Source organism: Streptomyces sp. NPDC111744, assembly GCF_055634995.1.
Map to the genome: position 1 here is coordinate 1 of NZ_JBVKCG010000022.1, position 55998 is coordinate 55998.

52 protein-coding genes and 3 pseudogenes (1 of these 55 only partly in view) are annotated in these 55998 nt (G+C 70.6%); 20 read left to right on the forward strand and 35 right to left on the reverse strand.

Annotated features, from left to right (window positions below; all coding sequences use genetic code 11):
• Window positions 1-12: 12 nt before the first annotated feature.
• On the forward strand, window positions 13-348 hold the full coding sequence (locus ACZ7OO_RS34615) for a hypothetical protein (protein WP_471511256.1): 336 nt from the start codon (window positions 13-15) through the stop codon (window positions 346-348).
• Window positions 349-585: 237 nt separating this feature from the next.
• Window positions 586-1037 (forward strand): annotated as a pseudogene (locus tag ACZ7OO_RS34620) (hypothetical protein); the annotation flags it as partial.
• Window positions 1038-1238: 201 nt separating this feature from the next.
• On the opposite strand, the gene ACZ7OO_RS34625 reads toward ACZ7OO_RS34620, so the two are convergent.
• The 8 genes from ACZ7OO_RS34625 to ACZ7OO_RS34660 all read right to left on the reverse strand — a co-directional run bounded on the left by ACZ7OO_RS34625 (window position 1239) and on the right by ACZ7OO_RS34660 (window position 7750).
• On the reverse strand, window positions 1239-2006 hold the full coding sequence (locus ACZ7OO_RS34625; RefSeq protein WP_471511258.1) for a dienelactone hydrolase family protein: 768 nt from the start codon (window positions 2004-2006) through the stop codon (window positions 1239-1241).
• 214 nt (window positions 2007-2220) lie between these two features.
• Complete coding sequence (locus ACZ7OO_RS34630) at window positions 2221-2730, reverse strand: hypothetical protein (RefSeq protein ID WP_471511027.1); 510 nt, start codon at window positions 2728-2730, stop codon at window positions 2221-2223.
• A 121-nt stretch (window positions 2731-2851) separates the two neighbouring features.
• Window positions 2852-3442: a hypothetical protein gene (locus ACZ7OO_RS34635; protein WP_471511029.1), complete on the reverse strand. Its 591-nt coding sequence runs from the start codon at window positions 3440-3442 to the stop codon at window positions 2852-2854.
• Window positions 3435-4133 (reverse strand): hypothetical protein, encoded by a 699-nt coding sequence (locus ACZ7OO_RS34640; RefSeq protein WP_471511030.1) that lies wholly within the window; start codon window positions 4131-4133, stop codon window positions 3435-3437. The genes ACZ7OO_RS34635 and ACZ7OO_RS34640 overlap by 8 nt, the downstream gene beginning before the upstream one ends.
• The gene (locus tag ACZ7OO_RS34645; RefSeq protein ID WP_471511032.1) at window positions 4130-5254 is read right to left on the reverse strand and encodes a hypothetical protein; all 1125 of its coding nucleotides are present in this window, start codon (window positions 5252-5254) and stop codon (window positions 4130-4132) included. The genes ACZ7OO_RS34640 and ACZ7OO_RS34645 overlap by 4 nt, the downstream gene beginning before the upstream one ends.
• Window positions 5255-5496: 242 nt before the next feature.
• Window positions 5497-7017 carry a putative T7SS-secreted protein gene (locus ACZ7OO_RS34650; protein WP_471511034.1) on the reverse strand — a complete coding sequence of 507 codons (1521 nt, stop codon included), beginning with the start codon at window positions 7015-7017 and terminating at the stop codon, window positions 5497-5499.
• Window positions 7014-7337, reverse strand: a complete 324-nt coding sequence (locus tag ACZ7OO_RS34655; RefSeq protein WP_471511036.1) for a hypothetical protein — start codon at window positions 7335-7337, stop codon at window positions 7014-7016. The genes ACZ7OO_RS34650 and ACZ7OO_RS34655 overlap by 4 nt, the downstream gene beginning before the upstream one ends.
• Window positions 7338-7444: 107 nt before the next feature.
• Window positions 7445-7750, reverse strand: a complete 306-nt coding sequence (locus tag ACZ7OO_RS34660; RefSeq protein ID WP_471511038.1) for a WXG100 family type VII secretion target — start codon at window positions 7748-7750, stop codon at window positions 7445-7447.
• A 237-nt stretch (window positions 7751-7987) separates the two neighbouring features.
• On the opposite strand from ACZ7OO_RS34660, the gene ACZ7OO_RS34665 reads away from it, so the two are divergent.
• Window positions 7988-12556, forward strand: a complete 4569-nt coding sequence (locus ACZ7OO_RS34665) for an FtsK/SpoIIIE domain-containing protein (RefSeq protein WP_471511040.1) — start codon at window positions 7988-7990, stop codon at window positions 12554-12556.
• A 39-nt stretch (window positions 12557-12595) separates the two neighbouring features.
• Here ACZ7OO_RS34665 and ACZ7OO_RS34670 read toward each other — a convergent pair.
• Window positions 12596-14370, reverse strand: a pseudogene (locus ACZ7OO_RS34670) (serine/threonine-protein kinase).
• A 42-nt stretch (window positions 14371-14412) separates the two neighbouring features.
• The gene (locus tag ACZ7OO_RS34675; RefSeq protein ID WP_471511042.1) at window positions 14413-15261 is read right to left on the reverse strand and encodes a menaquinone biosynthetic enzyme MqnA/MqnD family protein; all 849 of its coding nucleotides are present in this window, start codon (window positions 15259-15261) and stop codon (window positions 14413-14415) included.
• A 317-nt stretch (window positions 15262-15578) separates the two neighbouring features.
• Between ACZ7OO_RS34675 and ACZ7OO_RS34680 the strand changes: the two genes are divergently transcribed.
• Both ACZ7OO_RS34680 and ACZ7OO_RS34685 read left to right on the forward strand, forming a co-directional pair.
• Entirely contained in the window at window positions 15579-15782 is a 204-nt protein-coding gene (locus tag ACZ7OO_RS34680) for a cold-shock protein (RefSeq protein ID WP_003992177.1), read from the forward strand.
• A 658-nt stretch (window positions 15783-16440) separates the two neighbouring features.
• A complete protein-coding gene (locus ACZ7OO_RS34685) occupies window positions 16441-17079 on the forward strand; it encodes a class I SAM-dependent methyltransferase (RefSeq protein WP_471511260.1) in 639 nt (212 codons plus the stop codon).
• A 111-nt stretch (window positions 17080-17190) separates the two neighbouring features.
• On the opposite strand, the gene ACZ7OO_RS34690 is transcribed toward ACZ7OO_RS34685, so the two are convergent.
• Window positions 17191-18054 carry an NmrA family NAD(P)-binding protein gene (locus ACZ7OO_RS34690; RefSeq protein WP_471511044.1) on the reverse strand — a complete coding sequence of 288 codons (864 nt, stop codon included), beginning with the start codon at window positions 18052-18054 and terminating at the stop codon, window positions 17191-17193.
• Between the two features lie 92 nt (window positions 18055-18146).
• Here ACZ7OO_RS34690 and ACZ7OO_RS34695 point away from each other — a divergent pair, with 92 nt between their 5' ends.
• Both ACZ7OO_RS34695 and ACZ7OO_RS34700 read left to right on the forward strand, forming a co-directional pair.
• Window positions 18147-18893, forward strand: coding sequence for a TetR/AcrR family transcriptional regulator (locus tag ACZ7OO_RS34695; RefSeq protein WP_471511046.1), 747 nt, complete (start codon window positions 18147-18149; stop codon window positions 18891-18893).
• A gap of 118 nt (window positions 18894-19011) precedes the next feature.
• Complete coding sequence (locus tag ACZ7OO_RS34700) at window positions 19012-19842, forward strand: Rossmann-fold NAD(P)-binding domain-containing protein (protein ID WP_471511048.1); 831 nt, start codon at window positions 19012-19014, stop codon at window positions 19840-19842.
• 12 nt (window positions 19843-19854) lie between these two features.
• Here ACZ7OO_RS34700 and ACZ7OO_RS34705 read toward each other — a convergent pair whose 3' ends face one another.
• Both ACZ7OO_RS34705 and ACZ7OO_RS34710 read right to left on the reverse strand, forming a co-directional pair.
• On the reverse strand, window positions 19855-21765 hold the full coding sequence (locus ACZ7OO_RS34705; RefSeq protein ID WP_471511262.1) for an AMP-dependent synthetase/ligase: 1911 nt from the start codon (window positions 21763-21765) through the stop codon (window positions 19855-19857).
• 287 nt (window positions 21766-22052) lie between these two features.
• The gene (locus tag ACZ7OO_RS34710; RefSeq protein WP_471511050.1) at window positions 22053-23348 is read right to left on the reverse strand and encodes an acetyl-CoA C-acetyltransferase; all 1296 of its coding nucleotides are present in this window, start codon (window positions 23346-23348) and stop codon (window positions 22053-22055) included.
• Window positions 23349-23425: 77 nt separating this feature from the next.
• Between ACZ7OO_RS34710 and ACZ7OO_RS34715 the strand changes: the two genes are divergently transcribed.
• Window positions 23426-24736, forward strand: coding sequence for a 3-oxoacyl-ACP reductase (locus tag ACZ7OO_RS34715; RefSeq protein WP_471511052.1), 1311 nt, complete (start codon window positions 23426-23428; stop codon window positions 24734-24736).
• Window positions 24737-24842: 106 nt separating this feature from the next.
• Window positions 24843-25688 (forward strand): MaoC family dehydratase, encoded by an 846-nt coding sequence (locus ACZ7OO_RS34720; RefSeq protein WP_471511054.1) that lies wholly within the window; start codon window positions 24843-24845, stop codon window positions 25686-25688.
• A gap of 4 nt (window positions 25689-25692) precedes the next feature.
• On the opposite strand, the gene ACZ7OO_RS34725 is transcribed toward ACZ7OO_RS34720, so the two are convergent.
• The 9 genes from ACZ7OO_RS34725 to ACZ7OO_RS34765 all read right to left on the reverse strand — a co-directional run bounded on the left by ACZ7OO_RS34725 (window position 25693) and on the right by ACZ7OO_RS34765 (window position 32873).
• The gene (locus ACZ7OO_RS34725; RefSeq protein ID WP_471511056.1) at window positions 25693-26358 is read right to left on the reverse strand and encodes a TetR/AcrR family transcriptional regulator; all 666 of its coding nucleotides are present in this window, start codon (window positions 26356-26358) and stop codon (window positions 25693-25695) included.
• A gap of 48 nt (window positions 26359-26406) precedes the next feature.
• Entirely contained in the window at window positions 26407-26712 is a 306-nt protein-coding gene (locus ACZ7OO_RS34730) for a DUF4229 domain-containing protein (RefSeq protein ID WP_471511058.1), read from the reverse strand.
• 75 nt (window positions 26713-26787) lie between these two features.
• Window positions 26788-27312: a GNAT family N-acetyltransferase gene (locus ACZ7OO_RS34735; RefSeq protein ID WP_471511060.1), complete on the reverse strand. Its 525-nt coding sequence runs from the start codon at window positions 27310-27312 to the stop codon at window positions 26788-26790.
• Between the two features lie 16 nt (window positions 27313-27328).
• Entirely contained in the window at window positions 27329-27979 is a 651-nt protein-coding gene (locus ACZ7OO_RS34740; RefSeq protein WP_471511062.1) for a UdgX family uracil-DNA binding protein, read from the reverse strand.
• A gap of 61 nt (window positions 27980-28040) precedes the next feature.
• Window positions 28041-29204, reverse strand: a complete 1164-nt coding sequence (gene mqnE, locus ACZ7OO_RS34745) for an aminofutalosine synthase MqnE (RefSeq protein WP_471511064.1) — start codon at window positions 29202-29204, stop codon at window positions 28041-28043.
• Between the two features lie 43 nt (window positions 29205-29247).
• On the reverse strand, window positions 29248-29703 hold the full coding sequence (locus tag ACZ7OO_RS34750) for an Lrp/AsnC family transcriptional regulator (protein WP_089099612.1): 456 nt from the start codon (window positions 29701-29703) through the stop codon (window positions 29248-29250).
• Window positions 29704-29789: 86 nt separating this feature from the next.
• Complete coding sequence (locus ACZ7OO_RS34755; RefSeq protein WP_471511066.1) at window positions 29790-30434, reverse strand: UbiX family flavin prenyltransferase; 645 nt, start codon at window positions 30432-30434, stop codon at window positions 29790-29792.
• A gap of 85 nt (window positions 30435-30519) precedes the next feature.
• Window positions 30520-31425: a menaquinone biosynthesis prenyltransferase MqnP gene (mqnP, locus tag ACZ7OO_RS34760; protein ID WP_471511068.1), complete on the reverse strand. Its 906-nt coding sequence runs from the start codon at window positions 31423-31425 to the stop codon at window positions 30520-30522.
• On the reverse strand, window positions 31422-32873 hold the full coding sequence (locus tag ACZ7OO_RS34765) for a menaquinone biosynthesis decarboxylase (RefSeq protein ID WP_471511070.1): 1452 nt from the start codon (window positions 32871-32873) through the stop codon (window positions 31422-31424). The genes mqnP and ACZ7OO_RS34765 overlap by 4 nt, the downstream gene beginning before the upstream one ends.
• A 142-nt stretch (window positions 32874-33015) precedes the next feature.
• Here ACZ7OO_RS34765 and ACZ7OO_RS34770 point away from each other — a divergent pair, with 142 nt between their 5' ends.
• The gene (locus ACZ7OO_RS34770; RefSeq protein WP_471511072.1) at window positions 33016-33282 is read left to right on the forward strand and encodes a PLD nuclease N-terminal domain-containing protein; all 267 of its coding nucleotides are present in this window, start codon (window positions 33016-33018) and stop codon (window positions 33280-33282) included.
• A 234-nt stretch (window positions 33283-33516) separates the two neighbouring features.
• On the opposite strand, the gene ACZ7OO_RS34775 is transcribed toward ACZ7OO_RS34770, so the two are convergent.
• Both ACZ7OO_RS34775 and ACZ7OO_RS34780 read right to left on the reverse strand, forming a co-directional pair.
• Complete coding sequence (locus ACZ7OO_RS34775) at window positions 33517-33957, reverse strand: LamG domain-containing protein (RefSeq protein ID WP_471511074.1); 441 nt, start codon at window positions 33955-33957, stop codon at window positions 33517-33519.
• Window positions 33903-34889 carry a serine/threonine-protein kinase gene (locus ACZ7OO_RS34780; protein WP_471511076.1) on the reverse strand — a complete coding sequence of 329 codons (987 nt, stop codon included), beginning with the start codon at window positions 34887-34889 and terminating at the stop codon, window positions 33903-33905. The genes ACZ7OO_RS34775 and ACZ7OO_RS34780 overlap by 55 nt, the downstream gene beginning before the upstream one ends.
• A 270-nt stretch (window positions 34890-35159) precedes the next feature.
• On the opposite strand from ACZ7OO_RS34780, the gene ACZ7OO_RS34785 reads away from it, so the two are divergent.
• Window positions 35160-35399, forward strand: a complete 240-nt coding sequence (locus ACZ7OO_RS34785) for a hypothetical protein (RefSeq protein ID WP_471511078.1) — start codon at window positions 35160-35162, stop codon at window positions 35397-35399.
• A gap of 143 nt (window positions 35400-35542) precedes the next feature.
• On the opposite strand, the gene ACZ7OO_RS34790 is transcribed toward ACZ7OO_RS34785, so the two are convergent.
• The 5 genes and pseudogenes from ACZ7OO_RS34790 to ACZ7OO_RS34810 all read right to left on the reverse strand — a co-directional run bounded on the left by ACZ7OO_RS34790 (window position 35543) and on the right by ACZ7OO_RS34810 (window position 40589).
• A complete protein-coding gene (locus tag ACZ7OO_RS34790) occupies window positions 35543-35983 on the reverse strand; it encodes a hypothetical protein (protein WP_471511079.1) in 441 nt (146 codons plus the stop codon).
• A 107-nt stretch (window positions 35984-36090) separates the two neighbouring features.
• Entirely contained in the window at window positions 36091-38025 is a 1935-nt protein-coding gene (locus tag ACZ7OO_RS34795) for a putative Ig domain-containing protein (RefSeq protein ID WP_471511080.1), read from the reverse strand.
• Window positions 38026-38372: 347 nt separating this feature from the next.
• A complete protein-coding gene (locus ACZ7OO_RS34800) occupies window positions 38373-39467 on the reverse strand; it encodes a phosphatidylinositol-specific phospholipase C domain-containing protein (protein WP_471511082.1) in 1095 nt (364 codons plus the stop codon).
• Window positions 39468-39595: 128 nt separating this feature from the next.
• Window positions 39596-39706, reverse strand: a pseudogene (locus tag ACZ7OO_RS34805) (DUF397 domain-containing protein); the annotation flags it as partial.
• The gene (locus tag ACZ7OO_RS34810) at window positions 39675-40589 is read right to left on the reverse strand and encodes a helix-turn-helix domain-containing protein (RefSeq protein WP_471511083.1); all 915 of its coding nucleotides are present in this window, start codon (window positions 40587-40589) and stop codon (window positions 39675-39677) included. The gene ACZ7OO_RS34810 and the pseudogene ACZ7OO_RS34805, both read right to left, overlap by 32 nt.
• Window positions 40590-40703: 114 nt before the next feature.
• Between ACZ7OO_RS34810 and ACZ7OO_RS34815 the strand changes: the two genes are divergently transcribed.
• The gene (locus ACZ7OO_RS34815; protein ID WP_471511085.1) at window positions 40704-41339 is read left to right on the forward strand and encodes a DUF7848 domain-containing protein; all 636 of its coding nucleotides are present in this window, start codon (window positions 40704-40706) and stop codon (window positions 41337-41339) included.
• On the opposite strand, the gene ACZ7OO_RS34820 is transcribed toward ACZ7OO_RS34815, so the two are convergent.
• Window positions 41336-41689: a winged helix-turn-helix transcriptional regulator gene (locus ACZ7OO_RS34820; protein WP_471511087.1), complete on the reverse strand. Its 354-nt coding sequence runs from the start codon at window positions 41687-41689 to the stop codon at window positions 41336-41338. The genes ACZ7OO_RS34815 and ACZ7OO_RS34820 overlap by 4 nt on opposite strands.
• Window positions 41690-41822: 133 nt before the next feature.
• Here ACZ7OO_RS34820 and ACZ7OO_RS34825 point away from each other — a divergent pair, with 133 nt between their 5' ends.
• From ACZ7OO_RS34825 to ACZ7OO_RS34835, 3 genes are all read left to right on the forward strand, one after another.
• The gene (locus ACZ7OO_RS34825) at window positions 41823-42473 is read left to right on the forward strand and encodes an FMN-dependent NADH-azoreductase (protein ID WP_471511089.1); all 651 of its coding nucleotides are present in this window, start codon (window positions 41823-41825) and stop codon (window positions 42471-42473) included.
• 124 nt (window positions 42474-42597) lie between these two features.
• Window positions 42598-42837: a chaplin gene (locus tag ACZ7OO_RS34830; RefSeq protein ID WP_471511091.1), complete on the forward strand. Its 240-nt coding sequence runs from the start codon at window positions 42598-42600 to the stop codon at window positions 42835-42837.
• A gap of 148 nt (window positions 42838-42985) precedes the next feature.
• A complete protein-coding gene (locus ACZ7OO_RS34835) occupies window positions 42986-44380 on the forward strand; it encodes a purine-cytosine permease family protein (protein WP_471511093.1) in 1395 nt (464 codons plus the stop codon).
• Window positions 44381-44627: 247 nt separating this feature from the next.
• Here ACZ7OO_RS34835 and ACZ7OO_RS34840 read toward each other — a convergent pair whose 3' ends face one another.
• Window positions 44628-44753, reverse strand: a complete 126-nt coding sequence (locus ACZ7OO_RS34840; protein ID WP_471511095.1) for a hypothetical protein — start codon at window positions 44751-44753, stop codon at window positions 44628-44630.
• A 93-nt stretch (window positions 44754-44846) separates the two neighbouring features.
• Window positions 44847-46115: a PucR family transcriptional regulator gene (locus ACZ7OO_RS34845; protein ID WP_471511097.1), complete on the reverse strand. Its 1269-nt coding sequence runs from the start codon at window positions 46113-46115 to the stop codon at window positions 44847-44849.
• Window positions 46116-46226: 111 nt separating this feature from the next.
• Between ACZ7OO_RS34845 and ACZ7OO_RS34850 the strand changes: the two genes are divergently transcribed.
• From ACZ7OO_RS34850 to ACZ7OO_RS34870, 5 genes are all read left to right on the forward strand, one after another.
• On the forward strand, window positions 46227-46679 hold the full coding sequence (locus ACZ7OO_RS34850; RefSeq protein ID WP_352224991.1) for a nucleoside deaminase: 453 nt from the start codon (window positions 46227-46229) through the stop codon (window positions 46677-46679).
• Complete coding sequence (locus tag ACZ7OO_RS34855; RefSeq protein ID WP_471511099.1) at window positions 46672-47658, forward strand: isopenicillin N synthase family dioxygenase; 987 nt, start codon at window positions 46672-46674, stop codon at window positions 47656-47658. The genes ACZ7OO_RS34850 and ACZ7OO_RS34855 overlap by 8 nt, the downstream gene beginning before the upstream one ends.
• A 144-nt stretch (window positions 47659-47802) precedes the next feature.
• On the forward strand, window positions 47803-49194 hold the full coding sequence (locus ACZ7OO_RS34860) for a condensation domain-containing protein (RefSeq protein ID WP_471511100.1): 1392 nt from the start codon (window positions 47803-47805) through the stop codon (window positions 49192-49194).
• A 71-nt stretch (window positions 49195-49265) separates the two neighbouring features.
• Window positions 49266-51353, forward strand: a complete 2088-nt coding sequence (locus ACZ7OO_RS34865) for a hypothetical protein (RefSeq protein ID WP_471511102.1) — start codon at window positions 49266-49268, stop codon at window positions 51351-51353.
• A complete protein-coding gene (locus ACZ7OO_RS34870; protein WP_471511104.1) occupies window positions 51353-52900 on the forward strand; it encodes a type 1 periplasmic-binding domain-containing protein in 1548 nt (515 codons plus the stop codon). Before ACZ7OO_RS34865 ends, ACZ7OO_RS34870 begins: the two co-directional genes overlap by 1 nt.
• A 17-nt stretch (window positions 52901-52917) precedes the next feature.
• Here ACZ7OO_RS34870 and ACZ7OO_RS34875 read toward each other — a convergent pair whose 3' ends face one another.
• From ACZ7OO_RS34875 to resB, 3 genes are all read right to left on the reverse strand, one after another.
• Window positions 52918-53313 carry an SRPBCC domain-containing protein gene (locus ACZ7OO_RS34875; protein WP_471511106.1) on the reverse strand — a complete coding sequence of 132 codons (396 nt, stop codon included), beginning with the start codon at window positions 53311-53313 and terminating at the stop codon, window positions 52918-52920.
• A 71-nt stretch (window positions 53314-53384) separates the two neighbouring features.
• Entirely contained in the window at window positions 53385-54482 is a 1098-nt protein-coding gene (gene ccsB, locus ACZ7OO_RS34880; RefSeq protein ID WP_471511108.1) for a c-type cytochrome biogenesis protein CcsB, read from the reverse strand.
• Window positions 54479-55998, reverse strand: partial view of a cytochrome c biogenesis protein ResB gene (resB, locus tag ACZ7OO_RS34885; RefSeq protein ID WP_471511110.1) — the 3' portion only. 184 nt of this gene lie beyond the right edge of the window; only the last 1520 of its 1704 coding nucleotides appear in the window; the start codon falls outside the window, past its right edge; its stop codon occupies window positions 54479-54481. The genes ccsB and resB overlap by 4 nt, the downstream gene beginning before the upstream one ends.

The following is a 55998-nucleotide window of genomic DNA, read 5'->3' on the forward strand; positions in this document are numbered from 1 at the left end:
TCTCCCCGGCCCATTCCCCCTGCATGCTCACAAGACTGGCCCCGGACCAGCCGGTCCGGGGCCAGAACGCAAAAGATTTTCAGCAGTCTTCTAGCCGACGACCTGGAGGCCGCCCAGCTCGCCACCGCCACCGATGTCCTCGGCTGCGCCCGTCAGGTGCTGGATGACCCGATGTCGCCGTACACCGAGGTCCGCTACGTCGGCATCCGTCTCGCCGAGTGCCTCACCGACGCGCTGCGCGTCGCCGAGTCCCGGGGCATGCGCATTGTCGGGGCGGGCGACGAGGAAGACGGCGAGGACACCCGCGGGGGGGTAACGCGGACCGCGGAGAGCGGGCTACGGTCTTAGGCGCGACGCATCGAAGGAGTTCACCGGTCATGACCGCCCACGCCGCCGAACCGACAGCGACCGTCCGCCCCTGACCGACGCACTCCAACTCCTCCACTCCACCGACCGCCGCTCCCGCCTCACCCTGCGCGTCTACAAGGTCGGCGCGCGGGGTGAGGTGACCGAGGACCACGGCAAGCTCGAGATCCTGGCAAGCGGACGCGCCGAACCGGCGCCGCGCGCATCGGCATACCCGCCGTGTGCCTGTCCCTGCCCAAGGACATGAACCTGGTCTTCGACTGGAACAAACCGAAGGACAAGAACAAGGCGGCGGCGATGGAGGACACGGCGAACTACGTCCGCGCCATCTACAACGGCGTCTACAAGCGCACGTCCAAGGCCGCGGCCGTAACCGCCTACTCCACGGGCGACGGGCTGAGGTACGCGCAGACGCAGATCAAACGACAGGGTCGACGGGGGCTGGACCGCCACTGGCACCCGACGTCATTACCAGGCCACCACCCGCTCCGCCTCGAACGGCAACTCAGTGGAGGTCGACTTCTGCATGGACTCCAGCAAGTTCTACCGGCAAGGAGGTCAAGAACGGGAAGGTCCTGAAGAGCCAGCCCAGCATCGCGGACTACGACTACTTCAAGATCATCATGGTCAAGCTCCCCACGAGCGACGGCCTGTGGCAGGCATCCAAGGTGTCCCGCCCTTCCGGTACTGCCGCAGTAAATGCGTACACCTCGCCCCGGCGGCCGGATTGGTCCGCCGCAGGTTGCGGTGATCACGGTAAGGGCTCTGTCGCAGTAAATCCGCTATTTATTGCGGTAGTTGTGAATACGTCTCCGCGATCGAGTAACCGCCCGAATGCGTTTCTGCTGTGCGGACTTGAGGGGAGTGGACTGTCAGTGCCCGGGGCCAGCATGCTTACCTGGGTCATGCCCCAGATCCTCCGTCACGGGCAGGCACTCGGCGAGCAGGTCGACGACGTCGCGCCAGGCTCGCTGCGCGTGCCGTGGGTGGTAGCCGACGCCGGGGACCACGGGGTGGCCGACCGGCGGGTGGTGGAAGGCGTGCAAGGCTCCGCCATAGACCGCGAGGCGCCAGTCGACGCCCGCGGCCTGCATCTCAGCGGTGAACGCGTTCCGTTGCGCGGGCGGCATGATCGGGTCTTCCGACCCGACCCCGGCCCACACCGGGCAGCGAATGCGCGCCGCCTCGCCCGGTCGGCCCGTGGTCAGTGCGTTGACTGTCCCGATCGCGCGCAGGCTGACGCCGCCGCGCCCGAGTTCCAGCCCGACGGCACCCCCCGTGCCATAGCCGACGGCGGCGATCCGGTCGGGGTCGGTCCGCGGTTCGGTGCGCAACACATCGAGCGCCGCATGGCCGATGCCTCGCATCCGCTCGGGATCAGCGAGCAGCGGCAGGGAACGGGCCAGCATCTCCTCGGGGTCGCCCAAATAGCGCCCGCCATGAAGGTCGAAGGCCAGCGCTATATATCCCAGCTCGGCGAGAGCATCGGCCCGGCGGCGCTCGACGTCGCTGAGCCCCATGCCCTCTGGTCCGAGCAGCACCGCGGGCCGGCGATCGACACCGGCCGGGAGCGCGAGGTGCCCGATCATCGTCAAACCGTCGGCCGGATACTCGACCGTACGCGTCGTAATCGTCGTCATGAGACTGGACTGTAGTGATCGTCGAGCCCGGTCCGGCCGGTGTTCTGCCGCTGGCAGAACAGCGCGGGTATCCCTCTGAAATACGGCGGGGGCCCACAAGAACCGTCACAAACCCCGCTCCCCCGGCAGCGCTATCGGATCACCGGCCCGGGCCACGGTGTTGGAGGCTGACCCTCGCAGCAGGATTCTGGGGTATACCGGCCCGCTCCCGTTGTCAGGTACGGCGAGATGTGCGCCAGGTCTTCCGGGTCGATCTCCCATCCCTCTTCCAGCAGCTGTTGGTGCCCTTGACGAACGTGACGATCACGTAGCGGCCCAAGGGGTCGGTGAGCTTGGGCTCGTTGCCGGACGGCGGGCGGAAACGGCGCCACCACTCCACCCAGTAGGCGGTCCGGGCCACGATCCCCATCAGGGAACGCCCCGGCATCCTCGCCTTGATCTCCTCCTCCAGCCGCGTCGCCACCTCGTCAACCGACGCCTCCTCGTCCAAACCCTCCAGGGTCTGGCGGACCTCGGCGGTCATGGCCGCGGCCTTCGCGAGCGCCTCCTGGGCCGGGCCGCCCTCGTCGATGTGCTTGAGCACCGTGCGGTAGTTCCCGATCAGGGTCTCGACGATCTCCCGCTCCGCGAGCCGGATCTCCTCCAGCTCCGGGACGATGGATCCAGCACGGACGAGAAGGGCGGCAGCGACAACGCCGGTATCTACGCCGCCGCAAGCATCCACTACTCCGGCGCCGTAACCAAGAACGGCGGCACCGGCGTAGGCGGCCCGCGGAGTGACGGTGTCGTTCAGGGTTTCCCTCGAAGGACTCAACGACGACGAAGCACAGCAATCCGCCCGAGCGTCAGGACACCGTCAGTGTCATGGCGATGCTGTCCGCGGCGTCTTCCATTTCCTCGTCGATGCCCGGCGTCGTCCAGGAGACGAGAAGAACGAGGGCGTCGTCGGTTCCCTCCGGGAGGACTCCGTACGTGACCGTCTGCAGCAGCACTCCGGGACCACTGCGGGGCATGCCGTCCGCGGCGAAGTTCTGGCGGAGGCGCACGGCGGGGCCGATCGGCACTTCGGGGTGCGAGATCTGCGGAGGGCCGAAGTCATGTGCGCTGAAGGTGTCCGCCAGCCAGTCGAGAGAGAACCGCGGGACGGTTTCGTCGGGCCGGATGACCTCGACTTCCAGAAGGGCCAGGGCGGTGTCGAAGCCGTCGGGGTAGAAGGCGAAGCCGTACAGCGGAGCACGACCGCGGCTGTCCTCGGCCCAGCTCCGCAGGTCCTTTCGCAGGGCCCTGTCGTCCAGCTCATACCCTGCCGCGCCGCTCCGCTCGCGGATCTCCGTCGCGGTGCTCTTCGCCCACCTCTTGACGTCGTCCGACGGATCGAGCGGGAGCGGCACCCAGTCCGTCGGACAGACGATGCCGCAGGTCTGGATGTCACTCATGGGTGACGTCACCGTCCAGCCAGGTGAGCGAGCCGGCCACCGCGTCGAAGAGCTCAACCATGGCGTCGGCAATCTGCAGGAGTGGGGTGGAGAAGGTCAGGAGGAGGTGCGCCTCCGCTCCGGGCACTGGGAGTTGGTAGTCCAGCGTGACCGATGGCAGCACCTCGTCCGGACTTCCGGCTGCCCCGGACGGAGCAGGGGTGTTCGGTTGCCCCGTCAAACGGCGGACGCGGACCGCCGTGCCGGCTGCCAACTCCGTCACCGTGGTCTCCCCCTCCATGCCGGCCGAAAGGCGCCTTGCCAGTTCGGCCGCGTCCGGCAGGGCTGTGCCAGGTACCGGTCGCAACAAGGTGATCAGGAGGGAAGCGGGAATCGTCAGGGGGCCCGCCTGCTGCAGACTTAGGTACAGCTCGATGCCCCCGTCTCGGTACGCCGCGGCGGCCTGCATCAGGAGTTCGTCGCGCAACTGCCGTTTGAAGTGGGGCGCGTTGTCGACTCCCGCGAACTTGCGGTCGACCAAGGCGTCGACCGAGCGCTCGCGTCCTTCAGGGTCGATCCGCACCCGGAACCAGCCGTCCGGCAGCAACAGCCGGTAGTCGGACGGGGATGCCGTCGTCCGAGGGTTGCCCGCGTTTGTGGTCATATTGGCTCCGGTGTCGTCGGCCCGGCCGGTGGCGTCACGCATTCTCATACGGCCTTGTCGTAGGAGAAGCGGCTGATCAGCGACCTCGTCGCGGCCGGGATCCATTCGGCCACGATGGTCAGCGCGGAGAACAGACCTGCCAGACGTGCTGGGATGCCGTCGCCGAAGAGTCCGGCGAGCAGCAGGAGGCTGAAGAGGGGGATCAGCATCAACTCGTTCCCGCCGATCACAGAGCTGTGCCAACTGGTTGCGGCGCGGGCATCCTTGGCGGGCAGAGGTGACATCATCCGGGCGTCCGCGGCGAGGGGGTGGCCGTCCCACCAGGGTTTCGTGTCCCCAGCGCGCCTGTGCGTTCGCGCCTCCTCGTCCGCCGCGGAGACCGCGAGCGCCGACACCAGTTCTTCCCATTGGTCCTGGCCCTGCGGACCGGCGAACCAGTTGCGCCACGGCAGCAGCGCCCGGACCTCGCCTCTGCCGTCGCGGAACTCGACACCCAACGGCTGACGGTCCCCCGGAGACATCAGGCGCACCAACCGCGCCACGCCGGGCGCGCCGTCGCGTCCGAGCCAGCGCTCCCGGCCGATGGTGTCGGTGATTACCACGTCATGAGGCAGCACACGTACGGACGCCGTCTGCCGGAACCTCGGTGTCGCTCCCGCTCCGGCCACCGGACCGAGCGTGAGAACCACCGCCTCGGCGAAGCTTCGGACATCCCGTCGCCTACGCCACCACGCACTGCCACGCACCACCAAATCGGCTGCCGGGACGGTGAACAGAGCACCCGCGGCGATCGGCAGACACCAATCCACGTCAGCCGCGAAGGTGACGATGAGAGCCATGAACCAGCCCAGGATGCCGAGCCCTCTGATCCAGCTGTGCCAACGTGGCAGTTCGCCGTGGAACACGCGATCCGGAGCGCGGTCGGACGCCGCTTCCGACTGTTCCCGTCCACCGTCCGGCGCTCGCGGACTCTGCTCCACCGGGATGCCAAGAGCCGCGGCCAGGTCCCTCAGCCCGGTTCGGTCCAGGCATTTCGTCGGCTTCAGGTCCAGAATCCCCACGACATCGGCTTCCGGCAGCCACTCGGCGAGCGGCACACGAAGGACCTCATGCCCGTCCTCGTCCTCGAAGACGAGCACCCCCCAGCGCTCCGCGGGCCGCTTGCTCACGGCCTCCCACGCGTCGGGGGGCGGCGGGACGAACACGGCACGCCGAATGCCTCTGGCGCCGACCGGATACCGGCGCTCATGCAGTCTCCGGTCACGTACGACGAGGGTCTTTCCGTCGGCATAAAGACGAGCCCGGCGTACAACGTCAACGTTGTGCGGGCGCATGCCACTGGGCCGCACCACGGCAGCCTGCTTGCCCAGCGCTTCCTCAGTTGCCCGCGCCTCGACCTTCACCTGTCTGCTCACCCGTCACTCGTCGTCGTCGCATCCTTGACTCCGGTCGCCGACCAGACTCCGTCATCCAGCCCGCTGATCCCGACACGATCGCCAATCCATCCCGTGATCTCGCCCTTGTCAAGGAGGTCGGTGCCGGAGGCGACAAAGGTCGAGCCCGCCCAGATCCGGGTCTGGGTCTTGAACACGCCACTGGCCGCCTTCACCGCATCGTCGGCTCGCAAGGACTCGGAGATCTGTCCCATGCTCTTCTCCAGTCCGGCGATGCCGGTATCCCCGACACGTGGCCGAACTCCCGCCCAGGTGGAACTGTCGCCGAGTTGCCGGAGATTGTTCGGCCTCAAGTCCTTGACCCCCTTGAGGCCTTCCCATGTCTCCTTGCCAATCGACTTCGGGCTGAAGGCTTCGCTGAGCCGGGCGGTTCCGGGGTTCCATCCCTTCGGCGCGCCGGCGATGGCCTCGACACCGGCCTTGCCGCGCGGCGCACCGCCGCTGAGCACGTTGGCCTTCCGCCATGTCTGGTTCAGGGCCCGCTGATAGGCCGTCGTACCGGGCTTCGCTCTGATACCGGCCCTGAGAGCCCGGCCTGCCGCAGACCTCGCGGAGGCTTTGGCAGCCAGAGACGCACCCTTGGCGCCTGCGATGGCGCCCCGACCGATGCCCAGCGTGACGAGGCCTACGACGTCGAGCGCGACGTCGAACCAGCTGCCGTCGCCGGACAGGGCCAGAAGGAGATGGCCCACGAGCGATACCAGGGTGAAGACAAGCGCGATGCTGCCGAGGATTCCGGCGAGTGCCTGGCCGATGATCGGGATCCATCCCACTAGCAGGGACAGAGTCCCGCAGACGGTGGCGATCCAACCGGACCAGTTGAGGATCGACTGGATCGTCCCCGCATGATCGTGCACCCACCCCTTGAACTTGTCCCAGCCGCTGTCCTTGAGGCCGTCGTGGTCGATGGCGTGGCGGATCGCGTCGCGGGCTCGCTTGGCCGCCGCGTCGCGGACGTCCTTCGCCGCCTCCAGGTCCTTCTTCGCCCGCTCCAGCGCCGCACTGGCCGCCTCCTGGCGCTTCTGCAGCTTCTTGCGGCTCGGGTCGTCGTCCGGGGTGTCCTTGGGGAGCTTGTCGATGGCACCGCCGCTCGCCCGGTGCTCGTCGTCGGCGGTCTGGGCGTCCCGGAGTGCCTTGTCGGCCATCTGCTGCGCTCGGTGAAGCTCCGATGCGTACTCGGTGGAGGACGAACCGTCCAGAACCCGCTCGCCCAGGGCGTCGGCCGCCGCGTCATAGCGCTTGAAGGCCTTGCGCAGTTTCCCTTCGGCCTCTTCGGCCTGCTGCCGGAATTCCTCCGCCGCCTTGCTCTTCCACGCCTCAACCGACGACAGGGCCTTGATCTCGGCGGCTTGCTTCTTGATGGATTCGGCGGTCTTCCGCAGTTCTCTGCCGAGTCTGGCGACTTCATCCGGATCGCCGGGCACCGGATCGGCCGATTCCCCGATCACCGACCACTCGTCGGCCCGGGGGCGCGTCACTTGGCCCCTCCCTCGGGCCCGGCCGGCTTGGCGTCCGTGCCGCGCAGGGCGTCGGCGAGTTGGTGATCGATGTCCTCGTATCCCTTCGCCGCGGCGGTGAGGATCTTCGAGAGCTTCTCCAACTCGTCCAGCAGACGCCCGCGGTGAACCCGCCAGTTGTCGCCGAAGTCGTCAAAGACATCGACCAGGCCCTTTTCGCCGAAGACGGGCACCCCCAGCCCCTTCGCCGGATTCGCGTTTCCGGCGAACTCCTTGTGGATCCTGGAAAGCGAGCGGGCACTCTCCTTGATGCGTGAGAGATCAGCAGTCTGATCCGACACAACTACCCCCGTCGAGAAAACTGATGAACCGTCCGCGCAAAGCCCGTCGGTGCGACGGCCGACCGCTCCATCGCACCGACGTGACCCATCCTCTGCCGAGGCGGCTGTCAGCCCTTGGCCTGCTTCGCCAGCGAGTCGTCCAGCTGCTCGTACGCTTCCTTGGCCTTCTTCAGGAAGTCCGAGAGACCGTGCAGACCCTGGATCGTCTTCGTCGCGCCCTTCGTGAAGTCCTTCATGGAGTCGTCGTACGCTCCCGAGGCCTTCTGGGTGGTGAAGCCCTCCTCCACCAGTGCCGAGACACGCTTCTCGATGTTCTTGATCTTGTCCTCGAGCTCGTGCATGTCCTTTATCAGGTCGCCGGCGACCTTCTCCATCTCGGCATAAGTAAGGTCCGTGTCTTTGCCCTTGCCCATGTCGGCATCCCTCCCGTTGTGTTGTGGCCGCCCCAGGGCTCGCCCCCGTGGCTTGCTCGGACGGATCGGCCGGTCCTGACCCGGCCGTCCCATGAGCAAAGATCCTACGGGTGGGAGGCACGTGGCCGCAGGGGCCTCGTGCGAGGGAATCGTGAACCGGCGCAATCCCGTTGCGCCCGGGAAAGCCCGTCCGGCTAAGGTCACTTCGAATGTGCCGGGCCTGCGAGGAGGACGAACGTGCGCCTGAGTCTGACCGTCGTCGACCCGGTCGGCGGTGCCACCGCCGACGTCGTGCTCGACGCGGATCCCGAGTCGACGGTCGGTGACGTGGCCCGGGAGTTGGCCCGGCAGGTGGGTCTGGGCTACCCGGATGGCAGCGAGGGCGCCCAGGTCATACCCATCGGAGTTCACAGGGGGGCCGCGGCCGTCCAGACGTCCGGGCCGCTCGCCTATGTCGACGGTTACGCCCTCGACCCCGCCGCCACCGTCGTCGGCTCGCCGCTGCGCGACGGTGTCGTCGTCAGCCTGCACGATCCCGCCGGGTGTCTGCTCGGCGAGCCCACCGGCGTCGTCGAGTTCCGGGTCGCGGGCGGTCCCGCCGCCGGCGCCGTGCACCGGCTCGGTGTCGGGCGGTACGACATCGGTACCGGCGCCGCCTCCCACATCCGCGTCGAGGACCCGGAGTTGGCCGCCCGCGCCGCCACCCTCACCATCGCCATCGACGGCACCTGCAAAGTCCAGATACACGGCGACAGCGCCCGGTTGGACGGGGAGGAGTTCGAGAGCGGCGGTGACTGGCCTCTCAACTCCCAGCTCGCACTTGGCAACACGCTCCTCGAGATCACCGGGTACTCGCCACCCAACGCCGCCCTCAAGTGGTCCGACGACGGCGCCGGGCTCGACTACAACAGGCCCCCGCGGCTGCGCCCCGCCGAGCACCAGACGCACTTCTCGCTCCCGAACCCGCCCGGCGACTACGAGGCCCGCCCGCTGCCCTGGCTGATGGCGCTGCTGCCGCTCGTCGGTGCCGTCGTCTCAGTGATGATGTTCGGGCGCTGGTACTACCTGATCATGGCCGTGATGAGCCCGGTCATGCTCTTCGGCAACTACTTCATGGACAAGAAGCACGGGCGCAAGTCCCATGCCAAGCAGATGAAGGAGTACAAGGAGCACAAGGAGCGGATCGAGGGGGAGGCGCAGGAGGCGCTGGTGGCCGAGCGGGGCGAGCGGCGGGCCGCCGTGCCGGATCCCGCCGCCGTGCTGACGTACGGCACCGGGCCGCGCACCCGGCTCTGGGAGCGGCGCCGCACCGACGCCGACCATCTGCTGATCCGCTTCGGCACCGGGCGCGTCCCCTCCGAGGTCGAGCTCGACGACCCCGAGCAGGATGAGCACAAGCGCAAGGTCCGCTGGTACATCGAGGACGCTCCGGTCGCCCTGTCGCTGCGCGACCTCGGGGTCATCGGCGTCGCCGGGCCCGGTGACTCGGCGCATGCGCTGGGGCGTTGGGCGGTCGCCCAGACCGCCGTCCTGCACAGCCCCATGGACGTGCAGTTCTATGTCCTCACCGACAACGACGCCGGCGCCCGCTGGGACTGGGTGCGCTGGCTGCCGCACTCCCGCCCGGGCGGCGGCCAGGACGTGAACGTCCTCATCGGCACCGACTCCGAGACCGTCGCCGCCCGCGTCGGCGAGCTCACCCAGCTCCTCGACGGTCGGCAGAAGGCCCTCCAGCAGGGCGGGCGCAACAAGACCGACGGGCCCGCCTTCTCCGATCCGGACATCGTGATCGTGTGGGACGGGTCCCGGCGGCTGCGGTCCATGCCCGGTGTCGTGAGGCTGTTGAAGGAGGGGCCGGGGGTGGCCCTGCGCTCCATCTGTCTCGACGAGGAGGAGCGGTTCCTGCCGGGTGAGTGCCAGGGCGTCGTCGTCGCCGAGCCGTTGACGGCGGCCAAGGACGCCCCCGCGACGGCCGTGGCGCAGCAGGCCGCCGGTGGCTTCCCCTCCTTCCAGGCCTGGCACCCGCAGGCCCAGCAGGCCGAGGAACAGGCTCCGCAGGACCTGGAGTTGCGGCTGCGCGTCGAGCAGAGCGGAGCGCTGCGCAAGCGCAACGTACGGCCCGACTTCGTCTCCCCCGCCTGGTGCGCGCGCCTCGCCCGCTCCCTCTCTCCGCTGCGTGACATCAGTGGCGAGACCGAGGACTCGGCGCTGCCCGCGGCCAGCCGGCTGCTCGACGTGCTCCAGCTGGAGCCGCCCACCCGGGACGCGATCGCCGCGCGGTGGCGGATGGGCGGGCAGTCGACGATGGCGGTCATCGGGGAGTCGTACGACGGCCCGTTCGGCATCGACCTGCGGCGCGACGGGCCGCACGGGCTCATCGCCGGTACGACCGGTTCCGGCAAGTCCGAGCTGCTGCAGACCATCGTGGCCGCGCTGGCGGTGGCGAACACGCCGGAGAACATGACCTTCGTGCTCGTCGACTACAAGGGTGGCTCGGCGTTCAAGGACTGTGTGAAACTGCCGCACACCGTGGGTATGGTCACCGACCTCGACGCCCACCTCGTCGAGCGGGCGCTGGAGTCCCTGGGCGCGGAGCTGAAGCGGCGCGAGCACATCCTCGCCGCCGCCGACGCCAAGGACATCGAGGACTACCAGGATCTGGTGAGGAGGGATCCGTCGCGTCCGGCCGTCCCCCGACTCCTCATCGTCATCGACGAGTTCGCGTCGATGGTGCGGGACCTGCCCGACTTCGTCACGGGACTTGTCAACATCGCTCAGCGAGGGCGGTCCCTGGGCATTCACCTCCTCCTGGCCACCCAGCGGCCCTCCGGTGTCGTGTCTCCCGAGATCCGCGCCAACACCAACCTCCGTATCGCGCTGCGCGTGACCGACGCGGGTGAGTCGACCGACGTCATCGACGCGCCGGACGCCGGGCACATCGCGAAGAGCACGCCGGGACGGGCGTACGTCCGGCTCGGGCATGCCTCGCTGATTCCCTTCCAGTCGGGCCGGGTCGGCGGCCGGCGTCCCGGTGCGGCCGACCCCGCGACCCTCGCGCCCTGGGCCGGGGCGCTGTCCTGGCAGGACCTCGGGCGGGCCGCGCTGCGCAAGCCCAAGTCCGAGACCAAGGAGGACGACGAGATCACGGACCTGAAGGTGCTGGTGGACGCCGTGCGCGAGGCCAACACGGCGCTCGCGATCCCGGCCCAGCACTCGCCATGGCTGCCCGCCCTCGACGACATGCTGCTGCTCGACGACGTACCGGCCGTACCGGCGCAGGGGGCGCTGCCCGCCGCCCCGTACGGTGTCGAGGATCTGCCCGCCGACCAGGCCCGCCGTGCGGTCGCCGTCGACTTCGCGACCTTCGGGCATCTCATCGTCGCCGGTGCCCCGCGCACCGGACGCTCGCAGGTGCTGCGCACCATCGCCGGTTCGCTGGCCCGCACCAACTCCTGTGCAGATGTGCACCTTTACGGCATCGACTGCGGCAACGGGGCGCTCAACGCGCTGACCCGGCTGCCGCACTGCGGTGCGGTCGTCGGCCGCAACCAGACCGAGCGCGTCGAGCGGCTCATGGCCCGGCTCTCGGGTGAGTTGAGCCGTCGTCAGGAACTGCTGGCCGACAAGGGGTTCGCGGACATCGTGGAGCAGCGGGCCGCCGTGGCGGAGGCGGAGCGGCTGCCGCACATCGTGCTGCTCCTCGACCGCTGGGAGGGCTGGCTGCCCACCCTCGGTGAGCTGAACCACGGTGACCTCACCGACCAGATCATGGTGATGATGAGAGAAGGCGCGAGCGTCGGCATCCATCTCGTCCTCACCGGCGACCGGCAGATCCTGGCCGGCCGGATCTCCTCCCTCACCGAGGACAAGTACGGTCTGCGGCTCGCGGACCGCGCCGACTTCTCGATGCTGGACATCAACTCCCGCAAGGTTCCCGAGGAGATCCCGCCCGGCCGTGCCTTCCGCAGCGAGACGGCCGCCGAGACGCAGTTCGCGCTGCTGTCCGCGGACACCACCGGTCAGGGGCAGGCCGCCGCGATCGCCGCGATCGGCGAGGCGGCGCAGACCCGGGACGCCCAGGTGCCGCGCTCCCGGCGCCCGTTCCGGGTGGACGTGCTGCCCAGCCGGATCTCCTTCGAGGACGCCTGGGCGATGCGGGATCCCGCCACTGCAGCCGCTCCGCTGTGGGCGCTCGTGGGTGTCGGCGGCGACGAACTCACGGCCTTCGGGCCCGACCTGGCCAAGGGCGTGCCCGCGTTCGTGATCGGCGGTCCCGCCAAGTCGGGCCGTTCCACCACCCTGTTGGGCTTCGCCCGCTCCTACCTCGCCAACGGCGTGCGGATCGTCGTGGCGGCGCCCCGGATGTCGCCGTTGCGGGAACTCGACGGGCAGGAAGGTGTGTTGAAGGTCTTCACCGGGCGGGACATCGACGAGGACGAGCTGACGGAGGTCATCGCGTCGGCGTCGCCGGCCGAGCCGATCGTCGTCCTGGTCGACGACGCCGAGGTGCTGGACGACTGCGATGCCGAGGGTGTCTTCAAGCGGATCGTCGAGAGCGGTACCGAGGAGGGGCTCGCCGTCGTCATCGCCGGTGACGAGGACGAGATCTGCGACGGCTTCTCCGGCTGGCAGGTCGACGCGAAGAAGGCCCGCCGGGGCATCCTGCTCTCCCCGCAGGAGTCCGGCTCCGGCGAGCTGATCGGCATCCGGACCACCCGGGCCATGGTCGGCGGGCCGATCCAGCCCGGCCGGGGCATGCTGCATCTGGGCAGCGGGGAGCACGTCACGGTGACCACCCCGCAGTAGTCGTACGGCGCGGTGCGGCGGGTTGGTGGGGCGGGGGGCTCAGTCCCCCGCCTTCGACATCACCGCCACCGGATTCCCCTCCGCCGAGCTGTCCGACGTGTAGACCAGGGCGCCGTGGCTCGGGGTCAGGTACACGGTGTTCGGGCCGGGGTCGCAGCCGTCGTGGTTGCCCTTGACGCCCGCCGAGGACGCGACGAGCTTCTCGACGGTGACCGACTTCAGGGTGAGTACGTCCGTGCAGACCCCGCCCAGCTGGTCGGTCCGGCGCAGGCGGCCCAACTCCCGTCCCACCTGCGTCTGTTCGACGGTGATCCGGAAGGTGCCGATGGGCAGATTGCCGTCCAGTGCGGTGGCCGAGCCCTGCCAGGTGCCGAGGTAGGCGACCGGGATCGACCCGCTGCCCGACGAAGACGGCAAGGACGAGGACGACGAGGACGACGAGGACGACGAGGACGACGAGGACACCGAAGGCGATGTGGCGGAGGCGCCCGTGTCGCTGTTCGGCCCGCCGCCGTCGTCCCCGAGGAACGGTTTCACCAGGAACCCCACCCCGACGGTCACCACCGCCAGCGCCCCGGCCACGGCGAGCGCGACCGTACAGCTCACCCGGCGCCCGCGACCGCCCTGGCCCGCCGGTACGGCGGTCGCGGCGACGCTCACCGAGACCTTCCCGGGCGCGGGCACGGGCGCGGGCGCGGGTCCGGACGGCAGGGCATCACGCGGCTCGGGTACGACCGCGGGCGGCACCCTCGGAGGCTCCGGCAGGCCTGCGGGCGGCACCGTCGGAGGCGGCCCGAACTCCCCTGCCACAGGAACGCCCCCGGACGCGTCCACCGAAGGCATGCTGAACTCCACCGGCCCGGACGCCGGTACCGCCGCCTCCGTCACCTCCAGGTTCAGCACCTGCACCGCGCTCCGGCTCACCCGCTCCACCAGCGCCCCCGGCAGCCATCCGCCGGCCACCAGCCGCGCGGCGCCCTCCGGAGCCAGCCGTCGTGCCACCTCCCCGGGGGCCGGCCGCGCCCCCGCCTCCTTCACCAGGCAGGCCTCGGTGACCTCCCGCAACACACCGCTCAGCGTGCCGAGTTCGGGCTCCTCGTGGACGACCTTGTAGAGCAGGGCCGCGGAGGAGTCGCCGGGGAAGGGCGGTTCGCCGTTCGCCGCGTACGCCAGCACCGCGCCGAGCGAGAAGACGTCCGCGGCGCCGGTGACGCCGTTGCCCAGGATCTGCTCGGGCGACATGTATCCCGGCGAGCCGATCGAGACGCCCGACGACGTCAGCGACGCCGTGCCGTCCGTCGCCCGCGCGATGCCGAAGTCGATGAGCGGCGGGCCGTCGAGGGTCAGCAGCACGTTCGACGGCTTCACATCCCGGTGCACCAGCCCCAGTTCGTGTACGGCGGCCAGCGCCTCCGCGAGGCCCGCGCCCAGCGCTCGTACCGAATGCGCGGGCAGCGGGCCGCCGTCCACGACGGCGGCCGCCAGGGACGGGCCCGCCGCGTAGGCCGTGGCGACCCAGGGCACCGGCGCGTCCGGATCGGCGTCCAGGACGGGTGCCGTCCAGGTGCCGCCGACCCGCCGTGCGGCCGCCACCTCGCGGCGATGGGGGTCCCCCCGCGCGAGCGAATTCGAGCGTGGGGGAGGGCCCGGAACTCCTCGTCCAGGGCGAAGTGCGGGTGCACGATCTTGACGGCGACGCTCCGGCCGCCGGCCGAACGGCCCAGACAGACGCGGCCCATGCCGCCGGAGTTGAGCCGGCCGAGCAGCCGGTACGGCCCGACCGCCGTAGGTTCGTCACCCGCGAGCGGCTGCATGCCCCCACCCCCCAGTAAGTCCGGGCAGCAGCCTATTGCCTGTCAGGCCTGCAGCAGATCGACCTTCACATCCGCCGCGAACCCGGTCGTCGGGCCCACCCGGCGGGCGAACTCCGCGACCGCGGCCAGCTGCGGTGCGCCGAAGCTGAAGTCGAGGGTGGTGAAGTACTGGGCCAGGGTCGCCTCGTCGAAGGCCTCCCAGCGGGCGGCCTGTTCGGCGACCTTGGCGACCTCCTCCAGGGAGAGGTTGCGGGAGTCGAGGAAGGCGCCGTGCACCTCACGGGTGATGTGCGGTTCGCGCTCCAGGTAGTCCCGGCGCGCCGCCCACACGGCGAAGACGAACGGCAGGCCCGTCCACTCCTTCCACAGCGCGCCGAGGTCGTGGACCTGGAGGCCGTACTGCGGGGCGTCCAGCAGGTTGGCGCGCAGGGCCGCGTCGCCGATGAGCACGGCCGCCTCCGCCTCCTGCATCATCAGGCTGAGGTCGGGCGGGCAGGTGTAGTAGTCGGGCTGGACGCCGTAGCGGTCGGCGAGCAGCAGCTGGGCCAGGCGGACGGAGGTGCGCGAGGTCGAGCCGAGGGCGACCCGGCGGCCGTCCAGCTGGTCCAGCGGGACCTGCGAGACGATCACGCAGGACATCACCGGGCCGTCGCAGCCGACGGCGATGTCCGGGAAGGCGACCAGGTCGCCGGCGTTGCGCAGGAATTCGACGAGGGTGATGGGCCCGATGTCGAGGTCGCCGCGCACCAGCTGCTCGCTGAGCTTTTCGGGGGTGTCCTTGGTCAGCTCGAAGTCGAGGAGGGTGCCGGTTCTCGCGAGCCCCCAGTAGAGGGGCAGGCAGTTCAGGAACTGGATGTGGCCGACGCGCGGCCGGGTGCGAGAATTGTCCACATCGCGAGACTAGACCCCATGGGGTACGGTGCTGGGACCGCCCCCGCCGTCGGCACGAAGCCGCCCCGGGCGTCAACCCACTTGCGAGGCCGTTCAAACGTCCGGGTGACGTGATCTTGGCCTCTGTTGCTTTCGGCTGCCCACATGCTAGGCTCGCCGCAAGTTGCAGTTTGGTTTCCCTTGCAGTACAGAGCCTGCGGAGCATGTAACCGCGGGCTCTCGTCGTTTTCAGACGAATGCAGTTGTGCGGCACTTAGTTTGTTTTCACACTTGCAGGTTCTGGAGCAGGGCGACCCTTTTGAGCCCAAGGAGGGCTTATGGCTACCGGAACCGTTAAGTGGTTCAACGCCGAAAAGGGCTTTGGCTTCATTGCCCAGGAGGGCGGCGGCCCCGACGTCTTCGTTCACTACTCCGCGATCAACGCGAGCGGCTTCCGTTCGCTCGAGGAGAACCAGCAGGTGAGCTTCGACGTCACGCAGGGTCCGAAGGGCCCGCAGGCTGAGAACGTCACCCCCGTCTGATCCAGCTGATCCAGACACCCGAGGTCTGATCGCAGACTGAGTGCAGTACCCAAGGAGCCCCGCGCCTTCCGGCGATGGGGCTCCTGCCCTTTTGCCCCCCGCCTAAATATTCCGCCGCACCAGCGCCACACAGGAATGCGGAATATCCCCGCGACACGTCGGACAATCCCCCGCGTCCAATTCGACGGACTCCCCGCGCGGTCCCGCCTTGCCCTGCCCGCTGCATACGACGAGATGCTCGACGGCCCCCGGAATGCACGGCTCGGCCTCGCGCGCCGCGCCGGGCCTCCTCCGCGGGTGGTAGACGTCCCACCCGGGCGCCGGGCGGCCAGGCCGGGAGCAGGGTGCCGAGCGAGCCGACCGCCCGACCGGCGCGCCCTCAGCGGCACCCCCCGGGCGCTGGTGGCCCTGATCCTTCCCTCGTCTGGTGGTTCTGGCCCTGCACCGCCGGGTGGAGATCCCGGCCCGGGTCCAGGAGCCGGCCCTGCCGGCCACCGGCGCGCTGACCGAGGCCGGCGGCTTCGCGGGGTGGGCGCGGGCGGCCGGGGTGCCGGCCTGGCGCGAGGCGCCGCTCGTGGTGGGGGTCGTAGGCGCGGCGGCGGGCGGCGGAGGGCGGACAGCCGGTCGTTGTCAGTGGCGGCGGCTAGGGTCCGCGGACATGACCGCCGACTTCCTCACCGCCACCCGCGCCTTCTACGACACGGTCGCCGAAGACTACGCCGACCGCTTCCGTACCGACATCGCCGACAGGCCGCTGGAGCGGGCCCTGTTGGCCGCGTTCGCCGAGCTGGTCGGGGAGGGCGGTGAGGTGGCCGACCTGGGCTGCGGGCCCGGCCGGGTCACCGCCCGGCTGGCCGGCCTTGGTCTGTCGGTCTTCGGGCTCGACCTGTCCGCGTCGATGCTGGCGATCGCCCGCCGGGAGAACCCCGGCCTCCGCTTCGTACAGGGCTCGATGCTGGAGCTGGACGTGGCGGACGGATCGCTGGACGGGGTGCTGTGCTGGTACTCGTCCATCCACACGCCGGACGACCGGCTGCCGGTGCTGTTCGGGGAGTTCCGGAGGGTGCTGCGGCCGGGCGGCCAGTTGCTGCTCGCGTTCCAGGTGGGGGACGCGGCGCGGCGGTTCGAGGATCCGTGGGGGCATCCGGTGGCGCTGGACTTCGAGCGGCGGCGGCCGGAGGAGATGGCGCGGCTGCTGACGGAGGCCGGCTTCACGCTCCGCTCCAGCACGGTGCGGGAAGCCGATACGGCCCTCGGTGAATCGAGCCCGCAGGCGTTTCTGCTGGCGACGGGCTGAGCTTCCGCGACCTCACCGGGCAGCCCCCGCCCGCTACCACCCCACCACGCCGGTCACCGTGCGCGTGGTGAAGACGGACGGGAGGTGCCCGGGCCCGAGGGACGCCACCTCTCACCCGTCGGAGAGCCGCTCGCGCAGCAGGGTGCGCATGCTGACGGGTTCGCGGCCGATCAGCTCCGCCAGTGTCGGGTCCACGGTCGCGAACTCGCCCTCGCGGCTCGCCTCGAAGATGCTCAGCAGCTGGTCGGCCAGGTCGGCGGGGGCGCCGTTGCCCACCAGTTGGGTGCGGAAATTGTCGTCGGGAGCGGCGGTGCGGGTGATGGTGCGGCCCGTGAGCTCCGTGGCCAGGGCGGCGATGTCCGCGAAGGTGAGCGCCTCGGCACCGGTGAGCGGGGGTGTCGGGCCCTCGAAGCGGCCCTCGTCGGCGAGGATCACCGCGGCCGCCTCCGCGAGGTCGGCGTGGGCCGTCCAGCTGACCGCGCCGTCGGCCGGGAGGACCGCTTCGCCGGACTCCAGGCCATGGCCGAGGAACTGGAGTGCGCTGGTGGCGTAGAAGCCGTTGCGGAGCGAGGTGTAGGGGACGCCCGTGGCCCGGAGCGCCTCCTCGTCGGCCGCGTGGTCGCGGCAGGCCTCGAAGCGGGAGGTGGGGCTCGCGCCCATGTGGCTGGTGTAGAGGATGCGGCGGGCCCCGGCCGCCGCGGCCGCGTCGATGGCGGTGCGGTGCTGTCGTACGGCCTCGGCGCCCATCTTGTCGACGGAGACGACGAGGACCTGGGTGGCGCCCTCGAAGGCGTGCGCCAGGCCGGCCGGGTCGGTGAAGCTGCCCTGCCGCACCCGCACCCCCCGGTCCGCGAGGGACCGCGCCTTCTCCGGGTCGCGGACGCTGACTCCGACCCGCTCGGCGGGTACACGGTCCAGCAGCCGCTCGACGATCTGGCTGCCGAGCTGTCCGGTGGCTCCGGTCACGATGATCACGATGTTCTCCAGGGAGAGGTGGTATCAGTGGAAACATGTTCAGCGTAACATCGATACTAACGATGGAATCAAGCACGCGATATCGTTGGTTCATGGCTTCCGGACCACGCGACACGACCCCCGCGGCCGCCGGCTCCGCGCCGGTCCAGGACACCCGTCAGCGCGTCATCGAAGCCGCCATCGGGCTGCTGGAGCGCGAGGGGCGGGACGCCGTCACCACCCGGGCGGTCGCCGTCGCCGCGGGGCTCCAGCCCCCTGCCCTCTACCGGCTGTTCGGCGACAAGGAGGGACTCCTGGACGCGGTGGCCGAGCACGGTTTCGCCACGTTCCTCGCGAGCAAGCGCGTCGACCCGGACCCCGAGGACCTGATCCAGGACCTGCGCGACAGCTGGGACCTGGCGGTCGAGTTCGGCCTGGAGAACCCCGCGCTCTACTCGCTGATGTACGCCGACGCCACCCGCAGCGACTCGGCCGCCTTCCAGACCGGACTCGGGATCCTGAAGGGCCGGGTGCGGCGGCTCGCCGCCGGTGGCAGGCTGCGGGTCAGTGAGACCCTCGCGGCCAACGTCATCCACGCCACGGCCCGCGGCGCCGTCCTCACCTGGCTGTCGCTGCCGGAGTCCGAACGCGACCCCGCCCTGCTGAAGACCCTGCGCGAGGCCATGGTCACGGCCATCACCACCGAGAAGCCGGCCGTCCGCACCACCGGCCCGGCCAGCGCCGCCCGCGCCCTGCGCGCCGGCCTCACCGACCGGACGCCCCTCAGCCGCGCGGAACAGCACCTCCTGACCGAGTGGCTGGACCGCCTGGCCGACGACCGCCTGGCCGACGACACCTAGGTACGCACGGCGCCTGGGTACACCCCCGGTTAGCGCACACCCTCCGCGCCCAGTTCCGCCGCCCGTTTCTGGAGGTCGCCAAGGGTCGCGTGGGCGATCTCGGGCGGCCGGACACGAGGTGGTCGGCCTCGCCCGCTCGCAGGCGTCCGCGGCGGCCGTGACCGGGCTCGGCGCCACCGCGCTCCGCGGCGACCTCGACGTTCCCGACGCGCTCGCGGCGGCCGCCGCCGACGCCGACGGGGTGATCCACCTCGCCTTCAAGCACGACGTGTTGTTCTCCGGCGGCGTGAGCGAGGCGCTCAGCGCGGAGTGGGGCGCCGTGAAGGCGTTCGGCGACGCGCTCGCGGGCAGCTGCAGGCCGCTGGTCTGGGCGTCGGGCGTGGCCGGGGAGTCGCGTGAGCGGATACTCACCGAGGAGGACCCCTCCTCGCCCAGCGCGGAGGGCGGCGGCCGCACGGACGCGGAGATCGCCGTGCTCCGGCTCGCGGAACGGGACATCCGGGCCTCGGTGGTGCGGATCCCGCCCATCACCCACAGCGCCATGGACCGGACGGGCTTCGCCCGGATGCTGATCGCTATGGCCCGGGAGAACGGCTTCGCCGGCTACCCCGGCGACGGCGCGAACCGCTGGCCCGCCGGCCACACCCTCGACGTGGCCCGGGTCTTCCGGCTGGCGCTGGAGAAGGCACCCCCGGGCACCCGGTGGCACCCGGCCGGGGACGAGGGCATCCCGGTGCGCGAGATCGCGCAGAGCATCGGCGACCACCTGGGGCTGCCCACGAAGAGCGTCCCGGCCGACGAACTCCCGTCGTACTTCGGCCCGTTCATGGCGACGTTGATCGCGAACAACACGCCCGTGTCGACGGCCACCACCCGCCGTGTCCTCGGCTGGGTGCCGTCCCACCCCGGCCTCTTCGAGGACTTCGACAAGCTCGACTACTTCGACTGAGCGCCCGCAGGACTACTTCTCCTTCGTGTAGAGGCTCTCGATCTCCGTCGCGAAGTCCTTCATGACCGCCTCCCGGCGCAGCTTCATCGAGGGGGTCAGATGCCCGGCCTCCTCGGTGAAGTCGACGGGGAGCATCGTGAAGCGGCGGATGGACTCGGGGCGGGAGACCAGCTTGTTGGCCTCGTCGACGGCCCGTTGCAGGATCGCCTGCAACTCCATGTCGTCCAGGAGGAGTTCCGGCGGCACCGGGTGCTTGCCGTTCATCTGGCGCCAGTGGGTGAGGCCGTCCCGGTCGAGGGTGATCAGCGCGCTGACGTACGGCAGTCCGTCGCCGACGAGCATCACCTGGGAGATCAGCGGGTGGGAGCGGAGCCAGTTCTCCATCGGGGCGGGGGCCACCGACTTGCCGCCGGCCGTGATCATGATCTCCTTCTTGCGGCCGGTGATGGTGAGATAGCCCTCGTCGTCGAGTTCGCCTATGTCACCGGTGGCCAGCCAGCCGTCCCGGGTCGCCGGGACGACCCCGCCGGCCTGCGGGTCCCAGTAGCCGCGCAGCACATGGTCACCGGCGACCAGGATCTCCCCGTCGGAGGCGATCCGGACCTTGGTGCCGGGCATCGGCCAGCCCACCGTGCCCAGCCGGGGTTTGAGGGGTGGGGTGACGGTGGCGGCGGCGGTCGTCTCGGTCAGGCCGTAGCCCTCGTAGACCTCGATGCCGGCACCGGCGTAGAACGCGGCGAGGCGGCGGCCCAGCGGCGAGCCCCCGCAGATGATGTGCCGGACGCGGCCGCCCATGGCGCTGCGGATACGCCGGTAGACCAGCGGGTCGTAGAAGGTGCGGGCGGTCTTCAGGGCGCGGCTCGGGCCGCTGCCGGTGCCGGTCTGCTTGGCCTCCAAGGCCTCGCCGTACCGCTGGGCGACCCCCGTGGCCCGGTCGAAGACCGAGACCCGGCCGCCCGCCTCCGCCTTCGCCCGGGCGGTGTTGAAGACCTTCTCCAGCATGTACGGGATGGTGAGGAGACAGGTCGGTCTGAAGGCGGCCAGATCCGGGAGCAGGTCCTCGGCCTTGAGGCTGGGGGCGTGGCCGAGACGGACCCGGGCGCGGATGCAGGCGATCGCCACCATCCGCCCGAAGACATGGGACATGGGGAGGAAGAGGAGGATGGAGACCTCCTCGTTGTTGCGGGCCTTGAAGATCGGGTAGAGCAGTTCGATCGCGTTGTCGACCTCGGCGAAGAAGTTGCCGTGCGAGAGGGCGCAGCCCTTGGGGCGGCCGGTGGTGCCCGAGGTGTAGATGAGGGTGGCGATCGTGTCGGGGCCCAGCATGCCCCGCCGTACGCCCACTTCGGCGTCCTGGATGTGCCCGCCCGCCTCCGCCAGCCGCTCCACGTGCCCCTTCTCCATCACCCACAGGTGCCGGAGATCGGGCAGCCGGTCGAGTTCGGGGCCGAGCGCGGCGGCCTGGCCCGCGGTCTCGGTGACCAGGGCCACCGCGCCTGAGTCGTGCAGGATCCAGCGGGTCTGGAAGACCGACGAGGTCGGGTAGACGGGGACGGTCACCAGGCCGGCCGCCCAGGCGCCGAAGTCGAGGAGGGTCCACTCGTACGTCGTCCGGGCCATGACGGCGATCCGGTCGCCCGGCATCAGCCCTTCCGCGATCAGCCCTTTGGCGACCGCCAGCACCTGCGCGGCGAACTGGGCCGCCGTCACCTGCTCCCAACGGCCCTCGCCCGAAGCCGGCTTGCGGCTGAGCACGATCGTGCCGGGATCCAGCTCCGCGTTCTCGAACGGCAGATCGGCGAGCGAGCCGTGCCGCACCGGCGGCGCGAACAACGGTACGGACGCCTCCCGCACCACCCCGCCCAGCCGCTGGACGAGGGGTTCGACCAGGATCGGCTTCCCGTCGTAGTCCGTGGCCTGGATCGCGGCACCCGGGGAGACGGGGGCGGCGTTCTGGAAAGACGAAGTGGACACGGGGCGGCTCCTCGGGCGTGCAGCGGGCGAACTGCTTGCTGCAAGTCGTACGCGCCTCGCGCACCGAGGCGTTCACCGGGACCGGGCCTCAGAAAGGAGTTACCGGCGGTTAGGTCTGGAGATCGTACGGGGCCGCTGTGGCGGGTTTGTGGGGTTTCGGGGATGGTACCGGGCCGGGCCTGTGCAATCCCGAAGGTTACGTGAGGGTTACTCACATTAACCGCTGCCGGCGGCGATCACGGCCGTTCCAGGATCGCCGTCACCCCCTGGCCGCCCGCCGCGCAGACGGAGATCAGGCCCCGCCCCGGACTCTCCCGCTCGGCCAGCGACTTGGCAAGGGTCGCGACGATCCGGGCGCCCGTGGCGGCGAACGGATGCCCGGTGGCCAGCGACGACCCGACGACGTTCAGCCGCTCCCGGTCGACCGCCGGCAGCCCGCGCTTCTCCCAGGCCGCCAGGGTCGCCAGCACCTGCGAGGCGAAGGCCTCGTGCACCTCGACCAGATCGAAGTCGGCCGCCAGGTCGAGCCCGGCCCGCTCCAGCATGCGCGGCACCGCGTACGCGGGGGCCATCAGCAACCCGTCCTCGCCGCCCGCCACATCGCCGTGTACGAAGTCGACGGCGGCGGTCTCGTAGGCGGTCAGGTACGCAAGCGGTTGCAGCCCGTGGGCGGAGGCCCAGTCGTCGGAGGCGAGGAGCACGAGCGCGGCGCCATCGGTCAGCGGGGTCGAATTGCCCGCCGTCATGGTGGGGTCGGGGCCGTCGGTGCCGAACACCGGTTTGAGACGGGCGAGTTTCTCCGCCGTCGAGTCGGGGCGGAGGTTCTGGTCCCGGGACAGACCGCGGAACGGCACCACCAGGTCGTCGAAGAAACCGCGTTCGTAGGCCGCCGCCAGCCGCCGGTGGCTGGTGGCCGCCAGTTCGTCCTGGGCCTGCCGGGTGACCCTCCAGGCGCGGGCGGTCACCGCTGCGTGCTCGCCCATCGACAGACCGGTGCGGGGCTCGGCGTTGCGCGGGATGTCGGGGACGAGGTGGGCGGGCCGGACCTTGGCGAGAGCCGCGAGCCGGCCACCGAGGGACTTCGCGCGGCGGCCCTGGAGCAGGATCCGGCGCAGCTCGTCGTTGACGCCGAGGGGCGCGTCGCTCGCGGTGTCCGCACCGCCCGCCACCGCCGAGTCGATCTGACCGAGGGCGATCTTGTTGGCGGCGGCGACGATCGCCTGCAGTCCGGTGCCGCAGGCCTGCTGGATGTCGTACGCCGGGGTGCGCGCGTCCAGCTTCGAGCCGAGGACGGTCTCGCGAGCGAGGTTGAAGTCGCGGGCGTGCTTGAGCACGGCACCGGCCACGAACTCGCCGACCGCACCCGGCTGTTCGAGCCCGTACCGGTCGACGAGTCCGTCCAGCGCGGCCGTCAGCATCTGCTGGTTGGAGGCGGTGGCGTACGGGCCGTCGGAGCGGGCGAAGGGGATCCGGGTACCCCCGACGACGGCGACCCGGCGAGGGAACGGCGGCGCGGGCTCCTGGGTGCTCATCTCGACCTCTCCTCACCCCGTGACATAGTATTACCTCCGGTAACCTTACTCCAGAGTAAGCCTGTGGGGGCTGGGACATGGCTGACCGCTATCTGAGTTTCACCGGCACCGCGCCCGGTCGTTTCCTCACCCGGCGGCTGGGGCTGCCGCAGCCTGCGGAGCTGGCCCGCTGGTCGGCCGAACGCCCCCGCTTCGAAGGCGGGTTGCTGCACCTGGCCGCCGGGAAGCCGGACCTGGAGCTGGCGCCGGTGCTGGCCCGGACAGTGCTGCGGACGGGCACGGGCGCCGAGGACTCCCCCGTCGCCGTCGTCCTCGACGCCACCGGCGTACGGGACGTCGAGTCGCTCGGCGAGGTGCACGCGGCCCTGCACCCGGTGGTGCGGTCGGTGGCCGCGAGCGGCCGGGTCGTGGTGCTGGGCGCGCCGCTCGACCCCGCCGACCATCACCAGGCCGCCGCCCAGCAGGCCCTGGAGGGGTTCACCCGGTCCCTGGGCAAGGAGATCGGGCGGGGCAGGACCGTGAACCTCGTGCGGCTGGCGGACGCGGAGGCCGCCGAGTCCACCCTGCGGTTCCTGCTCTCGCCGAGGTCGGCGTACGTGAGCGGGCAGGTGATCGAGGTCGGCGCGGGCGCCTTCGCCGTGCCGGACGACTGGGAACGGCCGCTCGCCGGGCGGACCGCGCTGGTCACCGGGGCCGCGCGCGGGATCGGCGCGGCCGTCGCCGAGACGCTGACCAGGGACGGGGCACGGGTGGTCGTACTCGATGTACCGGCCGCCGAGGCGGACGCCCGCGCGCTTGCCGAACGGCTGGAGGGCAGTGCCCTCGCGCTCGACATCACCGCCGCGGACGCGGGGGCGCGGATCGCCGACGCGCTGCCCGACGGGCTGGACATCCTCGTCCACAACGCGGGGATCACGCGGGACCGGCGGCTGGTCAACATGCCTGCCGAGCGGTGGAGTTCGGTGCTCGATGTGAACCTCGGGAGCGTGCTGCGCACGACGGACGCGCTGCTGGAGCGGGGGGTGATGAAGACCGGGGGGCGGATTGTCGCCACCGCTTCCATCGCCGGGATCGCCGGTAACGCGGGGCAGACCAACTACGGCGCGAGCAAGGCGGGGATCGTGGGGCTGGTGCGGGGGCTGGCGCCCCGGGCGGCGGACGAGCACGGGGTGACGGTGAACGCGGTCGCGCCCGGTTTTGTCGAGACGAAGATGACCGCCGCGATTCCGTTGGTCATCCGGGAGGTGGGGCGGCGGATGAACTCGCTGGCGCAGGGTGGGGTGCCGGGGGATGTGGCCGAGGTGACGGCGTGGCTGGTGCAGTCGGGGTCGGGGGCCGTCAATGGGCAGGTTGTGCGGGTTTGCGGGCAGAGCCTTTTGGGGGCGTGACCGTTGTGCGGCATGTGCGGGCGGGTGGGGGCTGGTCGCGCCCACGCGGCGGCAGCCGCCTGTCGCTACAGCCCCGCGCCCCGAAGAACCTCGCCGGTGTCGAAAGGTGAACTCCGTGGTTGTGCTCAGCAGCGCGCCCTCCCTCACCCCCCTTCTCGCTCGCGGCGCCCTGCGGTCGCCGTTCAAAAGGCCTGCCGCCGGTGCCGATTTCCCCCGTACCCGGCTGGTTCTCCCCGGCCTTCGGCCCGATCTGGGCAGGCTCGCCGCCTATGAACGTGTCTGCGGGTTTGCCACCGGTGATGACGGGATGCCTGTCACCTATCCGCATGTGCTCGGGTTTCCCCTTGCGATGCGGCTGATGAGTGAGCGGGAGTTTCCGTTGCCTCTGCTGGGGCTTGTGCACACGTCCATCGAGATCTCGCGGTACGCGGAGATGCCGGCCGACGGGATCTACGAACTCTCGGTTCACGTCGCCGGGCTGAGTCCGCACCGGCGGGGGACCGAGGCCGTCGTCGTCACCGAGGTGCGGGGTGGCGAGGCCGTCGTATGGGAGTCGCGGAGCAGGTATCTGGCACGGCACCGGACCTCGCACACGGCCGAGACCTCCCGGGAGGAGCCGGCGCCACTGCCCGCCGTCGCCGAGTGGCGGATCGCCGCGGACGTCGGGCGGCGGTACGGAGCCGCGTCCGGTGACCGGAACCCCATTCATCTGCACCCGCTCACCGCGCGGCTCTTCGGGTTTCCGCGGGCCATCGCGCACGGCATGTGGACCGTGGCCCGGTGTCTCGCCGCCCACGGGGTGCCCGAACGTGCGCGGGTGGAGGCGGAGTTCAGGGCGCCGGTGCTGCTGCCGGGGACGGTGACGTACGCGGCGGAGGGGGGACGGTTCGAGTTGCGGAGCGAGGCGGGGCGGGTGCATGTGGAGGGCGGCGTTCAGCCGTACCCCGGCTGATCGTTCACCCTGTGCTGTGCGAAGAAGGCGTTTTCGCCGGTGCCCAGGGGTGTCCGTCCATCAGGTTGCCCAGGCCCGCCCAGGCGAAGTTCATCAGGGTCGCCGCCGCCTCGTGCGCGGTGACCCCGGGGGTGCCGTTCGCCCAGGCGGCGAGTGACTCGGCGGCGCCGACCAGGGCCTCCGCGAGACCGGCGACCTCACGTTCGGGCAGGTCCGGGTCGCGGTGCGCCTCGCGGGCGGCGACGACGATGAGCTGGGTGACGAACGCGACGATCTCCTCGCGCATCGCGGCCACCTCGGCGGCGAACGGCTCGCCGTGGGTACGGGCCTGGAGATGCAGCACGGACCAGGCGTCGGGGTGCGCGGCGGTGTGGGCGAAGAACGCCTGGAGGCCGTCCCAGAGCTGGCGGTCGGCGGGCAGATCACGGTGGACGCCGGTGCGGACCGCCTCGGTCAGCGCCTTGGCCTCACGGCGGATGCACGCCGTGAACAGGTCTTCCTTGGAGTTCAGGTAGAGATAGACCAACGGCTTGGAGACACCGGCGAGTTCGGCGATCTCGTCCATGGAAGCGGCCATGTACCCGCGCCGGCCGAAGGTCCGCACGGCGGCGTCCAGCATCTGCTGCTCCCGGACCGCCCGCGGCATCCGCTTGGTCTTCACGGCACCCATGGGGCAAAGCCTAGTTGGGCCCGGGGGGCTGGGAGGCGGGCGTGCGGGTCAGGAGGTCTGGCCCTGGACCGGGGCCGTCGCCTCGTCGACCGCCTCGTCCTCCTGGCTGCGGTTCGCCTCGATGTTGGCCTTCATCCGGTCGACCCGCTGCGCGACCTGGACCGAGGCGCGGTCCCGCTCCTTGCGCAGCACGATGAAGCTGATCGGTGCCGACAGGACGAGGGAGAGCAGCAGGACCCACAGGAAGTTGGAGTCGCCGAAGCCACGCGGGAACGCGCCGGCGTAGACGAGGCCCCAGACGACAAGGAGGCAGCCCGCGAAGATCCCGAGGCGCATCAGCGTGTAGCGGAGCATCTCAATCCAGTCTTCCGATGACGAAAAGGGGCACCGTCCAGTGAAGCACGGCGCGGGACGGATCTTGCAGCGGGGTCAGCGGAGCGGCAGCAGCATGGTGATGTCGTCGCGGTCGTCGCCGGGGGCGACGCGGATCGCGGCGGGGACACGGCCGACCTCCTGGTAGCCGCAGGAGCCGTAGAACCTCTCCAGGCCGTGGCCGCCGCGGCAGCCGAGGCGTATCGCGTCTATGCCGTCGAACCCGCGGGCCGCGTCCGCGGCGGCCGCGAGCAGGTCGCGGCCGTAGCCCTGTCCCTGGTGCTTCGGGTGCACCATCACCGTGTACAGCCACACCCAGTGCGTCATGAGCCGGTGCGTGTTGAAGGAGAAGAAGGCGGTCGCCGCGACCTGGCCGGTCTCGTCGTGGCCGACGAGGAGCCGGTGGCGGCCCTCGGCCATGGCGACGAAGTGCCTGACCAGCTCCGGGCGGATGTCCTCGGGGGTCACCGGGGCGACGAAGCCGACGGCTCCCCCGGCGTTGGACACGTCCGTCCACAGGTCGAGGATGCCGTCGCGGAGGCCAGGCGTGACGGCGGGATCCAGGGTGAAGGTAAGGGGCATGGGCGCATGGTATCTATTACGACAGCGCTTGTGCAGCCACCTTCAGATCGGCGACGAGTCCCTGGTAGGCCTGCTCCCGGTCGTCGGAGCGCAGCACGGCGGAGGGGTGGACGGTGGGCACGAGCCGCTCCGTCCGCCCATGGATCTCCCGCTCCAGCAAGGTCCCCCGTACGTCGCCGACCCGGAACGAGGACCCGAGCAGGGCCTTGCCCGCGGTGGCACCGAGGACGACGATCAGTTCCGGCGCCACGACGGTCAGCTCGGCGGCGAGCCAGGGGGCGCAGGCCGACATCTCCCGCAGGGTGGGAGGCTTGTGGATACGGCGCTTACCGGGTTCGGCCCGGGTGAACTTGAAGTGCTTGACGGCGTTCGTGACGTAGACGTCGGCCGGGTCGATGCCGGCGTCTTCGAGGGCCTTGCCGAGCAGCCGCCCGGCGGGCCCGACGAAGGGCTCTCCCTGCCGGTCCTCCTGGTCACCGGGCTGTTCTCCGACGAGCATCGCCCGGGCGTGCGCCTTGCCCTTCCCGAAGACGGTCTGGGTGGCGTCGCGGTGCAGGGGGCAGCCACGGCAGTCGGCGGCCGCCCGGCGGAGAGCCGCGAGGCTCAGCCGGTCGGGGAGGAAGGGGGCGGCGGTGTAGGCGTCCTCCGGCGCCTTGGTGGCGGGCATGAGCACCGGGTACCCGCCGTGAGCCGCGTCACCTACACAGGTTCGTCCACCTGGGCCGGCCTCATACCCGCATCGGCTGCGGGGACTCCCGTCGCGCCGGGTCCGCACCCTCGTACTCGCGGATGATCTCGTACCGCGTGTTCCGCTCCACCGGCCGGAAGCCGGCGTCGCGGATGAGGTCCAGCAGGTCCTCACGCGTCAGCTTGTTCGGCGTGCCGTAGTTGTCCGCGTCGTGGGTGATCTTGTACTCGACGACCGAGCCGTCCATGTCGTCGGCGCCGTGCTGGAGCGCCAGCTGTGCCGTCTGGACGCCGTGCATGACCCAGAAGACCTTGACGTGCGGCACGTTGTCGAAGAGGAGACGGGAGACCGCGAAGGTCTTGAGGGCCTCCGCTCCCGTCGCCATCTGCGTCCGCGCCTGGAGCCGGTTGCGTACCTTGCCGTCCTTCATGTCCACGAAGTCGTGCTGGTAGCGGAGCGGGATGAAGACCTGGAAGCCGTTCGTCTCGTCCTGCAGTTCGCGCAGGCGCAGGACGTGGTCCACCCGGTGGCGCGGCTCCTCGATGTGGCCGTAGAGCATGGTGCAGGGGGTCTTGAGCCCCTTCTCGTGCGCGAGCCGGTGGATGCGCGACCAGTCTTCCCAGTGCGTCCGGTGATCGACGATGTGCTGCCGGACCTCCCAGTCGAAGATCTCCGCGCCACCGCCGGTGAGGGACTCCAGACCCGCGTCGATCAGCTCGTCGAGGATCTCCGAGGCCGACAGGCCGCTGATCGTCTCGAAGTGGTGGATCTCGGTGGCCGTGAAGGCCTTCAGCGAGACGTGCGGGAGGGCCGCCTTCAGTTCGCGCAGCGACCGCGGGTAGTACCGCCACGGCAGGTTCGGGTGCAGGCCGTTGACGATGTGCAGCTCGGTGAGGTTCTCGCTCTCCATCGCCTTGGCGAGCTTCACCGCCTCCTCGATGCGCATCGTGTACGCGTCCTTCTCGCCCGGCTTGCGCTGGAACGAGCAGTACGCGCAGGACGCGGTGCACACGTTGGTCATGTTGAGGTGACGGTTGACGTTGAAGTGGACGACGTCACCGTTCTTCCGCGTCCGCACCTCGTGGGCGAGGCCGCCCAGCCAGGCCAGGTCGTCCGACTCGTACAGCGCGACGCCGTCCTCACGGGTCAGCCGCTCACCGGCCCTGACCTTCTCCTCCAGCTCACGCTTGAGTCCGACGTCCATGCCCGCACCACACCTCTCCACGACGACTCCGACAACCGTACGTCTACGCCTCTTCGGGCAGTTCCCCGACCCGGTTCTCCCACTTCGTGGACAACACGATGGTGGTACGGGTCCGGGAGACGCCCTTGGTCCCGGACAGCCGCCGGATGGTCTTCTCCAGGCCGTCGACGTCCGTCGAACGCACCTTGAGCATGAAGGAGTCGTCGCCTGCGATGAACCAGCAGTCCTCGATCTCCGGCAGGTCCCGCAGCCGCTGTGCCACGTCCTCGTGGTCGGCCGCGTCGGAGAGGGAGATGCCGATCAGGGCGATGACGCCGAGGCCGAGCGAGGCCGCGTTGACGGTGGCGCGGTAGCCGGTGATGACACCGGCCGCCTCCAGCCGGTTGATGCGGTCGGTGACGCTGGGTCCCGACAGTCCGACAAGGCGCCCCAGCTCCGCGTACGAGGCCCGGCCGTTCTCCCTCAGGGCCTGGATGAGCTGCCTGTCCACGGCGTCCATGCGATCGAAGCCTTCCGCTGAAAGTTCCCGAAGTAGATGAGAGGTACTGCAGAGGTGGTGCCGGGTACTGGTCCTGCCGGGTTCCGCTACTTGCTGCCGCCCCCGAGGTCGCCCTCCCAGCGGCGGTACAGCCGGTGCCCCACGCCCGCCGCGTCCAGCACCCGCCCGGCGACGAAGTCCACCAGGTCCTGGATGTGCGTGGCGCCCGCGTAGAAGGCCGGGGAGGTGGGGACGACGACCGCCCCCAGGTCGTCCAGGGTGACGAGGTGACGCAGGGTCTGACCGTTCAGCGGGGTCTCGCGGACGGCGACGACGAGCGGGCGGCGCTCCTTCAGGTTGACACTGGCCGCCCGCTGGAGCAGGTCCTTGGAGAGGCCGAGCGCGACCCCGGCGACGGCGGCGGTGGACGCCGGCACGATCAGCATGCCCCTGGTCCGGTACGACCCGGAGGACGGCCCGGCGGCCAGGTCCCCGGCGTTCCAGTACCGCACCCGCGCCAGGTCCACCTGGAAGGTCCCCGGCTTGCCGTCGGCCCCCCGGGCCAGCCACTCCCCCAGGTCGTCCTTCCAGTGCGCGTCCCGGAAGGAGATCCCTGTCTCGTCCAGCAGGGTGAGCCGCGAGGCCCGGCTGACCACCATGTCGACGCTCTCGCCCGCGTCCAGCAGCGCACGCAGCACCGCGGCCGCGTACGGCGTACCGGACGCCCCGGACACCCCCACGATCCAAGGCACGCGCTGCGTTTCTCCTGCGTTCACACCTTGAGCGTACCGGCGTGCCCGACCGAGTTCAGGACGGGGCCGCGCCGACCGACCGCCCTCAGACCGTCAGGCCCCGGGCCAGCAGGTCCAGCAGCGCGCACACGAAGAGGGCAATGCCGATGAAGCCGTTGACGCTGAAGAAGGCGCGGTTGAGGCGGGAGAGGTCGTGGGGGCGGACGATGGAGTGTTCGTAGGCGAAGGCGCCGGCGACGATCACCAGGCCCAGCCAGAAGAACCCGCCCGCGCCCGTCACCACGGCGTACCAGACGAACAGCCCCGTCGTCACCGCGTGGCACACCCGCGCGCCCCAGATCGCGGCCGGGATGCCGAAGCGCGCCGGAACCGACATGACGCCGATCTCACGGTCGGTCGTCACGTCCTGGCAGGCGTAGATCAGGTCGAAGCCGCCGATCCAGATGCCGACGGCGAGGCCGAGGATCACCGCGTCCCAGGACCACTCGCCGCTGATCGCGAGCCAGCCGCCGATCGGGCCCATCGCCTGGGCCACGCCGAGGATGGCCTGCGGGAAGTTCGTGAACCGCTTGCCGTAGGGGTAGACCACCATCGGGATCACCGCGACGGGCGCGAGGGCCAGGCAGAGGGGGTTCAGGAGGGCCGCCGCGCCGAGGAAGACCACCACCGCGATCAGCGCGCCGGTCCCGGCGTGCTTCACGCTCATCGCGCCGGTGACCAGCTCACGGTGGGCCGTGCGCGGGTTCCTGGCGTCGATCTCGCGGTCGATGATCCGGTTCACGGCCATCGCGAACGTACGCAGGCCGACCATGCAGATCGTTACCAGGAGCAGCCGCCCCCAGTGGATGTTCCTGTCCCACTCGAACATCGCGGTCAGCGAGGCGATGTACGCGAAGGGCAGGGCGAAGACCGAGTGCTCGATCATCACCAGGCGCAGGAAGGCCTTGGTGCGCCCGGGTTGCTGCGGGAGTGCCGCGGAGGCGGAGCTCACAGGCCGTACTCCTTCCAGCGGCGGTCGACCGTCGCCGCCGTATCCGGGTCCGACAGGACCATGTCCGGCCAGCCCCCGTCCCTGGTGTAACCCTCCTCGGGCCACTTCTTCGTCGCGTCGATGCCCGCCTTGCCGCCCCAGAACTGCTGGTAGGAGGCGTGGTCGAGATGATCGACCGGGCCTTCGACGACCGTGAGGTCACGGCTGTAGTCGGTGTTGCCGAGGGCCCGCCAGGCGACCTCGTGCAGGTCGTGGACGTCGCAGTCGGAGTCGACGACCACGATGAGCTTGGTGAGGGACATCATGTGCGCCCCCCAGATCGCGTGCATGACCTTCTGCGCGTGCTTCGGGTACTTCTTGTCGATCGAGACGATCGCACAGTTGTGGAAACCGCCTGCCTCGGGGAGGTGGTAGTCCACGATGTCCGGGACGATGATCTTGAGGAGGGGGAGGAAGAATCGCTCGGTGGCACGGCCCAGGGGTCCGTCCTCCGTCGGGGGGCGGCCTACGACGATCGACTGCAGGAGCGGCCGCTTCCGCATCGTCACGCAGTCGATCTTCAGCGCGGGGAACGGTTCCTGCGGGGTGTAGAAGCCGGTGTGGTCGCCGAAGGGGCCCTCGGGCAGCATCTCGCCCGGCTCCAGCCAGCCCTCCAGGACGACCTCGGCGTTCGCCGGGACCTGGAGCGGGACCGTCTTGCAGTCGACCATCTCGATCCGCCGGCCCGCGATGAACCCGGCGAACAGGTACTCGTCGATGTCACCGGGGAGCGGGGCGGTGGAGGCGTAGGTCACGGCGGGCGGGCAGCCGAAGGCGATCGCGACGGGCAGCCGCTCTCCCCTCCTCGCCGCCACCTGGTAGTGGTTGCGGCTGTCCTTGTGGATCTGCCAGTGCATGCCGATCGTGTTCCGGTCGTGCCGCTGGAGCCGGTACAGGCCCAGGTTGCGGATGCCGGACTCGGGGTCCCTGGTGTGGGTCAGGCCCAGGTTGAAGAAGGAGCCGCCGTCCTGCGGCCAGGTGAACAGCGCCGGGAGCTGGTCCAGGTCGACGTCGTCGCCGTGCAGGACGACCTCCTGGACCGGGGCCTCCTTGACCTTCTTCGGGGGTACGTGGGCCATCGCGCCGAGCTTCCCGAAGGCCTCCCGGACGCCCACGAAGCCGTGCGGGAGTTCGGGGCGCAGCAGCCCGCCGATCTTCTCGGAGATCTCGCCGTACGACTTCAGGCCGAGGGCCTTGAGCAGGCGCCGGTCGGTGCCGAAGACGTTCATGGCGAGGGGCATGCTGGAGCCGCGCACGTTCTCGAAGAGCAGCGCGGGTCCGCCCGCCTTCTGCACCCGGTCGACGATCTCCCCGACCTCCAGATACGGGTCGACCTCGGCCTTGACACGCTTGAGGTCTCCCTCGCGCTCCAGTGCCCGGAGCAGGGAGCGAAGATCGTCGTAAGCCATGCGTCCCAGTATCGGCCACCCGGGGTCCCGGCCCGGTCACCGCCCCCTGTGACGCACCACCGCTGCCCCCCTCCGAGTCGAGGCGACCCATCATGCCCGCGGCCCCGTCACCGGACGTCGCCCACCCGCTACCCTGGCCGCCATGCTCAGGTATCTGCCTTTTCTGCTGGTCCTCGCGTTGTGGATCTACGCCTTCGTGGACTGCCTGAACACCCCCGAGGACGAGGTCCGCGCCCTGCCCAAGCTGGCCTGGGTGTTCGTCATCCTGCTCTTCGGCGAGGTGCTGGTCGGCCCGGTGGCCTGGCTGGTCGCGGGCAGAGCACGGCAGCCGCGCGAGCGGTGGGTCGCACCGGACGACAACCCGGAGTTCCTGAAGTCCCTGAAGCCGGACGACCCCCGGGCCGACTGACCGGACCGGGCCCGGTGGCAGGCCGCTCGACCCGCGCCCCATGCCGCGGGTGTCCTCCGCACGCGCGGTCCGGTCAGGGCCATCCGTTTTACTCTGCGGGCCTGGTCGAAGCCGCCGGCGTCGACGTAGCCGTGAGGGGTGCCGGCGCACAGGGCGAGGAAGGTGTGCTTGGCCTCGGTGTCGTCGGAGACAACACAGATGCCGGGGACGGCCGTCGTGGGTCTTCGGTGTCTTCTACAGCAGGGCCTTGACCTGTTTCCCGGTCAAGGCCCTCTGGAACACCTGCACCTGCTTGATCGAGCCGGGGAACCAGTCGGTGGGGGCGCCGTTGTCGGTGGCGCGGCCGATCACCAGGGGGCCGTGGGCGGCGACGGGGTTGCTGTCGTTGATGCCGGCCTCCTGGGTGCCGTCGACGTACAGGAGGAGCTGGTTGCGGGGGCCCTCGTAGACGCCGACCAGGTGGGTCCAGACGCCCGGCTTCGGGACGGTGTACGACAGGGCGCGCAGGCCGGGCCGGGCGAAGGCCCAGCGGTTCTCGGGGGCCGAGTACTGGAGGTAGAAACCGCTGACGGCGTCGGCGTCCTGGCTGACGGCGGTGGCGTAGAAGGACGGTGTCCCGCTCAGGCACACCCACACCGAGACGCTGAAGCTGCGGCCCTTGCCGGTGCGGAGCACCGGGCCCCGGGTAAGGATCTGGCTGGTGCCGCCGTCGAACAGGGCTGCCCCGTCCTTGCCCCGGCCCCAGCCGACTGCGGTGGCGGTGCCGTCGTTGCGGCCGGTGTCGTCGGCGGCGACCGCGCCGGTGGTCTCGTCCAGCGGCCAGGCACCGAAGGGCGAGGGGACGGAGACGCGACCGTCGGACTGCTGAGGGCCCGTCTTGTCGCCTCCAGAGCCGGGTCGGTGACGGCGGTGATGTCGGGTTCGTCGTGGACGACGCGGTAGAGCAGGGCGGGGGTGGGCCCGTCGCCGAAGGGGTTGCCGCCGGTGGCGGCGTACGTGAGGACCGCACCGAGCGCGAACACGTCGCTGGCGCCGGTCACCTCACCGCCGGCGACCTGCTCCGGGGACATGAAGCCCGGGGAGCCGACCATCAGCCCGGCGCGGGTGATCGTCGCCGACTCGACGCTGCGGGCGATACCGAAGTCGATGACGCGGGGCCCGTCCTCGGCGAGCAGGACGTTCGACGGTTTCAGGTCCCGGTGCACCAGTTGGGCCGCGTGGATGGAGGTGAGCGCCTCGGCGAGTCCGGCGGCGAGCCCGAGCACGGTGGCGGCGGGCAGCGGCCCCTGCTCCATGACCGCGTCCTGGAGGGAGGGCCCGGCGATATAGCTGGTGACCAGCCACGGCAGCGGGGCGTCCGGGTCGGCGTCCACGACGGGCGCGGTGAAGGCACCGCTGACCTTGCGTGCGGCCTCCACCTCACGGCGGAAACGGGACCTGAACTCGGGTTGCCCCGCGACCAGTTCCGCGTGGACCACTTTCACGGCAACGGCGCGGCCGCCCGGGGAGCGGCCGAGGAAGACCCGGCCCATACCGCCCGCGCCGAGGCGCCTGAGCAGCTGGTACTCCCCGACGGAGCGCGGATCGCCCGGCTCCAGTGCTGCCACGATTCCCTCCCGCTGAACGCCCGAAGACGCGGTCAGCATAGGACCGGAAAGAAATCGGGATGACCAATTCCCGCCCACATACGGCAACTTGCCCCACGGTCTGCCCTTGAGGACACCACCGTCGGCCCAGCGCGGCGGTCACCAGCAGGGTGTCGGCGGTACGGGGTCGGGCCCGGCGCCGCCGCCCGGAAGCACGTCCCTCTGACGGTGACTCACCCGCTCGGATGCGCTCGGCGAGCAACGGGTTGCGGGGCTGTGCATGGTGAGTCCATGAACACTTCACCTCGCCTCAAGAAGGCTGTTTCCAGGATTCCGCGAGCGTTCGCGGTGAGTGCCGCCGTGGGCATCGCTTGTGCGGCGGGTATGGCAACCGCCACATCCGCCGTGGCCGCGACGCCTGCCACGCACGCCGCCGCAAAGGTCACCCCAGCCCACGGCCACGGCGGCGGGGAGGGGGACGACATGCAGTGCGGCAATGGCCTCCTCCCCATCCTGAACTTCTGCAACTGACGGACAACTGAAGAAGTCCACCCACCCACACCAGGGCGGCCAGGGACAGGGGCATGATCCCTCTCCCTGACCGCCCTGCCGACCATGCTGCCGCCGGAGTGAACCGGCTCGGTTACAGCGGGAGGCGGGCGGAGCGGCGCCGCCTATCCACGGACCTTCACCGTCACGGTGTATCGGCCCTCATCGCCGGTGCAGCGGCGGGCCTCGCCGCAACTGGTGCGGTGGGCTGTGATGTCTGCCGAGCCGGCCCGTGCGGCGCGCAGGGTGAGTTCGACAGTGCCGCAGCCGGCGCCCGGGACACAGGTGTGGGCGGGTGCGACCCGCGAGGTGCCGACGGCGGTCAGGACATCCGGCGTTCCGCTGGTGAGGCCGGACCAGTAGGTGTTGTGCAGTGTGACCACCAGCGAGGTGCCCACCTTGGCCGAGACGGTGGTGTGGTTGGCGCGCTCGTCCAGCTGGAGGGGTGTTGGCGCCTGCGTGGCCGGCGCGGCGGACCGCGCGGCGTCGGAGCCGCAGGCCGAGAGGGCGGCGAGAGCCAGGCAGGCGGCGAAGCGGAGTGCGAAGTGGGTGCGCGGGGACGCCATGAACGAGACCCCTTCCAGGCGGTTTGCGTCGATGGGACGGTTCCGCCCCGGCCGGGGTTCCCTGCCGGGGCGGAACGCGTCGTGCTGTGCCCAGGGGGCCTGGTGGGTCAGGACGCGTTGAGGGCGGTGTCGTCGACCACGAAGCTGGTCTGCAGGCTGGAGTCCTCGGTACCGGTGAACTTCAGCGTGACCGTCTGACCGGCGTAGCTGGAGAGGTTGAAGGACTTGAGCGCGTAGCCGCTGGCCGCGTTGAGGTTGGAGTAGGTGGCCAGGGTGGTGCTGCCGACCTGGACGGTCAGCTTGTCGTAGGCCGAGGTCGTGGTGGTCTCGGCGGTGTCGATGTGCAGGTAGAAGGAGAAGGTGGCGCTGCACCCGGCGGGGATGGTCACCGACTGGGACAGGGTGTCGGTGTGGGTGCTGCCGTAGCCGTCCAGCCACGCCTTCCAGCTGCCGGAGTGGGCGGGCTCACTGGTGGAGTTGTCGACCACGCCGCTGCCGGCTGTCCAGGGAGAAGCGGTGCCCGTCTCGAAGCCCGGGTTGCCGAGCTTCTGGCCGGGGGCGGCGCAGCCACCGCCGCCGCTGGTGCTGACGGTCCAGGTGAACGAGGTGCTGCCGGAGGCTCCCGTGCTGTCCTTGGCCGTGACCGTGACGGAGGAGGTGCCGGCGGTGGTCGGGGTGCCGCTGATCAGACCGCTGGAGGAGATGCTGAGCCCGGCCGGAAGTCCGGTCGCGGTGTAGGTGAGGGTCTGGCCGGAGGCGGAGTCGGAGCCCGATATCTGCAGGGACACGGCGGTGCCCACGGTGCTGCTCTGGTTCCCGGGGTTGTTCACGGTGACCGTGTTCCCGGTGGTACCGCCGACGATCGCGTGGGTGATGGCGCACGAGTTGGTGTCGTTGGACCAGCTGGCCTGCTCGGCGAAGGTGCCGGTGCCCATCGTGACGTTCGCCGCTCCGCCCGTGCTGCCCGGTGCGATCCAGGCACACTCGTCGGAGTTCTCCTGACCGTTGTACGAGCTGCCGGTGTGGTTGGTCCAGCCCCCGGCCGGGTTCTGGTCCGACATCGTCTCCTGCCACTCGTGGCCGAGCGTCATGGTCCAGCCGTCGAGGGTGCCGGGGGAGTTGACGAACCCGACGCCGCAGCCCGAGCCCGAGTCGATGTTGTACGGCTGGTTGCTGAAGGCGATGTCGCCGACGGTCGAGGAGACCGCGCCGCCGGTCAGCGTGGTGTCACCGTTCCAGTCGTGCCAGGCGCAGTACTGGCCCTGGTAGCCGTCCGGGTTGGTGCCGTGGGGCGACAGGATGACGTAGTACGCGTCACGGTTGGCGGCGGCCGTGGTGTTGCCGAAGTGGCTGGCCGCCTTCACGGCCTCGACGCCGAGCTGGTGCCCGGTGGCGGCACTCGGTGACGCGGCCGAGTTGTCGTACCACGCGCCGGCGAGCACGCCGCCGCTCTGGTACGGGATGAAGTTGGCGTTGGCGGGGCAGCTGGTGGCGCCCGACGCGACGTTGGGGCCGTCGCACCACTGGGTCAGGTCGGCGGACCACCGCTCGTTGCCGGTGCCGATGTCCTTGAACATCTCCTGGGCGACGGGGGCGGCGCCCGCCGAGTCGCCGGAGAAGGTCAGGTCTCCGCTGCCGTTGGTGCTCTGTGTGCCCCACTGCGTGCCGTAGAACACCAGGTAGACCTTCGAGTGGCCGCTCTGGACACCGATGCCGTCGATGCCGCCGCCGTAGGACAGCGTCTGGGGCCCGGTCGCCGCGGTCGCGGCCGGGTGGGCGGCAGCCCAGGCCTTCATCTTTGCGTGCTGCTGGAGGGTCGGCACCACGCCGTGCCGATAGGCGTGCTGGTGCGCGGGGCTGTAGGGGTTGGCGACGGAGCCGCTCGGCGCGGGGGATGCCGTCGGTGCGGCGGCCGCCTGGGGTGCGGCGGCCAGCATGCCGCCGGTGATCAGGGCCGCGGCCGACAGCAGGGCGGTGGCCCCGCGGCGGGTGAGCCGTCGGAGCCGGTCGGGTCTCGCGTGGTCGTTGTTCTGCGATCGCAAGAGACTGCCCTCCATGGGGATCCATGCTCGTGTGTCAAGAGCATGACAATTGATCGCTTTCGGACAGCACGGGTCACGGTGCCGGTGGGCTGTGAGTGGCGCGCGTCCTTGGCTGTGAGCTGTCACCTCGTCAGTGGTGGCCTGGCCGAAAATAGTGACCCGCGCCCCCAAGGCACTACCGGGCATTGGTAAAGCCTGTGCTTCAGCTGTGAATTTCTTAGGCGTCAACCATTACGCGAGGGACAGGAGTTGACTGACGGGACCCTCGGGGAGACGGGGACGGCGGCGCCCCCACGGCCGGCGGGAGCCGTGGGGGCGCCTGGTCAAACCGCGTGACCGCTGTCAGGTCAGCCGCGGGGTACGACCATCGACTGGACGTCGGACAGGCCACGCCAGTCGTTGGACGCGACCGTGGCGTGCGCCTTGGCCAGTTGGGTGATCCGGGCCCGGGCGTCCGCGTCCGAGGGATTGGTGGCGTCCAGGGTGGGCGGCACGTTCTGGGCGTCGGTCATGATCAGCAGGTAGTGGTGGGTGTCGTACCAGCTCGTGTCGATGGAGCCGCCGAGGTACGTGGCCGCGTCGCCGTCGAACGCCACGAACCAGGGGCGCAGCGAGGTGTCGGAGTAACGGGTGCGCGGGTCGCCGGCCTGGGCGTTGTGGACCGAGGGGAAGATGTTCGCCTGTGCGGTCTTGCCCTGGGTGTGCAGGTCACGCAGGTAGCCCGCGTACTCCTTGTCCGTCCACAGGGTGTCGGTCGGGTTGTTCTCCTCGACAGTGCCCGGAATGATCTCGAAGATCACTTTGCCGGCGAGCGCCTGCCGGGTCGGCCAGTTGTTGGCGGCGGCCGCGTCGTCCAGGGTGGCGTACTGGCCGCCGCCGGCCTTGTTGAGCAGGTCGTTCGGCTTGAAGACCAGGTTGCCGAGGTGGCTGCTGATCGACTGGTCGAGCTTGGCCGGGCTCATCCCGAGGCCGGCCTGGAAGCCGGCCTTCATCTCCAGCTTGATGATCAGCGGGGCATGCCCCGGGTGCGCGCCGAGCCAGACCCGTACGTCGTCCAGGCAGCTTTCCAGGTCCTTGTTGGCGCCGCCGGTGTAGAGATCGGCGGGGGTGGACGCGTTGACGCAGTTGTTGCTGTTGCTCGTCGGGCTGTCGTGGCTGACCTTCCACTCCTGGGTGAAGAAGTCGTCCCAGACGTCGAGTTCGATCATCGAGGTGCCCGTGTCGAGCGCCTGCGCGAGGTAGGTGAACGCGGCGGGGTCGTAGGTGTTGTGCAGGCCGGACGTGGTGGCGCCCGAGAGCGGAAGCGTTTCCGTTCCGGTGGTGCCGGCGGCTGCCTTGCCGCCGCCAACGCCGAGGATGGGGAACGCCAGGCAGACGGCGAGCGTGCCCATCAGTGCCGTACGCAGTCCAACGGAAACCCGGCGGTTCGACTGACCGGTCACGTGTCCTCCAGTGAGTGGCTTTGTGTCAGGACCTTGACGGGCACGCATGAATCGACGGAGACATGACAGGTAATGCGGTCGGGACTTCCGCTGTCAGCTTCATCGCTCCAGCCGTATGCGGAAGTCGGTCAGCGCCGGACGCCACCCACGAACGCGGCCCAGGCGCTCCGCGCGACGAGCAGGACCGGGCCGTCGGGGTTCTTGCTGTCACGGACGGGGACGACGGAGGTGAACTCGGGGGCGAATTCGAGGCACTGCCCGGCGTCGTCGTCGCTGTAGCTGCTCTTGATCCAGGTCGCCGCACTCAGCTGGTGATGGGTCATGGTCGCCGTACTCCTTCATCAACTTGCCGATCAGAGCGGCGGATTCACGAGTCGACAGGGTGTCCGCCCTGAGCACATCATAAATTCGGCTCATCGCGGCATAGACCTCCGGGTCGTTGTTGAAGTAGCCATGACTCAACGACTCCGTGTAGATCCAGCGTTCGGCGTCCGGCATGGTTACCAGCGACACCGGGCGGTTGGGGCGCACAAGGTCGAAGCGACCGGCCGGGGCCATCTGGATGCGGATGTTGGGGAGTTGTCCCAAGCTCAGCAGGTGCGCGCACTGATCCCGCATGACGGCGGGACTGCCCACCGCATGACGCAGACAGCTCTCGTCCAACACAGCTACGAACATGGGTCCGCCTTCGGCGAGGTAGCGCGGCTGTCGGCCCAGCCGGGCCCTGACCCGGTTTTCGAGCAGTTCACCGGAGGCTCGCCGAGAGAGCAGAGCCCGCGCGTAGTCCGGTGTCTGCAGCAACCCAGGCACGACCATGGTCTGGTACTGGTACATCGCGACGGCCTTTGCCTCCATCTCCACCCACCGCCCGAACCAATCCGGATGCTCCACCTGCGGATACCAGTCCACCCGCCCCCACAACCGCATCAACACCCCACCCGTACCGAGCACTTCGTCGCACTTCTTCACGAACGAGTCCTGCGGCACGCGCGTCCCCGCCTCCACCCGCGCCACCAACGACCGGTCGCAGGGGATCTGTTTGGCCAGCGCCTCCTGGGTGAGGAACGCGGCCTCCCGGAAGTGCCGCAGCAGCTCTCCGAAGAACTCGGCGTTGGTGGTCACAACTCTGGCCCCCTCCGTGACAGCGCCCGGTGGCACACCTCGGGCATTGATACCGACGGTGCCCGTCCACGACGCTCGATACACCCAGAGTTACGAAGTGGCGTCGGAGCGCACATGACTGAACACACCGAAAACGGGATCGAAGCGGGAACGGTCGTTTACGACACCCGTTTGAACAAGGTCGGCGAGTACCAGGGCAAGGCAGGGCCGTACGCCTCGCTACGGCCGCTCGGCGGCGGCCGGGAGTGGGAGGCGCGGCCGGAGTCGATCCGTCCGGCGACGGCGGAGGAACGGCTCAGCGCGGAGTTGCGGGCCGCCAACCACCGTTCCAGCGCGTTCACTTACCCGGTCATGGACACCCCGGCTCCGGAACCGGTGCCCGGCTGTGCCGCCTGCGCGGAGTTCGCCGCGCAGCGGGAGGACGCCGCGGCGCGGTCGGACGCCAGCACCGCCACCGACGCCGCCGTCCTGCTTCGCAGGCACCTCCGCCGGGACCACTGGGGAGCTCGTCCCCGCCGCGTCTTCCGTTTCGTGCCGTACCTGATCGCCCAGGACGACACCGTCGAGCCGGAGTACGAGGCGTACTGCGTGTCCGGGGAGGAGTCGGACTGCGGGGCGGCGTCCGGGCCGTGCGGGTCGCCGGAGGCCGTGGAGGAGTGGCAGCGCCGGCACACCCAGAAGACACAGCATCTGCGATACCGGCGCAGCTTCACGGACTACGCGGTACTGGAGCCGCAGGCCGCCCGCTAGCAGGACGGGGCGTCCGGCAGGTGATCCTTCGCCCACTCGCCGAGTTCCCTGAGGCAGGGCCCAAGGGCGGCGCCCGCCGCGGTGAGGCGGTAGGAGACGCGCAGCGGGGGCCCTTCGTCGACCTCGCGTACGACGAGTCCCGCGGCGCCGAGTTCGGCGAGGCGGTCGGAGAGCATGCGTTCGCTGATGCCGGGGATGGCGCGGCGGAGGCTCGCGAAGTGGGTGGGCTGGCCCATCAGGACGGAGAGGATCGGGCCGTTCCAGCGCTTTCCGAGCACTTGGAAGACGCGCGTGATGCCGGCGTCCACGCCTTTGCACTGTTCCGGGTCATGGGCCTGCTCCACCGCCATGGGATCAGGGTACAGGCCCACCACGAGAGGAAGGTGAAAAAAAGTAAGTACCTATGTTATCAATAGCTGAGTACGAATTCTTAGCCCCTCGCGCCTCGCGCCGGGCTCGCTATCCCGCTGTCTGGAGACACCCATGGCCACCCTTCTCCACATCGACTCGTCGCTCCTCCCGGGCGAGGCCTCCGCCTCCCGTGCCGTCACGGACGCCTTCCGCACGGCCTGGCAGGAGCAGCACCCCGGCGGCACGGTGATCTACCGCGACCTCGCGGCCGACCCGGTACCGCACATCAACGCGGCCGCCCACAGCGCCGGATTCGCCGATCCCGCCACGCACACGCCCGAGCAGGCGGCCGCCTTCGCGGCCCGGGTGAAGCTGATCGAGGAACTGGAGCAGGCGGACGCACTGCTCATCGGCGCGCCGATGTACAACTTCACGATCCCGTCCACGCTCAAGGCGTGGCTGGACAACGTGGTCCTGTTCGGCCGCACGATGGGTGAGGCTCCGTCCGCCAAGGGCACGCCGGTCACCGTCGTCGCCAGCCGCGGCGGCTCGTACGCGCCGGGCACTCCGCGGGAGCCGTTCGAGTACGTCCAGAACTACCTGGCCGCGGTTCTCGGCGACGGCCTCGGCCTCGAAGTCGACTTCATCGTGCCGGAGCTGACCATGGCCCCGCAGAACCCGGCGATGTCCGAGCTCGTGCCGCTCTACGAGGCCTCCCGCGAGCGTGCCCTGCAGGAGGCGGCGACCAAGGGCAAGACCCTGGCGGAGCGTCTCGCCGCGTAGCCCCGGTCCACGGTGGATCGCGCGGGTTCACCTTGGATTGCGCCGATCGGCCCAGCAGCGCATGCGGTCCCGGTGGAGTGCGGTTGTGATGGACGCGTTCTCACCCCCCTACCAGGAGGCTTTCATGCGCATCCGCGCTCTCGCCGTCACCAGCGCCATCGCCGCCACGCTCGCCCTGGGCACCACCGCCGCCTACGCCGACAACGGCGCCAACGCCAGCGGTTCCGCGGTCGGCAGCCCGGGCGTACTCTCGGGCAACGTCGTCCAGGTGCCGATCAACATCCCGATCAACGTGTGCGGCAACAGCGTCAACCTTCTGGCCCTGCTCAACCCGGCCGCCGCCAACACCTGCACCCACGGCTGACCCGGCCGGAGCGCTGCGCGCGGAGCTTCCGGAGGACGACAGGCCTACGGAAGCTCCCGCGTGCGTGCAGGGTGTACGCCGGTGAGCCGTCCGGAACGGACAATGCGCCCCTGGGCCGGACCGGGTGCGATCCCGACACTTACCTCGTATGACGACTGCTCCCGCCGGTTCCACCACCAGTATCGCGCCCGAGTACGGCGACCGTGTCATCGCCGTGGAGGCGGCGGGCTCGGAACCTATCCCGGACGCCGAACGCCACGGCAACCCGCTCCAGCTCCTGTGGACCTGGGCGTCCCCCAACATCGAGTTCGCGACCGTCTACATCGGCGTGATCGCGGTCCTCTTCTTCGGCCTGGACTTCTGGACGGCGACCGCCGCGATCCTGCTGGGCACCGCGATCGGCGCGGTCACGCAGGGCGTGCTGTCGCTGGACGGGCCGCGGTTCGGCGTCCCGCAGATGGTGGTCGGCCGCTTCTCCTTCGGCTACCTCGGCAACATCCTGCCCTCCGCCGCCAACGGCCTGCTCGCCGGCGTCGGCTGGTTCGCGGTGAACAGCGTGAGCGCTGCCTTCGCCCTGAACACGCTGACCGGCCTGCGACCCCTCCCCTCCCTCCTCCTGGTCGTGGTCGCGGAGATCCTGATCGGGTTCATCGGCCACAACTTCGTGCACACCTTCGAGAAGTACGCGTTCCCGGCCCTCGCGGTGATCTTCCTGCTGGCCGGGGTGTGGACCTTCAAGGACGCGGACCTCGGCGGGGGCGGCTCGGGCGGCGGCGTCGGCGGCTTCCTGCTCGCGTTCAGCGCGGCCTGGGGGTACGCGGCCGGCTGGAACCCGTACGCCACGGACTACTCGCGCTACCTCCCGCGCACGGCCAGCAAGGTCAAGACGATCGTCTATCCGGCGCTGGGCCTGTTCGTGTCGGTCTCGATCGTCGCGGTCATCGGCGCGGCCTCGGCGACGATCGTCGCGCCCAAGGACGCCACCCCGACGGCGGCCTTCACCGGCCACCTGCCCGGCTGGCTCGGCGACCTGGTGCTGCTCGCCATCATGCTCGGCGGGGTCTCGGCGAACGCCCTCAACGTGTACTCCGGGGCGATCTCCATCGCCTCCTTCGGTCTCAGGCTCCCCCCGTGGCTGAGCCGCAGCGCGCTGGTCGTGGTCTCGGGCATCGCCGGTACGGCGGCGGCCTGGGCCTCGCTGGACGACGCGGGGGCGGCGTACGAGGCGTTCCTGCTGGTCATCGCGTACTGGGTGGCGCCCTGGCTGGGTGTGGTCCTGGTCGAGCGGTGGATGCAGTCGCGCACGGCTACCGACGCGGAACTGGCCGGTCGGCTGACCGACCGCTCCTTCACCAACTGGCCTGGTCTCGCCGCTCTGTTGATCGGCGTCGTGGTCTCCGTCCCGCTCTTCTCCAACCAGGAGGACTTCGTGGGCTGGGTGCCGAAGCACCACCCCGCCTTCGGCGACATCACCCCGCTGGTCGGCTTCGCGGTGAGTGCCCTGCTGTACGCGGCCCTGCGGCGGCGCCCGCAGGCCTCCTAGTCCTCCTCCCGCAGCCGTCGCCAGATGCGGGTGCGGTGCAGCACTCGTCCAGTGGGCGGCCACCAGGAAACGCTCGCCGGCCAGGGCGTGCACATGGGCGATCCGGTCGTCGACGACCACCGGCACGACGAAACCGGCGACGTCCCCCAGGAATTCGGCCCGCGGGGACTCGTCCGGTCTGCCGAAACCAGTCCAGGTCCTCGTCGTCCAGCCCCAGCCGGCGAGCCACCGGCTCCTCCGTCGACTCCTATGCCGGGTCCGTCTCATCCGGCAGTTCGACGGAGAGGACCAGAAACGGGTCCCCGGCGAGCCGCCGATGGGCCTCCGCCACGGAGATACGATCATCGCCCTCACCGCTGATCCCGTCGGCCACGCCTCCCAGCGTCCGTGCGGTCCACGGTCCGCGCACCCGGAAGCGCCCGTCTGCCGCGCGGGACGGCCACCAACGGGTGAGCGCCCGGTTCGCTCACGCCACCGTGCGCAGCCCGCCGACCGCCGCCCCGGTCCCCCGCACCAGCCGGTGTGCGCAGGCCGCCGTCAGCAACTCCCCCAGCAGGTCGGGATCGTCGATCTCCAGGCCGAGGAGGGTCTCGATGCGTTCCAGGCGCTGGTAGAGGGACTGGCGTCCGATGTGGAGGAGGGCGGCGGTGCGGGTCGGGGAGCAGCCGTGCCGCAGGTGTGTCTCCAGGGTGCGGACCAGGTCGCTGGCGTGGGCCGCCTCCCAGGCCAGCAGCGGGCCGAGGGTGTGCTGGACGAGCGCGGTGAGGCGTTCACGGTTGGCGGCGATGCCACCCCGGGTCAGCTCGCGTTCCAGGGCGAGGGCGCGGGCGGAGGTCACCAACGGGCCTTCCGCCGGGGCCGGTTCCGCGGGCGGCACGGTCAGCGCCAGCTCCAGGGTCGTACGCGCCGCACGCAGCGTCTCGCTCCAGTGCAGCCAGCCGCCGCCCGCCCCGGCCGCATGGCCCACGGCGGCCGTCGCACCCGGCTCGGCGGCCGTACGGAACGCCTGCTGCACGGCCCGGACGGGGTCACCCGGGACCGAGGCCGGTAGGGCGAGGAGGGCGAGGACGTCTCCCGGGAACGCGGCCCGCAGCACCCCGGCCCCGCCCAGCGCCCGTACCGCCCGGTCCACGGCGCCCACTCCCCGGGTTCCGTGCAGCGAGACGCCGATGAGGCGGGCGCCCGGGCCGGGGTGGAACCCGGCGAGCGCGGCCCGTGCCTCCACCTCGGGCTGGCTGAGGGCCTGCCCGTCGGCGAGGTCGGCGAGCAGCGCGGCCGCGTGGTCCTCCTCCCAGGGCCCCCAGGGCCGGACGACCGTACGCCGGCCGGCCAGACCCCGGGCCACGATCGCCCGGTTGGCGGCCTCCGCGATCCGCACGAAGGGCACCACGCGGTGCAGGGCCAGCAGGGGCAGGCCACGGGCGCGGGCCTCGTCGGTCACCTCGGGCGGCATGCTCGGCAGCGAACGGCCGACCTCCACCGCGAGCCCGGCGGCACCGCGCGCGGCCAGCTCACGGACGTAACGGCGGCGGACCTCGTCACCGGCGTCGGTCAGCCCGAAGCCGTTGGTGAGCAGCAGCTCGCCGCCGTCGAGGAAGCTGGCGCCCTCGTAGACCTCGCTGGAGTGCACCCAACGGACCGGCCGGTCCAGGGCGTCCGCACCGGCGAGCAGCTCGGGGCCGGCCGCCCGCACCGGGTCGAGGGCCAGGACTTCGCGGAGGGAGAGTGCGGGCACGGGGACCTCCAGGGGACGAGCACGGGCGCTGACATTTCGTCCGGCCGCGGGTTGCCCGGAGGGTACTTTCCGCACGTTGCCCTCGTGTTTCGGCCACAGGAGAGTGAAGGCATGGATCAGCTGCAAGCACGGACCTGGCTCGCCACCGCCGTCGCCGAGGCCCGCGCCGGGCTCGCCGAGGGGGGCATCCCGATCGGCGCCGCGCTCTACGGCGCCGACGGCACCCTGCTCGGACGCGGGCACAACAGGCGGGTGCAGGACGGCGACCCCTCCCTGCACGCCGAGACCGCCGCCTTCCGCGCGGCGGGACGGCAGCGGTCGTACCGGGGCACCACCATGGTGACGACCCTGTCGCCGTGCTGGTACTGCTCGGGCCTGGTCCGCCAGTTCGGGATCTCCCGGGTCGTGATCGGCGAGGCGACCACCTTCCACGGCGGACACGACTGGCTCGCCGAGCACGGCGTGGAGATCGTCCTGCTGGACGACCCGGAGTGCGTCGACGTGATGCGCGCCTTCATCAAGAACCATCCGGCCCTGTGGAACGAGGACATCGGCGATGAGTGACACGACCAGCACCGGCCCCGGCCCCCGTATCCCCACCATCGATCTGCGGCCCTGGCTCGACGGCGACGAGGCCACCCGGCGGGAGATCGCCCGGACCGTCGACGCGGCCCTGCGGACCGCCGGCTTCCTGCTCGTCACCGGGCATGGCGTCGAGGACCGTCTGCGGGACGGGGTACGGGAGGCCGCGCGGGCCTTCTTCGCGCTGCCGGCGGAGGTGAAGGCGGCCTACGCGGCGAAGGTCGGCGGGCGCGGCTGGCTCGGGCCCGGTGCGGAGGCCAACGGCTACTCGGAGGGCACCGAGACCCCGCCGGATCTCAAGGAGTCGCTGACCTTCGCGACCCACGAGCCCTTCGAGGACCCGGTGACCAACGCGGAGTGGTACGCGCCCAACGTGTGGCCGGCCGAGGTGCCGGAGCTGCGGGCGGTCTGCGAGGAGTACCTGGAGCGGATGGCCGATCTTGAGAAGGAGCTGCTGGAGCTGCTGGGGTACGCGCTCGGGCTCGAACGGGACTTCTTCTCCCGGCACATGGACCATCCGACGTACGGCTTCAACATCAACTGGTATCCGGGGACCGAGGTCGTCGGCGAGCCCGAGCCGGGGCAGTTCCGGATCGGGCCGCACACCGACTTCGGGACGGTGACCGTCCTGGACCGGCAGGCGGGCCGGGGCGGGCTCCAGGTGTACACCGACGAGGGCGGCTGGGAGGACGCGCCGTACGACCCGGCCGCCTTCACCATCAACATCGGTGACCTGATGGCGCGTTGGACCGGCGACCGGTGGCGGTCGGGGCGGCACCGGGTGCTGCCGCCGCCGACGGACGCGCCGGGCGAGGAGCTGATGTCCCTGGTCTACTTCGGCGAGTGCACCCCGGGCACGGTCGTCGAGTCCGTACCGGCGCCGGTCGGACGGGTGGCGTACCCGCCGGTCGACTCGCATGTCTATCTGCGGGAGAAGCTGGACTCCATCACGGTCGAGTGACCGTCCGGAAAGTGATCGCATCCCTGTTTGAGGAGCCATCCGATCCGCTGAAAAGCGCGGACACGGTGTGTCCCGGCCGGACGCCGGTCCTTCCCCTGAGGTGCCCTGGAACTCCCGGGACCCCTTACCGCGATCGGAGACGGCGTGCGCATCACCGACATCCAGCGCTGCGAGGTCCGGCCCGGACGGCTCGTCGAGTGGACGCTCAGCCCGGCGGCCGTCGAGACGGCACGGGCGCTGCCGGAGGACTCCCGGCCCCCGGCCTACATCCAGGAGTCGCACATCCGCACCGCCCGATCCGTCCGCGAGGACGGGCTGTTCGTGCCGACCTGGATCGGTACCGCCTTCGACCTCCCGGGCCGGGCCGACCTCGACACCCTCCAGGAGGCGCTGCGCGCCTGGACCGTACGGCACGAGACACTGCGCAGCGGCTTCCGCTGGGCGGGCCCCTCGGGGAACGAACTGCGCCGGTTCACCCTCGACGCCGGCGCCGTGTCCCTGCGCCGTGAGGTGGTCGGCGACTTCACCGACGCGGACGCCCTGGTCCGCCATCTCCAGCAGCGCTTCGACGTCACGGCCGACGCCCTGCGCTGGCCGAACCTCATCTACGCGGCGGTCCTGCGGTCCGACTCCACCAGCGTCTACCTGGCCTTCGATCACAGCAACGTCGACGCCTACTCGCTCCAGGCGCTGCCCGCCGAGATCCAGGAGCTGTACACGGCCGGTGCGGGAGCGGTGGGCCGGCCCGCCGCCAGCTACATCGACTTCTGCGAGATCGAGCGGGCGGACGCGGACCGGATCGACGACGGCCATGACGTCGTCGCCCGCTGGCGGGACTTCATCCGGCGCTGCGACGGCACGCTGCCGCGCTTCCCCGCCGACCTCGGCCTGCCGCCCAACGGCGCACTACCCGAGCAGAAGATGCTGTGCGAGCCGCTGGTCGACGCGGCCGCGGCCGCCGCCTTCGAGGCGTACTGCCGGCCCCACGGCGGCAGCCTCGTCGGGCTGCTCGCCGCCACCAGCCTCATCGTCGGCGAGCTCGGCGGGCAGTCCGTGTACCGCACGGTCGTGCCGTTCCACACCCGGGCGAGGTCCCGCTGGTCGGAGTCGGTCGGCTGGTACGTCGGCGGGGCGCCCATCGAGGTCCCGGTGGCCGCCGACCTTCCCGGCGCCCTGCGGGCGGTACGTGCCGAACTGCAGGCGGCCCGGCCGCTCGCCCGGATACCGCTGGCCCGGGTGCTGCACCTGCTCGGCACCGACTTCCGGCCCACCTCACCCGACCTGTACTCGACCGTCTCGTACGTCGACACCCGGGGCGTCCCCGGCTCCGAACGCTGGTCCGAGCTGAAGACGTACGGCCTGATCCGGGTGTCGTACGGCGACCAGCTCTGCGCCTGGGTGCAACGGCTGCACGAGGGCCTGTGGTTCGCGAGCCGCTACCCGGACACCGACGTCGCCCACAAGAACCTGCGGCTCTACGTCGAACGGCTGCGCGATGTGATCACCTCGGTGTCACTGCCGGTGCCGGTTTCGTAACCAGACGGACATCACCGGCTCTGGTACGAAGCAACTCCCCCTTTCTACACTGGTGTTAAGGGGGAGGTGCCTTGCACAGACGGTTGCACGGGCGTGGGGCGCTGTTCGACGTCGAGCCGGCCGGGCTCATACCGAGAATCGTCGGGCTACGCCCGTACCAGCACCGTGCCCATCCCCTCGAACACCCCGGCGAGCTGCCGTTCGTGGTGCTGACCGGGGCACGGGGGCTCGGCAAGAGCGCGGTGCTCGGGGAGTTGCGGGACGCCTACCAGGGGCACACTCCGGTCGCGCTCGTCGACTGTGCGGAGGCGCAGTTCTCGGCCCCGCCCGCGGAGCGGGCCGCCGAGTCCTGGTCACCGGTCGCACAGGTGCTGCTGGTCGTCGCCGAGCAGCTCGCGGAACCGGTGACGGGCGCCGGGCGGATCACCTTCCCGCGTCTCATGTCCGGGCTGGTCGCGGTGGCCGCCGGAGGCTGGGGCGACGCCGACTCGGAGCGGATCCGGCGCGAGGTCGAGCGGATCCTGCTGCTGAACGAGAACGGCTCCTGGATCAGCGGCTTCGCGGGGCGGTGGGCCGGGAAGGTGACCGCGAAGGTCGTCGCCGCCGCGACCGGCACCGGGCCGCTGGTCTCCGGCGCCATCCAGGCCACCCTGGAGTCGATCGCCGAGGGCTTCGCCAGCCGCCGGCACCAGAAGGCGTCGGTCTGGTACCGCACGTATCCCAACGCGGGCGGGCACGCACAGCGCGGGCTGATCCTGCTGTCCGGGCACTTCCGGGCCGGCGGCACCTCCCGGGAGCACGCGGAACGGTATCTCGTACGGGCCCTGCTCGCCGACCTGACGGAGGCGTACGCGGGCGCGCTGCCCCGGATGCAGCGACTGGGCCGCCCGCTGGTGCTGGTCGACAACGCGCAGACCGGGCCGGGACCCGGCCTGCTGGACGCCGTGCTGCGCGACCGCGCCGACGGGGCCGCCGACCAGGTGGCGTTCGTCGCCGGGCTGCGCGGCGACGGCCGGGAGCTGCTGCGCAACGGCGTGCGACGGGAGCTGGCCGAGGTCGCCCGGCGCACCGAGTGGGCACCGGACGCGGCCGTACCGTCCTCGCGGGCGCTGCTGGTCGCGTTACCGCCGCTCTCCACCGACGACACCCTGCACCTCGTCGCCACCCCGGCCGCACCCCAACTCCCGCACGCCGTGCACCGGTTGACCGGAGGGAATCCGCTGGGCATCGCCGTGCTCGCGGAGGCCGCGGCCCAGCACCCGGACCGGGCCGACGCGCTGGGCGAGCTGCTCACGGCCGAGGTGCGCCGCACGGAGGACGGGCCGGCCGCCCCGGTCTACCGCGAACTCCTCGACCGGCTGGTCCCCGAGGACCGGCTCGACGAACTGACCGTCCTCGCCGCCGCCCACGACCACGACTCGGCGTGCGCCCTGGCCGCCGCGCTGCTCCCGGACGACTTCGGCCCGGCGGACGTACGGGCGTTGCAGAGCCGGCTGGCCCGCGAGGGGCTGCCGGTCGTGCCCGGGCAGTTCGTCGGCGACCCGTTCGTACGGACCCTGCTGCTGCTCCGCCTGCATCTGCGGGACGCCGACCACGACGGCTGGCGCACCGCCCACGAGACGCTGGCCGCGTACTACACCCAGGACCGCCCCAACGGGCAGGACCGGTTCCGGCTCCACCACCAACTGGCCCTGGGCCGCACCGAGTCGGCGGTCGACCACCTCCGGGACACCTTCCCGGTCCTGGACACCCGCGCCTGGCTGCACACCCTGCGGTTCGTCGCCTCGGCCCCCTACTTCCACGCCCATGACCCGGAGGGCCGCGACTCCACCGGGCACGGCGACCGGCGGGCGGCGGTGGCGCTGGGCCGCACGGACGCCGGACAGCAGGTGCCGGACGGCGTGGATCCCGTACTGCACCTGCGGATACGGCGGTTGCTGCACGCGGTGTGGCATCTGACCGATCCGCTGGTGCTGCCCGACCCGAAGGTCGGCGACCGGCTCCGCTTCGAACTGGAGCAGCTGTCCAACCTGCGGCCGGCCGGCAACGCGCTGCTGTGGCGGGCCTCCCGGGACTGGCCCGCGGCCGCGCTGGCCGGGCGGCCCCCGGCCGACCCGGACGACGACGAGGGCGACGACGAGCGGAGCGGGGTGGCGTGATGGCGCGGCGGGGCGTGGGCACGTGGTTGCGCGAAGGCGTGTGGGAGATCCCACTGCGCCGCTATCTCGCCCTGCTGGTCACGGCGGTGCTGATCGCCGGCCTGGTCGTCGGGGTGCGGGCGGCCGTCCACGACGACCGGTCCTGCGCGCCGGGGGTGGCCCGGCCCGAGGGCAGCGACGAGTGCGTGGGCGTGGCGACGACGGCGTTCGACTTCGGGCATCCGCAGCTGAGGGACACGGTTCAGGCGATCGCCCGCGAGAACGCCCGCCTGAAGGACGGCAGTTATGTGACGGTGGCGGTGATGCTGCCGTACACCGCGACGGCGGCGGCGAGCCTCGCCGACCTCCAGCACGAGCTCCAGGGCGCCTATCTGGCCCAGTACCAGGCCAACCATGACGCCAACGGTGAGTCCCCGGCGATCCGGCTGGTGCTGGCCAACCCCGGCGCGACCAGCCAGGACTGGAAGGAGACGGTCACCCGGCTTGCTGCCATGACCGGCGGCACGGCCCGGCTGCGGGCGGTGGCCGGGATCGGGCAGAGCACCGACGACAACAAGAAGGCCGTCAAGGAGCTGACCCGGCTGGGGATCCCGGTGGTGGGCTCGTCGATCACCGCCGACGACCTCGCCAACGGGCAGGGCGGCAAGGACCCTTATCCCGGTCTGGCACGGGTGTCCCCGACCAACACCGACGAGGCCCGGGCGCTCGCCTCCTTCGCCAGGGTCGGCGCCGGCCGGGCGCTGCTGGTCTACGACAAGCCCGGCGACCCCTACACACGGACCCTCCAGACGTCGTTCGCCGCGCTGATCAAGGGCTCGCCCTACGAGCCCCAGCCGTTCACACCGCCGGCCGACCGCAGCAAGGAGGGGACGACCGCGAACACCTTCCGGCAGATCACCAACCTGATCTGCGACACCTCACGGTCGACCGACACGATCCTGTTCGCCGGCCGGCACACACAGCTGCGGCAGTTCATCAACGCGCTGGGCGGACGGGGCTGCCAGGACCGGAAGTTCACGGTCCTGACCGGGGACGAGGGGTCGTACTTCACCGGCGAGAAGGACCTGGACCGGGACGCGCTCCGGCACAGTCTGTCGGTCCGGTACACCGCCCTCGCCCATCCGGACGCGTGGCTGAAGGGCAGCCCGAAGACGGGGGGTTCGGCGGCCGACACGGAGACGCTGACGCGGCTGCTGAAGAGTGCGGAGAAGTCACCGGTCGGGCCGATCGGGCCGGTGGCCCTGGAGGACGGGCAGCTGATCATCGCCTACGACGCGACACGGCTCGCGGTGCACGGGATCCGCGAGGCGGTGCCGGAGGGCAGGTCGGTGCCGACGCTCGCCGATGTGGGGTTGCAGTGGCCTCAGGTGAAGGGATCGCTGCGGGTGGACGGGGCGAGTGGGTGGATCTGCCTTGATGTGCATGGCAATCCGTACGACAAAGCGGTGCCGATCGTCGAGCTGCGGCCGGAGGGTGGATCGCGGTTCGTGACGATCGCCTGGCCGGAGGGAAAGCCGCCCAAGGCGGAGTGCCTGCCGCCGTCGTAGGCGGGTGCGGGTGCCACTCAGTTCAGGGTATCGATCAGGCGTTCGAGCCTGTCACGCCACGCCTGCTCCGTCTCCACCTCGCCCTTGAACTCGTGGGTGAAGCGCAGGGCGGTGCCGCCCTCCCCGTCCCGCTCCAGGTGGAAGCGGATTCTGCCGCCGCCCTCCACCGTGTACTCGGCGACCCGGTCGACATCCCAGGCCGTCACCTTGCCGGTGCCCAGGTCACCGAGGGTGACCGTGCCGCCCAGTCTCGGTTGCAGGACGTCGACCGGGGTGAACCAGGCGGCCAGGCCCTCCTGGGTGGAGAGGCTCGGCCAGACATGGTCCGCCGGCCTGGGCAGTCGTACCAGGAAGTGGAGGATGTGCGTGTTCCCGTGGGTCTGACTGGTGCCCTGCGCGATGGAACCGGTCATGACACCAGACTGACCCGGGGCCCGGCGATCCGCACCCCAGGGTCCTCACGGACGCTCCCCCCAAGGGGGTCTTACACGCCGGCGTAGGAGTGCTTGCCGGTGACGAAGATGTTGACGCCGTAGTAGTTGAAGAGCCAGCAGCCGAAGGCGAGCATCGCCAGGTAGGCGGCCTTGCGGCCCTTCCAGCCGGCGGTGGCGCGGGCGTGCAGGTAGCAGGCGTAGGCGACCCAGGTGATGAAGGACCAGGTCTCCTTGGGGTCCCAGTTCCAGTAGCGGCCCCAGGCGCTGCCCGCCCAGATCGCGCCCGCGATGATCGTGAAGGTCCAGAGCGGGAAGACCGCCGCGTTCACCCGGTACGCGAACTTGTCCAGCGAGGCCGACGCCGGGAGGCGTTCCAGGACCGAGGTGGCGAAACGGCCGGGGGTGCCGCCGGTCTCCAGCTTGTTCTCGTAGGAGTCCTTGAACAGGTAGAGGATCGTGGCCACCGCGCCCACGTAGAAGACCGCGCCGCAGAAGATGGCGGTGGAGACGTGGATGTACAGCCAGTACGAGTGCAGGGCCGGGACCAGCGGCTCGCTCGCCGTGTAGAGGACGGTGACCGCGAGACCGAGGTCGAGCAGGACCGTGGTGATGAGGAAGAGGCCCATCCAGCGGACGTTCTTCTTCAGGGCCAGCAGCGAGAGGTAGATGGCAACGGCGACCGTGGAGAAGGTGATGTTGAACTCGTACATGTTGCCCCACGGCGCCCGCTGCACGGAGGCCGCGCGGGTGATCACGCCCGCGAGCTCCACGAGGAAGGCGAGGACCGTGAGGGAGATCGCGATCCGGCCGTAGAGGTCGCCCTGCTCGTCGCCGCCGTGGGCGCCGGGGCCGTCCGGCACGTCACGGGAGCCCGCCGCGGAGCGGACGACGATCTTCGGGCGTTCGAGTACGGCGGTGCCGCCGGCCTTCTTGACCGTCACGGCCGGGGCCTTCTTCGCCGTGGCCTCGGTGGTGAGCGCGTTGGCCGTACGGGCGACCCGGCTGCGGCTGCCCAGCAGCCACTCGAAGATGTAGGCGAAGAAGGCCAGCGTGTAGACGGCCATCGAGGAGTAGATGAGCGTGTTGCTCATGCTCGCGAGATGTTCGTTGGTCGCGGCGGCGAGCGTGGTTGCGGCGGCGGAAGTCATCGCTTCTCAGCCCCTTCGGCAGGTACGGGGGATTCTGCGGAACGGTCGTCTTCGTCGGGGTCGGGAGCCCCCGGAGCCTGGTCGTAGATGATTCCCGCGAGGTCGCCCAGCTCCTCGGGCACCTTCGCCGACTCGCTGCGGCCGAGGCCGGCCATCTCGACGACGGTGACGCCGTCGGGTCCCGGCACGGCCCGTACCCAGACGCGGCGGCGCTGGATGAACAGCGAGGCGGCGAGGCCGAAGATCGCGGTGAGGGCACCGCCCAGGGCCCAGCCGCTGCCGGGCTCCTGGACGATCTCGAAGCCGGCCCATTCCTTGACGTCCTTCTCGAACGTCACGGAACCGGCGCCGTTCGGCAGCTGCATGGTCTGCCCGGGCCTGAGGTTGTCGCGCAGCTGCTGCCCGCCGGAGTTCTTGAACTCCGTCATGTGGGTCTTGTCGAGCTGGTACACGCTCTGCGGGATGCCCGAGTTGACGCCGAGATCACCGTGGAACGGCGCCAGGTTCAGTACCGGGTTGTTCAGCGCCGGGAAGGTGGATACGACGGAGGAGCCGCCGCCGTAGGTCGGCAGGAAGAACGCCTGGATGCCGAGCTGCTCGCCGACGCCCTTGGCGTTCTTGTAGCCGTCCATCACCTTGACCACGCCCTGGGAGGTGACGTTGGCGTCGAGCGGGAGCAGCGGGACGGCGTCGTGGTAGACGACGTTGCCCTTGCCGTCGCGGACCGTGATGACCGGGGCGTAGCCGTGGCTGACGAGGTAGACCTTTGAGTCGCTGATGTGCAGCGGCTCGTTGACCTTGATGGTGGTCTTCTTCGTCTTGCCGTACGCGCCCTCGTTGTAGGTGATGTCCGCCGCGAAAGAAGTCGCGGTGCCCTTGCTGGGGCCGCTGGTCTGGTAGGCGGCGTGGAAGTTCTTCAGGTCGAAGCTGAACGGCACCAGGTCGTCGGTGCTGAACAGGGAGCCGGACTTGAAGTCGTCGTACTGGAGGATCGAGTTGGCGAACCCGTCGCCCTCGACGACCAGCTTGGTGCCGTCCGACTTGTACATCTGGCCGGAGGCGAAGGAGATCAGCAGCACGATCAGCGCGATGTGGAAGGCGAGGTTGCCGAACTCGCGGACATAGCCCTTCTCCGCGGCGACCGCTTCCCCGACGAGGTGGGCGCGGAAGCGCCGCCTCTTCAGCAGCTTCAGCGCCGCCTCACGGACCTCCTCGGGCTTCGCCTCGGTCCGCCAGGTCGTGTACGCCGGCAGCCGGTCCAGCCGCCTGGGCGCGCCCGGCGGACGGCCGCGCAGCTGGCCCACGAACTGCCAGGCGCGCGGGATGATGCAGCCGACGAGGGAGACGAACAGCAGGATGTAGATCGCCGAGAACCACACCGAGCTGTAGACGTGGAACAGGCCGAGCTTGTCGTAGACCGGCGACAGCGTCTTGTGGGCCTTGCGGAAGTCGGCGACCTTGTTGATGTCGGCGCCGCTCTGCGGGATCAGCGAGCCGGGGATCGCGCCCAGCGACA

Coding starts and splice junctions, on each gene's coding strand:
- ACZ7OO_RS34625 (WP_471511258.1), bottom strand. CDS start 2,006: ATGACGACGATTACGACGCGTACGGTCGAGTATCCGGCCGACGGTTTG.
- ACZ7OO_RS34635 (WP_471511029.1), bottom strand. CDS start 3,442: ATGAGTGACATCCAGACCTGCGGCATCGTCTGTCCGACGGACTGGGTG.
- ACZ7OO_RS34640 (WP_471511030.1), bottom strand. CDS start 4,133: ATGAGAATGCGTGACGCCACCGGCCGGGCCGACGACACCGGAGCCAAT.
- ACZ7OO_RS34660 (WP_471511038.1), bottom strand. CDS start 7,750: ATGGGCAAGGGCAAAGACACGGACCTTACTTATGCCGAGATGGAGAAG.
- ACZ7OO_RS34680 (WP_003992177.1), top strand. CDS start 15,579: ATGGCTACCGGAACCGTTAAGTGGTTCAACGCCGAAAAGGGCTTTGGC.
- ACZ7OO_RS34685 (WP_471511260.1), top strand. CDS start 16,441: ATGACCGCCGACTTCCTCACCGCCACCCGCGCCTTCTACGACACGGTC.
- ACZ7OO_RS34695 (WP_471511046.1), top strand. CDS start 18,147: ATGGCTTCCGGACCACGCGACACGACCCCCGCGGCCGCCGGCTCCGCG.
- ACZ7OO_RS34710 (WP_471511050.1), bottom strand. CDS start 23,348: ATGAGCACCCAGGAGCCCGCGCCGCCGTTCCCTCGCCGGGTCGCCGTC.
- ACZ7OO_RS34715 (WP_471511052.1), top strand. CDS start 23,426: ATGGCTGACCGCTATCTGAGTTTCACCGGCACCGCGCCCGGTCGTTTC.
- ACZ7OO_RS34725 (WP_471511056.1), bottom strand. CDS start 26,358: ATGGGTGCCGTGAAGACCAAGCGGATGCCGCGGGCGGTCCGGGAGCAG.
- ACZ7OO_RS34730 (WP_471511058.1), bottom strand. CDS start 26,712: ATGCTCCGCTACACGCTGATGCGCCTCGGGATCTTCGCGGGCTGCCTC.
- ACZ7OO_RS34735 (WP_471511060.1), bottom strand. CDS start 27,312: ATGCCCCTTACCTTCACCCTGGATCCCGCCGTCACGCCTGGCCTCCGC.
- ACZ7OO_RS34740 (WP_471511062.1), bottom strand. CDS start 27,979: ATGCCCGCCACCAAGGCGCCGGAGGACGCCTACACCGCCGCCCCCTTC.
- mqnE (WP_471511064.1), bottom strand. CDS start 29,204: ATGGACGTCGGACTCAAGCGTGAGCTGGAGGAGAAGGTCAGGGCCGGT.
- ACZ7OO_RS34750 (WP_089099612.1), bottom strand. CDS start 29,703: ATGGACGCCGTGGACAGGCAGCTCATCCAGGCCCTGAGGGAGAACGGC.
- ACZ7OO_RS34765 (WP_471511070.1), bottom strand. CDS start 32,873: ATGGCTTACGACGATCTTCGCTCCCTGCTCCGGGCACTGGAGCGCGAG.
- ACZ7OO_RS34770 (WP_471511072.1), top strand. CDS start 33,016: ATGCTCAGGTATCTGCCTTTTCTGCTGGTCCTCGCGTTGTGGATCTAC.
- ACZ7OO_RS34785 (WP_471511078.1), top strand. CDS start 35,160: ATGAACACTTCACCTCGCCTCAAGAAGGCTGTTTCCAGGATTCCGCGA.
- ACZ7OO_RS34790 (WP_471511079.1), bottom strand. CDS start 35,983: ATGGCGTCCCCGCGCACCCACTTCGCACTCCGCTTCGCCGCCTGCCTG.
- ACZ7OO_RS34815 (WP_471511085.1), top strand. CDS start 40,704: ATGACTGAACACACCGAAAACGGGATCGAAGCGGGAACGGTCGTTTAC.
- ACZ7OO_RS34820 (WP_471511087.1), bottom strand. CDS start 41,689: ATGGCGGTGGAGCAGGCCCATGACCCGGAACAGTGCAAAGGCGTGGAC.
- ACZ7OO_RS34825 (WP_471511089.1), top strand. CDS start 41,823: ATGGCCACCCTTCTCCACATCGACTCGTCGCTCCTCCCGGGCGAGGCC.
- ACZ7OO_RS34830 (WP_471511091.1), top strand. CDS start 42,598: ATGCGCATCCGCGCTCTCGCCGTCACCAGCGCCATCGCCGCCACGCTC.
- ACZ7OO_RS34835 (WP_471511093.1), top strand. CDS start 42,986: ATGACGACTGCTCCCGCCGGTTCCACCACCAGTATCGCGCCCGAGTAC.
- ACZ7OO_RS34850 (WP_352224991.1), top strand. CDS start 46,227: ATGGATCAGCTGCAAGCACGGACCTGGCTCGCCACCGCCGTCGCCGAG.
- ACZ7OO_RS34855 (WP_471511099.1), top strand. CDS start 46,672: ATGAGTGACACGACCAGCACCGGCCCCGGCCCCCGTATCCCCACCATC.
- ACZ7OO_RS34870 (WP_471511104.1), top strand. CDS start 51,353: ATGGCGCGGCGGGGCGTGGGCACGTGGTTGCGCGAAGGCGTGTGGGAG.
- ACZ7OO_RS34875 (WP_471511106.1), bottom strand. CDS start 53,313: ATGACCGGTTCCATCGCGCAGGGCACCAGTCAGACCCACGGGAACACG.
- ccsB (WP_471511108.1), bottom strand. CDS start 54,482: ATGACTTCCGCCGCCGCAACCACGCTCGCCGCCGCGACCAACGAACAT.